The organism is Candidatus Salinivivens marinus (genome assembly GCF_965655845.1).
Classification (GTDB): Bacteria; Pseudomonadota; Alphaproteobacteria; order Rhodobacterales; family Rhodobacteraceae; genus Salinivivens; species Salinivivens marinus.
This window is the reverse complement of record NZ_CBFHHX010000004.1, coordinates 1-56,751: the sequence shown is the minus strand read 5'-3', so window position 1 is coordinate 56,751 and position 56,751 is coordinate 1. Positions and strand designations below refer to the sequence as shown.

At 41.4% G+C, this 56,751-nt stretch carries 59 protein-coding genes and 1 tRNA gene; 24 read left to right on the top strand and 36 right to left on the bottom strand.

Annotated features, from left to right (window positions below; genetic code table 11):
* The first annotated feature begins 95 nt into the window (after positions 1-95).
* Together lhpI and ACTF5Q_RS05005 are read left to right on the top strand one after the other, a co-directional pair.
* Positions 96-1,796 carry a cis-3-hydroxy-L-proline dehydratase gene (gene lhpI / locus ACTF5Q_RS05010; protein ID WP_438953565.1) on the top strand — a complete coding sequence of 567 codons (1,701 nt, stop codon included), beginning with the start codon at positions 96-98 and terminating at the stop codon, positions 1,794-1,796.
* A 147-nt stretch (positions 1,797-1,943) separates the two neighbouring features.
* A complete protein-coding gene (locus tag ACTF5Q_RS05005; RefSeq protein ID WP_438953564.1) occupies positions 1,944-2,693 on the top strand; it encodes a sulfite exporter TauE/SafE family protein in 750 nt (249 codons plus the stop codon).
* A 28-nt stretch (positions 2,694-2,721) separates the two neighbouring features.
* Here ACTF5Q_RS05005 and ACTF5Q_RS05000 read toward each other — a convergent pair whose 3' ends face one another.
* A complete protein-coding gene (locus ACTF5Q_RS05000) occupies positions 2,722-3,759 on the bottom strand; it encodes a histone deacetylase family protein (RefSeq protein WP_438953563.1) in 1,038 nt (345 codons plus the stop codon).
* 218 nt (positions 3,760-3,977) lie between these two features.
* Positions 3,978-4,334, bottom strand: coding sequence for a cupin domain-containing protein (locus tag ACTF5Q_RS04995; RefSeq protein ID WP_154033665.1), 357 nt, complete (start codon positions 4,332-4,334; stop codon positions 3,978-3,980).
* 319 nt (positions 4,335-4,653) lie between these two features.
* On the opposite strand from ACTF5Q_RS04995, the gene ACTF5Q_RS04990 reads away from it, so the two are divergent.
* The 5 genes from ACTF5Q_RS04990 (at position 4,654) to ACTF5Q_RS04970 (ending at position 10,013) form a co-directional block, all read left to right on the top strand.
* Positions 4,654-5,796, top strand: a complete 1,143-nt coding sequence (locus ACTF5Q_RS04990) for an ABC transporter ATP-binding protein (protein ID WP_438953562.1) — start codon at positions 4,654-4,656, stop codon at positions 5,794-5,796.
* Positions 5,793-6,758 carry a carbohydrate ABC transporter permease gene (locus ACTF5Q_RS04985; RefSeq protein WP_438953561.1) on the top strand — a complete coding sequence of 322 codons (966 nt, stop codon included), beginning with the start codon at positions 5,793-5,795 and terminating at the stop codon, positions 6,756-6,758. Before ACTF5Q_RS04990 ends, ACTF5Q_RS04985 begins: the two co-directional genes overlap by 4 nt.
* Positions 6,755-7,744: a carbohydrate ABC transporter permease gene (locus ACTF5Q_RS04980; RefSeq protein ID WP_438953560.1), complete on the top strand. Its 990-nt coding sequence runs from the start codon at positions 6,755-6,757 to the stop codon at positions 7,742-7,744. Before ACTF5Q_RS04985 ends, ACTF5Q_RS04980 begins: the two co-directional genes overlap by 4 nt.
* 92 nt (positions 7,745-7,836) lie before the next feature.
* Positions 7,837-9,099, top strand: coding sequence for an extracellular solute-binding protein (locus tag ACTF5Q_RS04975; protein WP_438953559.1), 1,263 nt, complete (start codon positions 7,837-7,839; stop codon positions 9,097-9,099).
* A 56-nt stretch (positions 9,100-9,155) separates the two neighbouring features.
* On the top strand, positions 9,156-10,013 hold the full coding sequence (locus ACTF5Q_RS04970; protein ID WP_438953558.1) for a phosphodiesterase: 858 nt from the start codon (positions 9,156-9,158) through the stop codon (positions 10,011-10,013).
* Positions 10,014-10,273: 260 nt separating this feature from the next.
* On the opposite strand, the gene ACTF5Q_RS04965 is transcribed toward ACTF5Q_RS04970, so the two are convergent.
* Entirely contained in the window at positions 10,274-10,534 is a 261-nt protein-coding gene (locus tag ACTF5Q_RS04965; RefSeq protein WP_438953557.1) for a DUF1127 domain-containing protein, read from the bottom strand.
* A 462-nt stretch (positions 10,535-10,996) separates the two neighbouring features.
* Positions 10,997-11,083, bottom strand: a tRNA-Leu gene (locus tag ACTF5Q_RS04960).
* Between the two features lie 143 nt (positions 11,084-11,226).
* Here ACTF5Q_RS04960 and ACTF5Q_RS04955 point away from each other — a divergent pair.
* Positions 11,227-11,538, top strand: a complete 312-nt coding sequence (locus ACTF5Q_RS04955; RefSeq protein WP_153691980.1) for a hypothetical protein — start codon at positions 11,227-11,229, stop codon at positions 11,536-11,538.
* Positions 11,539-11,597: 59 nt separating this feature from the next.
* Here the strand turns inward: ACTF5Q_RS04955 and ACTF5Q_RS04950 are convergent, their stop codons facing one another.
* The 5 genes from ACTF5Q_RS04950 to ACTF5Q_RS04930 all read right to left on the bottom strand — a co-directional run bounded on the left by ACTF5Q_RS04950 (position 11,598) and on the right by ACTF5Q_RS04930 (position 16,683).
* The gene (locus tag ACTF5Q_RS04950; RefSeq protein WP_438953556.1) at positions 11,598-12,635 is read right to left on the bottom strand and encodes a branched-chain amino acid ABC transporter permease; all 1,038 of its coding nucleotides are present in this window, start codon (positions 12,633-12,635) and stop codon (positions 11,598-11,600) included.
* Positions 12,636-12,650: 15 nt separating this feature from the next.
* Positions 12,651-13,553: a branched-chain amino acid ABC transporter permease gene (locus ACTF5Q_RS04945; RefSeq protein ID WP_153691978.1), complete on the bottom strand. Its 903-nt coding sequence runs from the start codon at positions 13,551-13,553 to the stop codon at positions 12,651-12,653.
* A complete protein-coding gene (locus tag ACTF5Q_RS04940; protein WP_438953555.1) occupies positions 13,546-14,343 on the bottom strand; it encodes an ABC transporter ATP-binding protein in 798 nt (265 codons plus the stop codon). The genes ACTF5Q_RS04945 and ACTF5Q_RS04940 overlap by 8 nt, the downstream gene beginning before the upstream one ends.
* A 43-nt stretch (positions 14,344-14,386) precedes the next feature.
* On the bottom strand, positions 14,387-15,199 hold the full coding sequence (locus ACTF5Q_RS04935; RefSeq protein WP_438953554.1) for an ABC transporter ATP-binding protein: 813 nt from the start codon (positions 15,197-15,199) through the stop codon (positions 14,387-14,389).
* Positions 15,200-15,336: 137 nt separating this feature from the next.
* Positions 15,337-16,683 carry an ABC transporter substrate-binding protein gene (locus ACTF5Q_RS04930; RefSeq protein WP_438953553.1) on the bottom strand — a complete coding sequence of 449 codons (1,347 nt, stop codon included), beginning with the start codon at positions 16,681-16,683 and terminating at the stop codon, positions 15,337-15,339.
* Positions 16,684-17,104: 421 nt separating this feature from the next.
* Between ACTF5Q_RS04930 and ACTF5Q_RS04925 the strand changes: the two genes are divergently transcribed.
* A complete protein-coding gene (locus ACTF5Q_RS04925; protein ID WP_438953694.1) occupies positions 17,105-17,872 on the top strand; it encodes a rhomboid family intramembrane serine protease in 768 nt (255 codons plus the stop codon).
* A gap of 1 nt (position 17,873) precedes the next feature.
* On the opposite strand, the gene ACTF5Q_RS04920 is transcribed toward ACTF5Q_RS04925, so the two are convergent.
* From ACTF5Q_RS04920 to meaB, 6 genes are all read right to left on the bottom strand, one after another.
* The gene (locus ACTF5Q_RS04920; RefSeq protein WP_438953552.1) at positions 17,874-18,680 is read right to left on the bottom strand and encodes an inositol monophosphatase family protein; all 807 of its coding nucleotides are present in this window, start codon (positions 18,678-18,680) and stop codon (positions 17,874-17,876) included.
* Positions 18,681-18,778: 98 nt separating this feature from the next.
* On the bottom strand, positions 18,779-19,177 hold the full coding sequence (locus tag ACTF5Q_RS04915; protein ID WP_153691974.1) for a DUF2177 family protein: 399 nt from the start codon (positions 19,175-19,177) through the stop codon (positions 18,779-18,781).
* A gap of 155 nt (positions 19,178-19,332) precedes the next feature.
* The gene (locus tag ACTF5Q_RS04910) at positions 19,333-19,791 is read right to left on the bottom strand and encodes a low molecular weight protein-tyrosine-phosphatase (RefSeq protein WP_438953551.1); all 459 of its coding nucleotides are present in this window, start codon (positions 19,789-19,791) and stop codon (positions 19,333-19,335) included.
* Between the two features lie 14 nt (positions 19,792-19,805).
* Entirely contained in the window at positions 19,806-20,339 is a 534-nt protein-coding gene (locus ACTF5Q_RS04905) for a copper chaperone PCu(A)C (protein WP_438953550.1), read from the bottom strand.
* Positions 20,340-20,371: 32 nt separating this feature from the next.
* Positions 20,372-20,662, bottom strand: a complete 291-nt coding sequence (rpmB, locus tag ACTF5Q_RS04900) for a 50S ribosomal protein L28 (RefSeq protein WP_438953549.1) — start codon at positions 20,660-20,662, stop codon at positions 20,372-20,374.
* A 197-nt stretch (positions 20,663-20,859) separates the two neighbouring features.
* The gene (meaB, locus tag ACTF5Q_RS04895; RefSeq protein ID WP_438953548.1) at positions 20,860-21,846 is read right to left on the bottom strand and encodes a methylmalonyl Co-A mutase-associated GTPase MeaB; all 987 of its coding nucleotides are present in this window, start codon (positions 21,844-21,846) and stop codon (positions 20,860-20,862) included.
* Between the two features lie 116 nt (positions 21,847-21,962).
* On the opposite strand from meaB, the gene ACTF5Q_RS04890 reads away from it, so the two are divergent.
* Both ACTF5Q_RS04890 and hrpB read left to right on the top strand, forming a co-directional pair.
* On the top strand, positions 21,963-22,670 hold the full coding sequence (locus ACTF5Q_RS04890; protein ID WP_438953547.1) for a DUF3108 domain-containing protein: 708 nt from the start codon (positions 21,963-21,965) through the stop codon (positions 22,668-22,670).
* Between the two features lie 3 nt (positions 22,671-22,673).
* Positions 22,674-25,100: an ATP-dependent helicase HrpB gene (gene hrpB / locus ACTF5Q_RS04885; protein ID WP_438953546.1), complete on the top strand. Its 2,427-nt coding sequence runs from the start codon at positions 22,674-22,676 to the stop codon at positions 25,098-25,100.
* A gap of 4 nt (positions 25,101-25,104) precedes the next feature.
* Here the strand turns inward: hrpB and truA are convergent, their stop codons facing one another.
* Together truA and ACTF5Q_RS04875 are read right to left on the bottom strand one after the other, a co-directional pair.
* The gene (truA, locus tag ACTF5Q_RS04880) at positions 25,105-25,872 is read right to left on the bottom strand and encodes a tRNA pseudouridine(38-40) synthase TruA (RefSeq protein ID WP_438953545.1); all 768 of its coding nucleotides are present in this window, start codon (positions 25,870-25,872) and stop codon (positions 25,105-25,107) included.
* A gap of 142 nt (positions 25,873-26,014) precedes the next feature.
* Positions 26,015-26,509 carry a GNAT family N-acetyltransferase gene (locus tag ACTF5Q_RS04875; protein ID WP_438953544.1) on the bottom strand — a complete coding sequence of 165 codons (495 nt, stop codon included), beginning with the start codon at positions 26,507-26,509 and terminating at the stop codon, positions 26,015-26,017.
* A gap of 261 nt (positions 26,510-26,770) precedes the next feature.
* Here ACTF5Q_RS04875 and ACTF5Q_RS04870 point away from each other — a divergent pair, with 261 nt between their 5' ends.
* Together ACTF5Q_RS04870 and argF are read left to right on the top strand one after the other, a co-directional pair.
* Positions 26,771-27,949 (top strand): aspartate aminotransferase family protein, encoded by a 1,179-nt coding sequence (locus ACTF5Q_RS04870; RefSeq protein WP_438953543.1) that lies wholly within the window; start codon positions 26,771-26,773, stop codon positions 27,947-27,949.
* Between the two features lie 9 nt (positions 27,950-27,958).
* On the top strand, positions 27,959-28,885 hold the full coding sequence (gene argF / locus ACTF5Q_RS04865) for an ornithine carbamoyltransferase (RefSeq protein WP_438953542.1): 927 nt from the start codon (positions 27,959-27,961) through the stop codon (positions 28,883-28,885).
* Positions 28,886-28,909: 24 nt separating this feature from the next.
* Here the strand turns inward: argF and ACTF5Q_RS04860 are convergent, their stop codons facing one another.
* Positions 28,910-30,535 (bottom strand): SulP family inorganic anion transporter, encoded by a 1,626-nt coding sequence (locus ACTF5Q_RS04860; protein WP_438953541.1) that lies wholly within the window; start codon positions 30,533-30,535, stop codon positions 28,910-28,912.
* Between the two features lie 234 nt (positions 30,536-30,769).
* Here ACTF5Q_RS04860 and ACTF5Q_RS04855 point away from each other — a divergent pair, with 234 nt between their 5' ends.
* Complete coding sequence (locus tag ACTF5Q_RS04855; protein WP_438953540.1) at positions 30,770-31,306, top strand: adenine phosphoribosyltransferase; 537 nt, start codon at positions 30,770-30,772, stop codon at positions 31,304-31,306.
* A 5-nt stretch (positions 31,307-31,311) separates the two neighbouring features.
* Complete coding sequence (locus tag ACTF5Q_RS04850) at positions 31,312-31,890, top strand: thymidine kinase (protein ID WP_438953539.1); 579 nt, start codon at positions 31,312-31,314, stop codon at positions 31,888-31,890.
* Here the strand turns inward: ACTF5Q_RS04850 and ACTF5Q_RS04845 are convergent.
* From ACTF5Q_RS04845 to ACTF5Q_RS04825, 5 genes are all read right to left on the bottom strand, one after another.
* The gene (locus ACTF5Q_RS04845; RefSeq protein WP_438953538.1) at positions 31,887-32,843 is read right to left on the bottom strand and encodes a 2-hydroxyacid dehydrogenase; all 957 of its coding nucleotides are present in this window, start codon (positions 32,841-32,843) and stop codon (positions 31,887-31,889) included. The two genes, ACTF5Q_RS04850 and ACTF5Q_RS04845, sit on opposite strands and share 4 nt — an antisense overlap.
* Positions 32,840-33,178: a tRNA-binding protein gene (locus ACTF5Q_RS04840; RefSeq protein WP_438953537.1), complete on the bottom strand. Its 339-nt coding sequence runs from the start codon at positions 33,176-33,178 to the stop codon at positions 32,840-32,842. The genes ACTF5Q_RS04845 and ACTF5Q_RS04840 overlap by 4 nt, the downstream gene beginning before the upstream one ends.
* Positions 33,171-33,986, bottom strand: coding sequence for a pyrroline-5-carboxylate reductase (proC, locus tag ACTF5Q_RS04835; protein WP_438953536.1), 816 nt, complete (start codon positions 33,984-33,986; stop codon positions 33,171-33,173). Before proC ends, ACTF5Q_RS04840 begins: the two co-directional genes overlap by 8 nt.
* A 30-nt stretch (positions 33,987-34,016) precedes the next feature.
* The gene (locus ACTF5Q_RS04830; protein ID WP_438953535.1) at positions 34,017-34,517 is read right to left on the bottom strand and encodes a YbjN domain-containing protein; all 501 of its coding nucleotides are present in this window, start codon (positions 34,515-34,517) and stop codon (positions 34,017-34,019) included.
* 227 nt (positions 34,518-34,744) lie between these two features.
* On the bottom strand, positions 34,745-34,984 hold the full coding sequence (locus tag ACTF5Q_RS04825; RefSeq protein WP_438953534.1) for an accessory factor UbiK family protein: 240 nt from the start codon (positions 34,982-34,984) through the stop codon (positions 34,745-34,747).
* 227 nt (positions 34,985-35,211) lie between these two features.
* Between ACTF5Q_RS04825 and ACTF5Q_RS04820 the strand changes: the two genes are divergently transcribed.
* Together ACTF5Q_RS04820 and pgeF are read left to right on the top strand one after the other, a co-directional pair.
* Complete coding sequence (locus ACTF5Q_RS04820; protein WP_438953533.1) at positions 35,212-36,276, top strand: class I SAM-dependent methyltransferase; 1,065 nt, start codon at positions 35,212-35,214, stop codon at positions 36,274-36,276.
* Positions 36,273-37,031, top strand: coding sequence for a peptidoglycan editing factor PgeF (gene pgeF, locus ACTF5Q_RS04815; RefSeq protein WP_438953532.1), 759 nt, complete (start codon positions 36,273-36,275; stop codon positions 37,029-37,031). The genes ACTF5Q_RS04820 and pgeF overlap by 4 nt, the downstream gene beginning before the upstream one ends.
* 14 nt (positions 37,032-37,045) lie before the next feature.
* Here pgeF and ACTF5Q_RS04810 read toward each other — a convergent pair whose 3' ends face one another.
* A complete protein-coding gene (locus ACTF5Q_RS04810; RefSeq protein ID WP_438953531.1) occupies positions 37,046-37,546 on the bottom strand; it encodes an Lrp/AsnC family transcriptional regulator in 501 nt (166 codons plus the stop codon).
* A 175-nt stretch (positions 37,547-37,721) separates the two neighbouring features.
* Here ACTF5Q_RS04810 and trxB point away from each other — a divergent pair, with 175 nt between their 5' ends.
* Positions 37,722-38,663 carry a thioredoxin-disulfide reductase gene (gene trxB, locus ACTF5Q_RS04805; RefSeq protein ID WP_164376754.1) on the top strand — a complete coding sequence of 314 codons (942 nt, stop codon included), beginning with the start codon at positions 37,722-37,724 and terminating at the stop codon, positions 38,661-38,663.
* Positions 38,664-38,673: 10 nt separating this feature from the next.
* Here trxB and ACTF5Q_RS04800 read toward each other — a convergent pair whose 3' ends face one another.
* The 3 genes from ACTF5Q_RS04800 to ACTF5Q_RS04790 are packed head-to-tail and all read right to left on the bottom strand — an operon-like array spanning position 38,674 to position 40,229.
* A complete protein-coding gene (locus tag ACTF5Q_RS04800; RefSeq protein WP_438953530.1) occupies positions 38,674-39,567 on the bottom strand; it encodes a PhzF family phenazine biosynthesis protein in 894 nt (297 codons plus the stop codon).
* Positions 39,568-39,588: 21 nt separating this feature from the next.
* Complete coding sequence (locus tag ACTF5Q_RS04795; protein ID WP_438953529.1) at positions 39,589-39,813, bottom strand: DUF1150 family protein; 225 nt, start codon at positions 39,811-39,813, stop codon at positions 39,589-39,591.
* Between the two features lie 2 nt (positions 39,814-39,815).
* Entirely contained in the window at positions 39,816-40,229 is a 414-nt protein-coding gene (locus tag ACTF5Q_RS04790; RefSeq protein WP_153691950.1) for an Hsp20 family protein, read from the bottom strand.
* A 149-nt stretch (positions 40,230-40,378) separates the two neighbouring features.
* Between ACTF5Q_RS04790 and ACTF5Q_RS04785 the strand changes: the two genes are divergently transcribed.
* Genes ACTF5Q_RS04785 through ACTF5Q_RS04775 form a run of 3 tightly spaced genes read left to right on the top strand, consistent with a single transcriptional unit; the run spans position 40,379 to position 42,206 of the window.
* The gene (locus tag ACTF5Q_RS04785) at positions 40,379-40,603 is read left to right on the top strand and encodes a YdcH family protein (RefSeq protein ID WP_438953528.1); all 225 of its coding nucleotides are present in this window, start codon (positions 40,379-40,381) and stop codon (positions 40,601-40,603) included.
* 48 nt (positions 40,604-40,651) lie between these two features.
* Complete coding sequence (purE, locus tag ACTF5Q_RS04780; protein WP_438953527.1) at positions 40,652-41,140, top strand: 5-(carboxyamino)imidazole ribonucleotide mutase; 489 nt, start codon at positions 40,652-40,654, stop codon at positions 41,138-41,140.
* Positions 41,136-42,206, top strand: a complete 1,071-nt coding sequence (locus tag ACTF5Q_RS04775; RefSeq protein WP_438953693.1) for a 5-(carboxyamino)imidazole ribonucleotide synthase — start codon at positions 41,136-41,138, stop codon at positions 42,204-42,206. Before purE ends, ACTF5Q_RS04775 begins: the two co-directional genes overlap by 5 nt.
* A gap of 55 nt (positions 42,207-42,261) precedes the next feature.
* On the opposite strand, the gene groL is transcribed toward ACTF5Q_RS04775, so the two are convergent.
* The 9 genes from groL to rsmI all read right to left on the bottom strand — a co-directional run bounded on the left by groL (position 42,262) and on the right by rsmI (position 52,413).
* Complete coding sequence (gene groL / locus ACTF5Q_RS04770) at positions 42,262-43,923, bottom strand: chaperonin GroEL (protein WP_438953526.1); 1,662 nt, start codon at positions 43,921-43,923, stop codon at positions 42,262-42,264.
* A 42-nt stretch (positions 43,924-43,965) separates the two neighbouring features.
* Positions 43,966-44,253: a co-chaperone GroES gene (gene groES / locus ACTF5Q_RS04765; RefSeq protein ID WP_020045095.1), complete on the bottom strand. Its 288-nt coding sequence runs from the start codon at positions 44,251-44,253 to the stop codon at positions 43,966-43,968.
* A 215-nt stretch (positions 44,254-44,468) separates the two neighbouring features.
* Complete coding sequence (locus ACTF5Q_RS04760) at positions 44,469-46,496, bottom strand: M3 family metallopeptidase (protein WP_438953525.1); 2,028 nt, start codon at positions 46,494-46,496, stop codon at positions 44,469-44,471.
* Positions 46,483-47,538 carry a HesA/MoeB/ThiF family protein gene (locus ACTF5Q_RS04755; RefSeq protein WP_438953524.1) on the bottom strand — a complete coding sequence of 352 codons (1,056 nt, stop codon included), beginning with the start codon at positions 47,536-47,538 and terminating at the stop codon, positions 46,483-46,485. Before ACTF5Q_RS04755 ends, ACTF5Q_RS04760 begins: the two co-directional genes overlap by 14 nt.
* A complete protein-coding gene (gene dut / locus ACTF5Q_RS04750) occupies positions 47,538-48,005 on the bottom strand; it encodes a dUTP diphosphatase (RefSeq protein ID WP_438953523.1) in 468 nt (155 codons plus the stop codon). Before dut ends, ACTF5Q_RS04755 begins: the two co-directional genes overlap by 1 nt.
* Positions 48,005-49,201 carry a bifunctional phosphopantothenoylcysteine decarboxylase/phosphopantothenate--cysteine ligase CoaBC gene (gene coaBC / locus ACTF5Q_RS04745; RefSeq protein WP_438953692.1) on the bottom strand — a complete coding sequence of 399 codons (1,197 nt, stop codon included), beginning with the start codon at positions 49,199-49,201 and terminating at the stop codon, positions 48,005-48,007. Before coaBC ends, dut begins: the two co-directional genes overlap by 1 nt.
* 216 nt (positions 49,202-49,417) lie before the next feature.
* Positions 49,418-50,293 (bottom strand): RNA polymerase factor sigma-32, encoded by an 876-nt coding sequence (locus tag ACTF5Q_RS04740; RefSeq protein ID WP_438953522.1) that lies wholly within the window; start codon positions 50,291-50,293, stop codon positions 49,418-49,420.
* 216 nt (positions 50,294-50,509) lie between these two features.
* Positions 50,510-51,448: a glutathione synthase gene (gshB, locus tag ACTF5Q_RS04735; RefSeq protein WP_438953521.1), complete on the bottom strand. Its 939-nt coding sequence runs from the start codon at positions 51,446-51,448 to the stop codon at positions 50,510-50,512.
* A 104-nt stretch (positions 51,449-51,552) separates the two neighbouring features.
* A complete protein-coding gene (gene rsmI, locus ACTF5Q_RS04730) occupies positions 51,553-52,413 on the bottom strand; it encodes a 16S rRNA (cytidine(1402)-2'-O)-methyltransferase (RefSeq protein WP_438953520.1) in 861 nt (286 codons plus the stop codon).
* Between the two features lie 73 nt (positions 52,414-52,486).
* Here rsmI and ACTF5Q_RS04725 point away from each other — a divergent pair, with 73 nt between their 5' ends.
* The 3 genes from ACTF5Q_RS04725 to ACTF5Q_RS04715 form a co-directional block, all read left to right on the top strand.
* The gene (locus ACTF5Q_RS04725; protein ID WP_438953519.1) at positions 52,487-53,662 is read left to right on the top strand and encodes a penicillin-binding protein activator; all 1,176 of its coding nucleotides are present in this window, start codon (positions 52,487-52,489) and stop codon (positions 53,660-53,662) included.
* A complete protein-coding gene (locus tag ACTF5Q_RS04720; RefSeq protein WP_438953518.1) occupies positions 53,625-56,435 on the top strand; it encodes a [protein-PII] uridylyltransferase in 2,811 nt (936 codons plus the stop codon). The genes ACTF5Q_RS04725 and ACTF5Q_RS04720 overlap by 38 nt, the downstream gene beginning before the upstream one ends.
* The coding region (locus tag ACTF5Q_RS04715; RefSeq protein WP_438953517.1) for a lipid II flippase MurJ at positions 56,435-56,751 on the top strand (317 nt) is incomplete at its 3' end. The genes ACTF5Q_RS04720 and ACTF5Q_RS04715, both read left to right, overlap by 1 nt.

Below are 56,751 nucleotides of genomic sequence, written 5' to 3'. Positions count from 1 at the left end.
CAATATAAGAAAAGATCACTCATATCTATTGGTCAAAAGATACAGGTTAATATATTTGTTATCGTGATAACTAGAAGTTTTTAGAATTGCATGTCATGTCAAATAATTTTCGTAGTAATGCCGAAATAATTGTAAAGGCCAACGTAAGCGGTGAAATATTTGAGTGCAAAGAAGGATTGAGCTTTTGGGGTGGCGTTGATCCTAGCACTGGATGCATTGTCGACGTACACCATATTAATCACGGAAACAGTCTAGTTGGAAAGCTAGTATTAATGCCAACTTCAAGAGGCTCGTGCAGCGGAAGCGGTGTCCTTTTGCAGTTGGTGCAAAACGGACTTGCTCCTAAGGCCCTAATTTTTCACGAAGAAGAAGAAATTTTGACTTTGGGTGCTATCGTTTCTGATCAATTATTTAATAAAAAAGTAGCAATCCTACGGGTATCTAAAGATATATATTCTGATCTAGCTATGGCAGATAAAGCAGAGATTTTTGAAAATACTCTAGTTTGTGGATCAAAAACCATAAAGCTATGGGGATTGGACACAGAGACACTTAATTTAAAGTCAACTGACCGACGTATGCTTAACGGTGATCAGGGTGCTGCTAACAAAATAGCAATGGAAGCAATATGTAAAATGGCAGCAGTACAAAGCGCTAATGAACTTATCGACGTTACAAAGGGACATATTGATGGTTGTATTCTTGCACACGACGCAAATTTAATTTTTGCAGAAAAAATGTACAAGCTGGGAGCAAACGTAAGTATTCCCACAACAATAAACGCAATCTCAGTCAATCGTAATAATTGGGAAAACCAAGGAGTAGAACCAGATTTTGGAAATAAGGCTAGCCGTCTTGCCGACGCCTATGAAAAGATGGGCGCGCATCCTACATACACCTGTGCTCCCTATTTGTTGGAAGACAAGCCCCAACGGGATGAAGTAATTGGGTGGTCTGAGTCAAATGCCGTAATATATGCAAACTCAATTTTAGGTGCAAAAACACAAAAGCATCCTGATTATCTTGATTTATTCATTGCAATGACCGGCCGAGCACCAAAAGCTGGAGTGTATCTTACTGAAAATAGAATACCCAAAATTGAAATTTCTGTTCATCTACCCACCGATTTTGACGACTCAATTTGGCCCATGCTTGGGTGGTTGATTGGAGATTTATCTCCTAACAAAATTCCACTGGTAACTGGGCTTGAGATGACTTCTCCATCAGATGACGATTTAAAAGCGCTTTGCGCAGCATTTGGTACGACATCTGCCGCTCCAATGCTTCATATCAATGGGCATACACCCGGAAAAGTATATTCTATTCCTTCAAATTTGAAAAATTTCAATATCACCAAACAGCATTTGGCAAAACTTTGGAACAAATTTAATTATGCTGATTTAAGGGTTGATTTAGTAGCGATAGGTAGCCCTCACGCTTCTCTTAAAGAGTGCGAAAGTTTTGTTAAGTTTTTCGATGGGAAAAACTGTAATCCAACCGTTAAAACAATAATTACAATTGGACGCGATATACTATCCAAGGCCAAAAATGAGGGTTTAGTTGAAAAATTAAATAGTTCTGGTGTTCAGATAATTTCAGATATCTGTTGGTGTTCAATTACTGAGCCAATTTTTCCCCCTGAAGCATCAGTGATTATGACTAATTCTGGTAAATATGCTCACTACGCGCACGGTTTAACTGGGAGGAAAACACGCTTTGGAAGTTTGAAGGACTGCGCACTAGCTGCTCAAAGTGGCTGGGCAAAGTCTGAGGTGCCAGAATGGTTGTCAAATTAAAATAAATACTTAGGTCATTTAAGTTTGCCTATCCAACCCATTCTTTGGAAGAAAACATCTATCAAATCAAAATGTATACTTCCTAAAAATATTGATCCATATTTGATCACAATTTCAAAATACTTTTAATGAACAGTGAGACTAAATTTGCTTGAAGACTATAGCCTTTTACAAGTGATAATAATCCTTGGGACATATTTTTTTGCATCCTCAGTTAAGGGTGTAACTGGCCTAGGTTTCTCTACGGTATGTTTACCGTTTATGGTGCTTACCGTTGGCCTCAAAGCGGCTCTCCCACTACTAATTATTCCATCATTGGCATCAAATTTGATCGTTATGCGACAGGCAGGTCATTTTCGGACCACTTTTAACAGATTTTGGCTTATGCTACTTTCCACCGTAATAGGGATTTTTTTGGGTTTGGCTCTACTTTCGAAAGTAGACGGCACGTTCGCTGGTGCAATTTTAGGTTTGGTTTTGATATTTTGGTGTATCTTCTCTTATATCACACCTAAATTTAAATTACCTGCACCAAAAGAACGACCCGCTGGTATTATAAGTGGCCTAGCAACAGGTATAATTAATGGTTTGACTGGATCACAAGTTGTACCCTGCGTCCCTTATTTAATGGCGCTTAATCTTGATAGAAGTGTATTTATTCAAGCAACCAATATATCATTTACATTATCAAGCCTGATTATGGCTATTGGTCTAACTCGCCTAGAACTCTTCACATTGGACGCAATAAAACTCTCTTTAGCTGGAGTAGTTCTGGTATATTTTGGCCTAAAGTTAGGGTCAAAAATAAGACCATTCTTATCCCCAGATAATTTTAGGCTGGCGGTATTAGTTGTTTTATTTATCACTGCTTTGGGACTTTTATTAAAAGCGTTTTAAAGTTTAATAGTACTATTTAATCATAACCCTATGTTTCTTTTTCTTTGAACCCCGTTAAAACATTAACAGTATTAATTCCGATTTCCTCCACGGCATATCCCCCTTCCATCACAAATAATGTAGGCAAGTTCAACGAAGCAATAGATGCGCCCATTTTAATGAAATCAGAACTGGTGAGTTTGAAAAAACTGATAGGATCCCTTTCAAATGTATCTACACCGAGCGATATAATGACTGCATCAGCACCAAATTTTTCTATCTGATCCAGCGCAGACCCCAAAGAATTATTCCATTCAGCAAAGGAGGTTCCAGCCGCCATTGGATAATTAAAATTGAAACCCTCGCCCTCACCATTGCCGATTTCGTCTGCGTGCCCAAGAAAATGGGGAAATGCATGCATAGGATCTCCATGAAGAGACAGAAACAAAACATCTGACCTGTCATAAAAAATAGCCTGTGTTCCATTGCCATGATGAAAGTCTACATCAAGCACTGCGACTTTTCCCAAGCCTCTGTCCCGCAAGTGCTGAGCTGCCACAGCAGCATTATTAATAAAACAATAACCACCAAATTGATCATGTGAAGCATGATGGCCTGGAGGACGGCAAAGAGAAAAGACCGAACGATCACCAGCCAAAATATACTCCGCACCACTGAGTGCAACATCAAGTGACGCCCAAGCAGCTTCCGCTGTCCCATTGCTAATGGAAGTTTCAGCAGCCAAGCAGTAATATCCCATTTTACCCTCAATAAAATCTGGGACATGAGACGAAGGCATGGAGCGTGACTGCCAAACGGTCGCAATTGCTTCACCTTTAAAGCCTTCCGCTTTCCAGTCGTCCCAAGCAGATTTTAAAAACGATAGATAGCCTGCATCATGGATCTTTGAGAGCGCTTTTGATTGAACTTCATGGGGGGACACCACTTCACCGAAGTCTGTTTCCCTTAGACGGTTGAGAATGTAATCCATCCTTTCTGGACATTCAAAAGGCCTTACTAACTCACCACCATAGAGCTCGGTCGCAGCGTTTCTCTTCCTATGAGTATCGGTATATACTATTTTCATCTTTTGCTTTCTCCACCGCTTTTCTCATGTTGAGTTGTTACATCTATATCGGCATGTCTGTAGGCCGTTCCACATGTATACGGACATTTTTGACACAAAGGATTTTCATTTTTGTACGTTGACACAACTTCAGGTCAGTCATACCGATAATTCACTCAGGCTGTTTATTCCCTCAGACTGGAGGCTCTTTCTATATGTAATTAGAAAGGTGAATCACATCAGCCGTGTTCACCCCAGAGGCCATGAAACTCATAGGCTACAGCAGGTGTGTCTCCATTTACCCATGCGTCATGACCAGGTTCAATTGAATAGGCACTCCCCGAATTGTATGTAATTTCTGTGCCATCATCGTGCCTGCAAGTTATTGAGCCTTCAACGATTACGCCGAGATGCTTAGCTTGACAACTATCTGTTCCAACAGAAGGCTTTATATCTTTCGACCATTTCCAGCCAGGTTGCGCAGTTAGTTTCATTACTCTCTGGCCGCCAACATTCACCATCTCGACTCTAGCATTGCTTGGTGTCATCACTTCATCTGCTTGGGTGGAAAAGTCTTTTGTTTCTACAGATGCCATCTTTATACTCCCTTATTATAATATTTGTTATGCCGCTTATCTAGTGTATCGTTACATGAACAAATTTTTATGTCATTAAAATTCTGCAACAAGTCATTGCCGAACTTGCTAGCCTCTTCTCACGCAGTTTTAAAACAAAAGAATTCCTTTCTGACGTATTTTGAGTTCCCTTTTTTTAGAAAAAAAAACTATACCTCAATAAGTTCATAAAATTTAATTTTTAATTCATAAATTTGTAATCAAAATTTTGTTTGCCTGTCACAAATTTGTAATCAAAGTCTTGTCAATTGAACGCCTTCAAGTTTTAAGGAAGTTGTTTTTGTCTACCATTCAGTTAAAAAATATCTCAAAAAGCTACGCCACAAACTTGGTACTTAACAACGTGTCACTCACCGTCGAGGACCGAGAGTTTCTTACGTTAGTTGGTCCATCTGGATGTGGTAAATCCACTTTGTTAAGAGTCATCGCCGGACTTGAAACGCCTGAGTCAGGAAGCGTGGCAATTGATGAACGGTTGGTCACAAAAACTGCTCCAGCGCATCGCAATTTGGCTATGGTGTTTCAGTCATATGCTCTATATCCCCACCTGTCTGTGCGGGAAAATATGAAAACACCTCTGAAACTGCGTGACTTATCGATCATTCAGAGACTTCCTTTAATAGGGCCATTGATTGCGCCAGGCAAGTATCAATCGCTTAATAACCAAGTTGAAGAAACTGCTGCCACACTCCGGATCAATGAGTATCTAGAGCGTCGTCCTGGGCAACTTTCTGGTGGCCAAAGGCAGCGCGCTGCCCTTGGCCGAGCAATGGTACGCACGCCGCTCGCATTTCTTATGGACGAGCCGTTGTCTAATCTCGATGCGGCACTTCGCGTCCATATGAGGGCCGAGTTAAGCGAGTTACACAGAAATCTTGAGACAACATTTGTCTATGTAACGCACGATCAGTCCGAGGCTCTTACGATGTCTGACCGCGTTGCGGTCATGATGGATGGAACGATTGTTCAAATTGGCACACCTGAGGAAATTTACAACCAACCAGAATTTTTATCGGTAGCCGAATTTCTTGGATCGCCAAAAATAAACAGGCTTGAACTCACCGACGAAGTCATAGCGAAACTCAAAATGCCGTCAAAGGCACAATTGTTAAAGGCCGACATTGACCTACAGTTAATCAAGCATGTTTGCTTCCGTCCCGAGCATGTGACACTTAGTAACGCAAATAATAAGCCGGAAGCCGTTGTTAGGCATGTCGAGAACCTTGGCTCGGAATTTTTTGTTCATGCAGAGCTTGCAGTTGCTGGCTGCAGAATCATCCTCAAGCTCGACGCACCAACAGGTAGTGCCATCAATATTGGCGAGGTGCTTAGGCTGTCGATCAACCCCAACTCAATGCTCTTTTTCGATGAGAGTGGTAACAGAATTCGTGGTAGGGAACACTTGGAAGATGCCGTAGCATGAGTACTGGATCAAGATCTGCGTATTGGTTTGTTGCGCCAGCCATCATCTTGATGGGATTGATTTTCTTTATCCCCGTTCTGATGGCGCTCGGTCTCGGGTTCACGAATTACTCTCTTGGAAATTCTGGCTTTGACTTCGTCGCTTTCGAAAATTTTGAAAAAATTTTCACACGCCGCAGTTACGAAAAGATGTGGGGAGCTACGCTGACCTATGTTCTTGTAGTGGTGCCACTGAGCGTTTTGCTGGGATTAGCCGCCGCGCTCGCCATCAACTCTGTTACGCGCTTCCGTGACGTGTACAAGACGATTTATTTCCTCCCAGTTATGGCAACTCTTATGGCCATGGCTATCGTGTGGCAGATAATGCTTCACCCTACTGCCGGCGTAATCAACCGGACGCTTGCATCTGGATGTGATGTCGAGTTTGCCTACGGGGTTCTGAGCGGCGCCTATTTTGGGTTTGATCCTTTGACTAGTTGGTATGGCAACGCATGTGCGGATGTGATGCCAAACTGGCTAGGAGACAAAAAGTACGCAATTTGGGTGATTTGCTTTATTGGTGTTTGGCAAAATTTTGGTTTTAACATGGTGTTATATCTTGCTGGTCTAACGAGCGTTTCGCGCGAGCTATACATGGCTGCCCAAATGGACGGTGCTGGCTCTGCGTGGGATAGATTCCGCTTGGTGACCTGGCCAGCCCTGGGCCCAACAACCGTTTTTGTTGTTACCATCAGCACTATTCGCGGGTTCCAAGTCTTCGATATCGTTGAAGCCTTCTACGGCTTTGGTTCAGCTGGCCCTGGCAAGTCCGCCTACGTGATGATGTTTGCAATCTTCGAAAAAGGTATTAAGCAGAATCTTATCGGGATAGGGTCCGCCATCACCATTATATTCCTGATTTTTGTGATGTTTATCACCTTGGTTCAACGCTACCTGGTTGAGCGGAGGGTGCATTATTCATGAGCTATGACATCGGCAACTCACTAAAGCACACGGCGCTAATCCTTGGCGCACTGGTCGTAATTCTGCCATTTTACTTCATGCTGAGTTACTCGCTGCAATCGCAGCGTGAAATTGAGACGGGGCTAAGCCCAGGCGGTGTGAATGCCGGCTTCTTTGGATCTCAATCCCTGGTTCTGGACAAGGATTGCCTACAGGCAAACACGCCGGAACGCAAAGAGATTGAAGTCGCAAAAACAAGTTACCCCGGCAAGACAGAGCGCGAAATTTACAATATCCTTTTAAAGGAAGTCGAGACAAGTTGTTCAAGCCGACCGGCCTTAATGAACTATTCAATGGCGTTCACTAAAGCGCCTCTGCTTCGCTATCTTCTTAATGGCGTCATAGTGACTCTGTCGATTTTCCTAATCCAAGTGGTAGTGGCGCTCCCAGCGGCCTACGCCCTCGCCAAGCTTCGTTTTTTGGGCCGAGATTTCATCTTTTCGATCGTGCTATTGTGCTTGTTAGTGCCTGTTCACGCCATTGCCCTTCCACTATACGTAATACTTGCGAAGTTAGGTTTGACCAATACCTATGCCGCTCTGATAATTCCGTGGACCATATCAGTCTTCGGGATTTTTTTGATGCGACAATTCTTTTTGACCGTGCCTGACGACCTTATCGATGCTGCAAGAATGGATGGTATGAGCGAGTTTTCGATCATTTGGCGAGTGATGCTGCCGACAGCCGTTCCGGCACTTTTGGCTTTCGGAATATTCTCAGTTGTGGCGCACTGGAATGACTACTTCTGGCCCCGCGTCGTTATAACCGGTGATCCAAATCTGTTTACCCCTCCATTAGGCATGCGCGTGTTCAAGCAGGATACGGAAGGCGACCTTCACGGACCAATGATGGCGGTAGCTGTCATTGTGGTTGCTCCACTGATGATTGCTTTTCTGATGGCACAGAAACGTTTCATCGAGGGTATAACATTCACTGGAATGAAATAGAGTTTGAATTCAAGGGCAATTCCGTCCTTGTGGCCGGGGTTCGCTGCAATTGCGAGTTACAGAGAACCCCTTTTTTAAGAGAAGGAAAAAACATGAAAAAACTATTCGCTACTTCCCTCCTCGCTTTTGCTGTTAGCATGGGCGTCAACGCCGTACAAGCAAAGGTGACAGTTGAATTTGCCTACCCCTACGCAGGCCTTTTCGACGTAACTTATGAAAAGATCCTGCCAAAGTTCTATGAGCAGCACCCTGACATCGAGATTAAGATCCGTGCGCCTTATGAGAATTACGAGGACGGCACTAACTCGATCCTTCGCGAGTCGGTTGCCAACAAGCTTCCCGACGTCACCATGCAGGGATTGAACCGCCAGGCAATACTAGTTGAGAAAGGCATCGCCAAGTCACTAGAACCCTACATCGCCACAGAAGCCGACTTCTCGAAGGACGGCTATCATTCTGCAATGCTAGCGCTTTCAACTTTCAGTGAGAACGTTTACGGCCTGCCGTTTTCGATCTCACTTCCAGTGGGCTATTACAACATGGACGTTATGGCAAAGGCCGGTATAAATTCGACTGCCGATCTACCAAAATCTTGGGATGAGGTCATCGGCGCATGCGAAAAGCTGATCGCCGCCGGCGTCAAACAACCCATGTTCTGGGGATGGAACATCACTGGCAACTGGTTCTTGCAAGCACTGATGTGGAGCCAAGGGCAGGCGCTGATGGAGAATGGTGAGTTCATGATTGACACACCAGAGGGCCTAAAAGCACTTGAAACGATGAAGGCTCTTTTCGAAGGATGTAAGATGCCAAACCTCGGCACTGGAGATGCTCAAGCGTTTTTCAATTCCGGGAATTCTGGCATGTTCTTTTGGTCAACCTCATCCGTTGCAGCCGTCGAACGTGGCAAGACCGACTTCGATTTCAAGACCAACGAGTACCCGGGTCTTTTGGCGTCCGGTCCGAAAGGTCTTCCGGCGGGTGGTAACGCCGCAATGCTAGTCAGCCAGTCTAACGATCCGGCAGTTCTAGACGCATCTTGGAAGTGGCTTAAATTCATCACATCAGGTGAAGGTGCTGCCGACGTGGCCCGGACTACCGGCTACATGCCGCCGAATCAGGCTGCCAACGAAATCATCCTCAAGGATTTCTATGCCGAGAACCCAAATAAGGCGACAGCTGTGCGACAGCTGCCGCTGCTGAGCGATTGGCAGGCATATCCTGGTGACAATGGCCTGGCCATCACTCAGGTCATCTATGATGCTATCGAAGGTATTGTAACTGACGAATACAATGATATGGCAGAGCTTCAAGAGATGCTTAAGGAAGAAGTCTCTGACCTGCTTCCTCGCTAACAAGCTACGTAAACAGAGAGCCATATGGCTCTCTGTTTATCTTTTTGGAGATATCAATGAAATTCATTCACCTGACAGATACCCATGTCGTTGGAAACGGCTTAGAGATTTACGGTGCCAAACCAGTACGACGCCTCGCTCTGGCAGTTGACAGCATCAACAGAGATCATGTTGACGCTGAAATTGTCATCATTACCGGTGATTTAACCCATTGGGGGGAGGGTGATGCGTATACCTCGTTTCTATCTGAGGTCAAAAGACTGAAGATGCCATTTGCTCTGATGGTTGGAAACCATGATGATAGGGCAGCTTTGAGTGAAGCGATACCTAGCCTGCCTCGCGATGAAAACGGTTTTGTTCAGCAAGTCATCAACACAAGTGTTGGGCCATTCATTCTGACTGATACCAAAGTAACAACTGGTCACCAGGGGGCTTATTGTACAGATAGGCTGGCCTGGCTAGATCGACAGTTTGAATCTATTGAAGATCCAGCGCTCCTTTTCATGCATCACCCGCCCTTTGACGTGGGTATAGCAAGCATGGATAAGATCAAAATGCAGGATGGCGATGCGCTTCTCTCCGTTTTGGATAGACACCGAAAAAAGGTGCGACAGATATTCTTTGGGCATTTACACCGCATGGTGGCAGGCAACTGGCACGGATTTCCAATTAGCATCATGCGAGGTTTAAATCATCAGGTTCGTCTCGATTTGACATCTGACGCTACGATAATTAGGGGTGATCTTGCGCAACCTGCCTACGGAGTTGTCCTTGTCGACGATGACTCGGTCATTTCGCATATGCATGCCTATCTCGAATGCACCCCGCAATTTGACCTTCATAACCTTGTTGTGGGTGATGATCGTGAATTCGCGCTGAGTATGCGCCACGAGGATTGGGAGGATTTTGGCTAATTAACCTATTCTGCCAATTCTTACGTCATTAGTGAGGCTGAAGCACAGGCTTTTGACCTTGTAAGCCTCCCCTCGTGGATGTGGATGACCGCCCCAATGACGAGCTTTGCAGATTTGGTAATATTCAAAGGTAAAACGTAAAGATTTTTATTTGTAGTCTGTTCGAAGTGTGAGTGTAGGTAAGTAACATAGTATCCACTTATCTAACAGGGTGCTTCCGAGGCAGGGCTGCTAGGGGCTATGGGTAGAGATGGGGCTGATTAAACGGCCCCAACTAAGTTTGGATTTACATTTGCTGTTACTGGTTTTGTACCAAATTTATTGTGGTAATTGTTTGCCAGTTTTTTCGCTGCTGCTTCTCTGTCTAATTCTTTACGAACTGACTCAACAACATTTTTTGCAAAAAAGCCTCTAGACTGCCCAATGTCGTCTAGTATTCTATCAGACATTGTTGCCAAAGTTCTAATTGCTGCACTTGCAGCTTGAGCGAGTATTATTGCCCTATATATTTTTCTAAGCATAACATTTTTCCTTTCTTTGTTATGCCTATAATATAGGATGTACGGCCTAAATTTTCATCATACACTAGGTCGAAGCCGCTATGCAAAAACTCAGAACTTTTTTCACTTTAACCCTTGAAATATTTCTGCACCGCAGCATTTTTCTTATATAACGATACTGTTTGCCTCCCTGTTAGCTGTATCCATTCAAAACGCCAACGAAATTCTCCCCGGCTCGTTGGCGTTTTTTATTTAATAAAGGTGACGCTGATGCGGCGTGGGTGCTTGGCAGGCTATATGAAGTTTGAAGCCATTCATGAATGACAGAAATACTCGACCGGTTCACCGAAATCATCACCGAACTCGCTCATCTCTTCCCACGTAGTTTTGACACAAAAGAGTTCCTTTTTGACGTATTTTGAGTTCCGTTTTTAAATAAATAAGAAACTAAAGTTATATTTTAAAGGGAAATTGTAAGATATCTGGTACCCACGGCCAGACTCGAACTGGCACGGCCTATTAAGCCCAGAGATTTTAAGTCTCTTGTGTCTACCATTCCACCACGTGGGCATCCAGATACTTGGACGTTATTGTTGATTTTCAAAATACAATCAAGTCTAAAGTTATCAGCATTAGAAATTCTAAATTTAAAAAATTGCTTTTAAAATCAAGTGGATTTAAATATATTTTATTTGTCATAGAAAGGACGAGTAATGGCAATCGCCAGAGTATCTTCTTTTGATTTCACCACTCCAGAGAGCATGCGAAATGCACTTCAAAGATATAAAGAAGAGAGGGAGATTATTTTCCCACATCTTGAGCTAAGCATGTGCGTAAATACTGGTCCAGCATCATTTGTAGATATAGCTGTTTACCCTGACCAAGACGCTGCAGACAGTAATAAAGAGGCAAGACAAAAGTTCCACGACGATGTCTTTGGCTCATCGCTTAAAGATGAGTTTTATTATGAAGGCGATATTGACTATTTTTATCAATCTGAAACCTTCAAAAAATTAGCACTCTGACAAAACCTAATTTGCTAATAAACTACGAATATCCAGTCTTTCAACAAAAGACATAGACATTATTGTAGAGATCTTTTTCGTAAGAACCTTTGTTTTATATTTCCCCAAAGTTTAGCCATACCCAGCGGCTCGTATATCATAAAAACAATGATTAATACGCCAAATACAACTTGCTCTATTGATGAAATAATTGTTGCGTCAATTGCACCATGAAAAACATTATTTCCTATGCTATTGAGCAACACGGGGAAGAGAAGAATAAAGGCCGCCCCAATAAAAGCTCCACTGATGGTACCCAAACCACCAAGAATAACCATAAATAAAATCTTGAAAGATAATTTAATATCAAACGCAACTGGCTCCAAAGATTTCAAGTAGGTAAAAGCAAACAAAGCACCTGCCACCCCACAATAAAACGCACAAATAGCGAATGCTTGTAATTTTGTTTTAAGTAAGGATATCCCCATGGACTCGGCAGCAATATCCATGTCTCTTACTGCCATCCAGTTACGACCCGTACTCCCTCTTGCCATATTTACAGCGAGAACCGTTAAAACGGTAACAACCACAAGTATTACAAAGTACATTTCCAAGGGTGACGTAAACGGTTTACCCAGTATTACTATGTCCTGAGCTGTGATAATTCCTGATGTATCGTAGTTTTTAAACCAGCCAAACTTATCAATCATCCACACTATGAAAAATTGAGATGCGAGTGTTGCTACCATTAGATAGATGCCGCGTACCCTTAAACTTGGCAAACCAAACAAAATTCCGAAAGCGGCAGCTACTAAGCCAGACAGGCCTAATGCAACAAAAAACGGGATGTCTGGAACTCTAAGTATTAAATTAAAACAAGCAAAAGCACCTGCGGCCATGAAGCCCGCTGCTCCTAGAGCTAATTGCCCCGCATAACCCATAACTATCTGTTGACCAATGGCAGCCAGAGCTAAACATAGCCACGGTATGAGAATTGATGAATACCAATAATCCGTTTTGACCAGCAATGGAATTGCGACGAAAGAAAGTATCATCACTATCAAAAAGTTTGTGAGGTCGGACCTCGTGTATCCCATAAACACATTTTTGTTATTCACTTTTTGCTCCATGATTTATACTCGCCGAATTATCTTCTCACCGAATAGACCTTCAGGTCTATAAAGTAGGAAAAAGATAGCTAAAACGTATGGTGCCCAGCCTTCAATTGCTCCGCCGAAAAATGGACCGACATAGACCTCAAGTACTTTTTCAGTGGCACCAATTATCAGACCTCCAATGATCGCCCCGGGAATTGAAGAAAATCCACCGATAATAAGGACGGGTAATGCTTTCAGAGCTAGATCTACCAGTGCAAATTGAACACCAGCTCGAGCACCCCACATCATCCCAGCTACCAGAGCAACAACGCCTGCAGCCGACCAAACCAACAACATGATATTTTTTAAAGGTATTCCAATTGAGCTAGCCGCGCCAGGATCGTCTGCTACGGCTCGCAATCCCAATCCCATCCTTGTATATTTAAAGATCAAGGCCAAACCAATGATGAGGACTGCAGCGACTATGCCAGCGGTTAAGTCAAGAGCACTTACGAAAAGCCCAAAAACATCAATTATCCACTCAATCGGGAAGTCCCCAATACCAAGATCAAGTCTTCTAACTTCAACTCCCCATGCTGCTTGAGCAAGTCCTTCTAACACAAACCCCAGCCCAATTGTTGCCATAAGCAATGTATCTTCGCTTTGGTTCATCAATGGATTTAGCACCATCCGTTCCGTACAAAATCCAACAAGTACCATCAAAAGTACTGTAACTACGAAAGCTAATGAGAATGGTAAGCCTAACTCCATAAAACCTACGAATGCCAAGACTGCGAAAAATACCATTGCTCCCTGTGCAAAGTTAAATGTTGAAGACGCTTTGTATATAAGAACAAAGCCCAATGCGACTAGCGAATACATTGTACCAGCCAATAATCCAGCAACGACTACTTCTATGAAAAATAGTACCTCAGTCATGGGAAACTCCTAAATACGCATCAATAACCTCCTGATTGGCCCGCACCTCATCTGGAGGGCCGTCGGCAATTATCTTTCCATAATCCAAAACAACAACATTATCGGAAATATCCATAACCACCCCCATATCATGCTCGATCAAAACCATCGTTGTTCCGATCTCGTCATTCACTTTGAGGATAAATCTGCACATCTCCCTTTTTTCTTCTACGTTCATCCCAGCCATAGGTTCATCTAACATCAAAAAGTCAGCCTCTGTTGCTAGAGCTCTTCCAAGTTCCACTTTTTTCTGCAAACCGTAAGGCAACTTGCCAACTGGGGTATTTTTAATATCTGAAATTTCAAGAAAATCGACGATCTCCTCACATTTATCGCGATTTGCTTTCTCTTCTGACCTTGCTTTTGGAAGTTGGAATGCAACTTGCAAGAAATTGGATTTCATATGTAGGCGTCTCCCCACAAGAATATTGTCCAATACCGACATTCTTTTAAACAACGCCAAATTTTGAAATGTACGCGAGATACCCTTTTGTGCAATTAGATTGGGCGTAATTTTTCCTAGTACTTCACCTTTAAACGCAATTGATCCCTCCTGAGGCTGGTAAATACCATTAATGCAGTTCAAGAGTGAACTCTTTCCTGCGCCATTAGGTCCAATTATCGCTTTAATCTCATGCTTCAAAACGGAAAAGGAGCTGTCGGTAATCGCTTTCACACCACCAAAACGCAATGAAATGTTTTTTACCTCTAAAACCGGCTCACCGATCGGAAAGTTTCTCTCTATAGTCATTGTATCCTGTTCAATAATTGGAGTTTTCTTAAAGCGTGTTAAATCACGCTGATTTTTTGTTTGCTTCTTCCCTTAATACATCACGAAAGTTCTTCCTACCTTCCTTCGATATACCAAGATAGAGTTCCTTAACTTTTTCATCATTCAAAAGCTCATCGGCCGTACCGTGAAGCATTACATGTCCTGTTTCTATTATATATCCATAATCAGCATTGCGCAGAGCTACATTAGTATTCTGCTCTGCTAGCAAAATACTCACACCTTCTTTCTGGTTCAACTCTCTTACGATGTTAAAGATTTCTGCAACAAGCTGAGGCGCTAATCCCATAGACGGCTCATCCAATAATAGCATCTTGGGCTTTGCCATCATAGCCCTAGCAACTGCTATCATCTGCTGCTCTCCACCTGAAGTAAAACCTGCTTGGCTTTTTCTTCGGTCACGGAGACGATTGAAATATCCGTAGATCTTTTCAAGTTCGTCTTTAATTTGTGATTTTTTTAGTTTGCGCGAATAAGCTCCCGCTATGATATTTTCTTCCACTGTTAAGTGGCCGAAGCATCTTCTTCCTTCCAACACCTGCACCATTCCCAAAGCAACCATTTCATACGGGCTTTGGTTTTTAACTTCAGTACCATCATAAATAATACTACCTTTTGTTACCTTTCCTCGCTCTGCTGCCAGCATCGTAGAAATTGATTTTAAGGTTGTACTTTTACCAGCACCATTCCCGCCCAAAAGTGCAACAATTTTACCTTTAGGTACATTTAGGGACACATCATGAAGAGCAGATATTACGCTATCATACATGACCTCAATACTGTTTATCTCTAAAATATTTTCGGAATTCCCAGTCATCTATTTTCTCTCAGTATTAGGCAGCGTTTTGTCTCAATGATTGACTGGTCAATAAAGAACTTTGCCCACCTATCGCGTTGTATGAATACAAATAGACCAGCGAAAGGTACGCTGGCCTAAATTTTTTTAAAATAGTGCTAAGGGCATACTTTAGGCGTTATATTGTTTTCAGCCGCAAATTTAGCTGCAGAGTCTTCAACAAGCTGCCTTATGTACGCAGGATCGAGTGGAGCTTCCCAACCAGTAACCTGATTAAACTTCTCACCATCCCACTGCATCACAGCAAACTTACCTGCGCCTTCATGGTTTGCACAAGAAATACTAAATGGAGCCACCATGCCACCGATACCAATCTCGGCAAGGCGAGCTTCTGTCATGTTTAGAGCCTCATACCCATCTCTGAATTCAGCGCCTGTGACAGCTTTCCCTACTTTGTTATGCATTTCTTGAGCATTTTTCAAAGCTTCGATCCACATCACAGCAGCGCCTAGACCACGGTTCCAATAAACTGAACCAACACGGCTCTCGTCGTTAAGATTACCTTTTCCAACATCATATACTTGCTCTTTGATGGCAGCAACCAATGGATATTCTGCACCAGGCAATGCGTTTGCTACAGCGTATGTTCCAACCGCTGCATCACCCGCAGGATACATATCTTCTTCAGCTGCGCCAAATGTGACGTACATCATTCTTTCTCTTGGGAAACGAACTCGTGCAGCATTTGTCATAGCAGTTGAGTTCATACCAGAACCAGCACCCCAGAAAGTAACCCAGTCCGGTTGCTCTTTTCTGATTTGAAGCCACTGTGATTGCTGTTCCAGCCCAGGCGGTGGGATAGAGATTTCAACCAGTTCAACACCCCAATCGTTGGCAATGGACCTCATCGCCGGTAGTGGTTCACGGCCGTAGGCTGAGTCGATGTGAAGGTGCACTATTTTCTTGCCCTTCATCTTGTCAATACCGCCTTCTTGCTCTGCCATAAACTTCATTTTTACAGCAATTTGAGACCAATAATGGCTAGCGGCGTTAAAAACCCATGGCCACACTCGACCATCAGCACCATCTGTCCGTCCATATCCGTATTGTGCAAGAACAACATTATCTTCTGCCATCCTGTTTATAACGGCGTAGGCACCTGGAGTTCCTAAAGTATCGAATACAACAATTCGTTGACCATCTTTTTCAAGAAGCCTTTGGTAACATTCCACCGTTTTCACGGCATTGTATTCGGTTTCACATTCCTGCCAGGTCAGCATAACGCCATTGACCCCACCATTCATGTTTACGTAATTCATATAGTCAATCTGGGCACCGTAGTACCCTGTACCCATAGCAGAGTAAGGACCAACCCTACTACTTGCTATTGGAAAATATTGTTTCTCTTCCCCAAACGCTATTTGAGGAGTAGCAAACATTGATAGAGCTCCAGCAGCGACAGCCACAGAACCTACCAAGCAGTTCTTTAAGTTTTTTAAAAACACACCTTGTCCTCCCTTAGATGCTTCAGACCCCTGACCGCCTTACTCTCGGCGCTCGATCCTTCGTAGACTATAAGAAGTAAAGTTAGCACTAAAAAAGTCAACAAATACAATGGTATACCAAATTTTAGTAGAAAAAACAGATGGGTATATTTGTATTCTAATGCATGCTTTCGTTTAGATATTATATGAAATGTGCCGCGAGCTGGGGTTTTCACGGGCAAGCCGGAAAACTACCTGGCTAGTTGCGAAGTTAAATAGACCAAACCTTATATCCACTGATTGTCAATCTCTCTAAATCTCTTAAACATAATTGATGGAGTTCATTAACAATTAGACAGTCATATTGTCATTTGATATTTCTGAGGCAAGGATTATCCTAATAGAGTCACCGTTATTTCATAAAGAAGTTAGGCATTACAGAATGCTACCAATAAGGGACCATAATCCATCTGGGCGGACGCCTTATATCACTTATTGCATAATTTTTCTAAATTGCATCATATTTTTCAGCTATTGGGGAAGTATAAACGATCCAGTCGTTATAAATGAATTTTTTTCAACTTGGGCATTGATACCATACCACCTCAGTCAAGGCGAAGGTTTCTATACTTTATTAAGCTCAACTTTTCTTCACGGCGGCATACTACACTTAGCAGGGAACATGTTATTCCTCTATATTTTCGGAGATAACCTTGAAGATCAAATGGGACACTTTGGCTTTTTAGTTTTTTATTTAATAAGTGGTATTGGAGCCAGTATAATCTATTATATGACAGCTCCTTTGTCACCTATACCTCTGGTTGGTGCATCGGGGGCTATAGCAGGTGTAATGGGCGGCTATCTATTATTATATCCCAAGGCGCGGGTGGATGTAATTTTCTTTATTTTAATATTTTTCAAAATTATTTCTTTGCGGGCATGGCTGGTGCTTGGCGCATGGTTTCTCCTACAGCTGGCAAATGGAACCGTTCTTCCGTCCGGCAAAAGCGGTGTGGCGTACTGGGCGCATATTGGGGGATTTGTCGTTGGAAGTATCCTTTGCCTTCCTACTTTTTTTAGATTGGGTGGCCTTAAATTTTGGAAAGATAGTAGCGGCCATCCACCACATCCTGAGGCAGAATACACATTGGTTAAGTCAGCAATCCCAAAGGTAAAGTCACGTCTCGGGAACAAATCGCCCTGGGGTTGAATTAATTCCTTATTATTTTTGCAAATTCCTCGAATTGAGCATCATTTGCACAGATTACGTTGCCTAAATCATGAGGTTCATCACCACCCTCATCAAGCGCTTCAACAATAGCACCCGCTTCTCGGGCAATTACCACTCCCGCTGCAATATCCCATGACTTTAATCCACGCTCCCAGTAGCCATCATATCTACCAGCGGCAACATATGCTAAATCAAGAGCGGCACTACCAAGACGGCGGACGCCTGCACTAATTGGCATAAGACGTTTAAGCTGCTGAGATGTGGAAGGAAGATCTGCTACAGAAGCGGCAAATGGGATACCTGTTGCATATAAGCTGTCGGATACTCTGCTCCTTGCTGATACACGAATTCTTTCATCATTCATTCGTGGGCCGTTCATCCAGGCACCGGTACCTTTTTCAGCATAAAAAAGTTCATCTTTTGCGGCGTCAAAGATGACACCAGAAATTACTTTACCTTTGTGTTCCAGAGCAATTGATACTGCCCAGTGAGGGAGACCATGTAGAAAATTAGTCGTTCCATCTAGCGGATCAACAATCCAACGACGAGTTGGGTCCTCGCCATCTGAACCTCCACTTTCTTCACCTAACCAACCATAGGTGGGTCTGGCTTCAGTTAAAATTTCTCTTATAATTTCTTCTGCTGCTGTATCAGCTCGCGAAACAAAATCGCCTGCGCCTTTACGAGAGACTTGCAAGTTTTCTACTTCTCTAAAATCTTTAACAAGAGAACGCCCAGCTCGTCGGGCAGCTTTTATCATCGTATTTAGATTTGCACTACCCGGCATGTATACTCTTCCCGCTAAGCGTGTCTACGCTATACTTGCGTTTTTACGAATTGCCAAGTACCGATAATACTACTGATCCTACCAGGGCGATAGTAGGCTTAGGTAACAATTGAGTGGATCCAAACACCGCCCACAGCAGAAAGAGCCGTAAGTAGAGCACCCCAGGACAGATCGATCGCTACCATTCTTCTGCGCCATCCCTTCAACGTCGCAAAATTAGTGAATTCGTATGTACCATAAGCCATGGCTCCCAATACCAAACCAGCTATAAATGCTTGGAACATGCTTCCACCATTTGCAGCCGGAAGAGCTACAAAGAACACTATACCAGCTACATAAAGCAAGTAGAACACCCCAGCTGCTCCCATTTTAGGCGCGTCGAGCATCATGTGGCCAATGTGCTTCGAAAACAAGGGGTGTAGCACACGCTTAAGCATTACCACATCTAAGGCAAGAAAAACTAAAGCTGTTGCTAAGTATAATATTAATAAAGACATGACTACTCCTGGCTAAGGTTTTCTACGATCCATGTTCCCAATTGGATCAAAGTCAATTTAATCTTAGAGTGAAATTAGGGTCCATTGATAAAAAAGAAAGACCAAGTGACCAAAATAGGCGCAAAATACGTCATTTTTTTTGCTATATCGCAAAATCACTCAAAAATTTGATTTAAAAAAGCTTCCACAGCTTGCTCGATTAAGTTGAAAGAAGCCACATAGTCTCCCGTATAATAAGGATCAGGCACATTAATACGGTTTAGTGATCCATCGATAAAACTTGTTATCTTCCTTATTTTGTTTTCTGGATCAGATGGATAAATATTCGTCAACTCATCGATATTTTGATCATCCATTGCCAAAATCCAATCAAAGTCTCTGTAATCCTCTTTCTTTATAATCCTGGCCCTTAAATCAGAGATATCGTAACCATGCTTCTCACATGTATTTCTCATTGGCTCGTATGGTGGGTGTCCTTCGTGCCAGTTTGTTAAGCCCGCGCTGTCATGACGAATTTTAAAACCCTTAGTTTTGATTTTTGAACGAAATATTCCCTCGGCAGTTGGAGACCTACAGATGTTACCAAGGCAAACGAAAAGTACTGATTTAACCAATAGTTTCTCTAATTTTAATCTAAATGAGTATGCGTATGTTTGTGTTTTGTCGAATTTTTGTGCGTATGAGAATGTGTATGAGTGAGAGATCTAGAACCAGAAGCTGCCATTTCTTTCAGATGAACTGGGATCTCTATCTCAAATGAACCCTCGTTCTCAAAAATCAGCACTAATTGTATTGTGTCCCCATCATTAATAGGCTGGGAAAGTCCCATGAACATTATGTGATCACCACCTCTTTCAAGAATCAGGTTTCCATTACCTGCAAGTGCTAATCCACCGTCTACTCGCCTCATTTTCATTACGCCATCTTCACTCTTAACATGAGTGTGTAACTCAACCCTCTTCGCAAAGTCTGATCGAACACTAAGCAAACGGTCCTGTGTTGAAGACATATTTTTTATTTGCATGAAGGCCGCTGCTGATTTTGCCAATTTGGAGGATGCGCGCGCATATGCATCATCAACCGTTATTGCTTCCGCTCCCGCGACCAAGGGCGCTAGCGTTGCTGCTAACAAAAATATGATATGCCAATAGAAAGAAATCACAATTTACTTCCTTCTATGTTTTAGAAGTTAAGCTAAGCTTCTGCCGTCTGGCTTTTCATAACTTCCTTTTTAATTTTCAATGCATTATCTGACAGTTCTGTATCTTTCGCTTTAAGAAGAAAAGCGTCCAATCCACCACGGTGATCTACACTTCGCAGCGCTGCTGCCGTAATTCGCATCTTGAAGCCACGACCCAAGCTTTCTGACTGCAAAGTCACATCGTTAAGATTTGGTAAAAATCTTCGCTTCGTTTTGTTGTTAGCATGACTGACATTATTACCTGTCATGGGGCCTTTTCCAGTCAATTCACAGCGACGTGACATATCGAATTCCTTGTTTTTTTATAATTTATCAACCAAGTAAGTAGCTCAATTTTGGAAAATACAGATTCTATTACCTACAAATTTGAAGTGGTTCTAAGTTTAAAGTTAGAGATCGTCAAGCACTGGAACTTAATATTATAACAAAATAAATTTTGTTATTTTCTCAAAATAGACAACCCCGTTCCGAATTTTAATAATTAGCTGGGTTTCGCTGTATATTTTTTCAGAATCTTCTGAGCCGCCGCTGAAGAATAGATTTCGCCATTATCAACCATATTCATCAATGCTGACATTTCTTCTTTGACTTCTTCATCATCAAGCATTGATAAGAGACCCTGGCGAATTTCTTCCTTAAACCAAAAACGTGATTGGGCAGTTCGATTATTGTTAAACCATCCCTCGGCCTTCCTCCAGTCTAGCAGCTCTTCAATTTTATCCCATACATCGGCCAGTCCATCTTCCTCCAAAGCCGATATAGTCATCGCAAGAGGAAACCCCTTTGGATCATGCACTCTTTTGCGCAAAAGCATTAAAGAACTGGAATAATCAGAACAAGTTCGCGAAGCAGCGGCTTTAAGGTCACCATCCGCTTTATTTACAAGAATTAAATCTGCTATTTCCATGATGCCTCGTTTAACACCTTGCAGCTCGTCACCACCAGCCGGCGCAATAAGGAGTAAGAAAATATCAGATATCTCTGAAACTATTGTTTCAGATTGCCCGACCCCAACAGTTTCAATGAAGATGATATCAAAACCTGCTGCTTCACAAATTGCAACAGCCTCCCGAGAACGTCTAGCTACACCTCCCAAATGGGTCTGACTTGGAGATGGTCTGATATAAGCGTTTGGTTCCCGCGCCAACCTTTCCATTCTGGTTTTATCACCTAGGATAGAACCTCCTGACCTAATTGAACTGGGATCAACTGCCAATACGGCTACCCTTAAACCCATTCCTGTAAGATAGGTCCCGAAGCTTTCAATAAAAGTCGATTTACCTACCCCAGGAGTTCCAGATAGTCCTACACGAATGGCTTTTCTATCAGATGACCTAAGATGATCCATCAATTCCATAGCTTGGATCCGATGATCATCTCTCAAGCTTTCAATTAATGTAATAGCCTGAGATAATGCTCGACGATCCGCATTCATCACACTTTTAGCTAATTCGGCAATATTTTCCATATCGTCCATCACACAAAAGATTTATAGTGCCACCTGTTGACCTTTACAGCAAATTTTTGCCTAGATGAAGCTACAACTAGAACAAGTTATAAAATATCTTTGATGGAACAAGAGTATTGAGAATTATCTTAACAATTTGCTTTCTCGTGGTGTTCCTCTCACCAGGATACTCATATAACAAGGCACAGCAGAATATTTTTGATGTATATATACTCGGCCTAAAACTGGGCAGACTTAATTACGCTGTTGAATTAAAAGATAATTTATATAGTGCGGCAGGTAATTTGCGTTCAACAGGCATTTTTTCTGTAGTTTCTAAATATAAATTTGAAGCATCATCACAAGGCAAGGTCGAGAATGGGTTGTTCAAACCAAAATACTATTCCGAGAAATCAGACACTGGCAGACGAAAAGAAGAAAAGACATTGCTATATTCCCGATCTAGTATTGAGCTGAAGACAAAAAAAACTCCAAAACCCTACTGGCAAGACCCTAATGAACAATTGGATACGCTCGACCCGATGAGCGCGATAATTTTTATTCTTAGAGATCAAAAAAAGGCAAATATATGTGCACAAGATTTCGCGATGTTTGATGGTATAAGGCGCGTTAAAATAAAATTCACACACGGTGAAGAGACATCTGATGGTCACTTAAATTGCCATGGTATTTATACGCGAATGGGAGGTTATTCAGCCAAAGAATTAAAAGATGGGAGAAATTTTCCCTTTAATGTGAAATACGAGTATCAAAACGAATTTTACAAGGTCATCTCTTTTCAAATTGAAACGAACCGTGGGAGCGCCAAATTTGTTCGCAGATAAACCGTGAAATATCCACTCCCAATACATGATGTTACAAAACAATTGCAGGAAGCTATTTCGGTAGAGAACCGCGCTGTTATTGTGGCTCCTCCTGGAGCAGGGAAAACAACCATTGTTCCTTTGAGTTTGCTTGAGAGCCCAAATGTAAATGGGCAAATAATAATTTTAGAACCTAGAAGACTTGCGGCACGTGCGGCTGCAAGTCAAATGGCGTCGTTACTTAATGAAAAGGTCGGTGAAACTGTTGGCTTTCAGATTAAAGGACTCAACAAAGTAAGTAAGCAAACCCGCATCGTGGTTGTAACTGAAGGCATTTTAATAAGAATGATTCAATCCGATCAAAGTTTATCCAAAGTTGGTTGTATTATTTTTGATGAATTCCACGAAAGATCTATTAATGCTGACTTGGGCCTCGCGCTGAGCCTACAAGTCGCGGAAGTTCTGAGGAATGACTTAAAAATATTAGTTATGTCTGCGACGTTAGATGTCGCACCCGTTTCTAAAATATTAGACACAAATGCTCCAATTATATCTGATGGGCGAGCTTATAAGGTAAAATGTAATTACTTGTCTCGCCCGAAATCAAAAGATGACAATTTGTGGGAAAATTTCTCCGAACTTGTTTACAATGCCTTTAAAATGACAGACGGAGGTATCCTTGCATTTCTGCCTGGGGAAGCTGAAATAAAAACAATAGAAAAGCTACTAAAGACAACGTTGCCTCAAACGGCGTTAATAATGCCACTGTACGGATCGCTACCTTTTGAACAACAGACCAAAATTTTAGAGCCATTAGAAAACAAAATTTTACGTAAAGTAGTTCTATCAACCTCTATTGCGGAAACTTCACTGACAATTCCAGGAATTAGGGTAGTGGTTGATAGTGGTTATACTAGACGCTCACTATATGATCCCTCCAGTGGAATGTCGCGGCTAATTACACAAAAAATTTCTAAGGCAGAAGCAAAGCAGCGAATGGGAAGAGCAGGACGTATCACCGAAGGTTGGTGTTATCGTTACTGGTCGGCGAATGAGGAAGGTGCAATGCCAGAATTTCCTCCCAGCGAAATTGAAATTTCTGATCTCAGTAATTTTGCTTTAGAACTTTCCCTATGGGGTTCAGAACTAAAAAGTATGAAGTTTTTGACAGAGCCAGAGCCAGCTCGGCTAGAAAAAGCATATGAACTTTTATATCAGCTTGGCGCAACTACAATTGAAAATAAAATAACACCTCATGGTCAAGAAATCTCAAAATTTCCATGCCATGTACGCTTAGCACATATGCTTAATAAGGCAGGGAAAAAATCTGCCATAATCGCAGCCTTACTGCAAAATAAAGATATTTTGTTTAATGAAGGTAGTAGTGATTTCCAATTGCGCATAGATCACTTTCAAGATGAACTTAAACGTCGAAAAATAAAGATTGGTTTATTTTCCAGAATAGAAGCAGATCGAAAGATTCTTGAAAAGCTAGTGAAACATGAAACTTCTTTATCCACAGCTCAAAGCCTGGCCCTGGCATTCCCTGACCGCATAGGAAAGAAAAGAGATGGTTCCACTTCCAAGTATCTCTTGTCTAGTGGAAAGGGGGCTAATCTTCAGCAAGGTGATCCACTAAGCAAGCAAAATTACATTGTAGCTGTGGATATAGACGGTGATCGCAAAGACACGAAAATAAGATTAGGCGTAGGAATTTCAGAAAACGAAATACGTGAACTCTTTGAAGATAAGATTATGTGGCAAAATACTTGTTACTGGTCGACACGAGAAAAGCGTTTAAAAACATTAAAAACTGAAATGCTTGGGAAAATACCCCTCAAATCTGAGAACTGGGTCAATCCACCATTTGAGGAAATAGCCTCAACAATTATTAATGCAATTGTAGATATAGGCTTTCATTTCAGCGCAGCGGAAGATCAATTCATTGCCAGAGTCAAACTTGGCGGTGAAGGTTTTCCCAACATGGAGAAACATCATTTAAAGGAAACTGCAAAAGAGTGGCTAAAGCCATTCATAAAAAACATAAAGACTGCCGACGATTGGAAAAAATTTGACTGCCTACCAGCCCTACAAAGTTTACTTAGTTGGCAGCAGCTAACTAAACTAGATGAAGTTGTCCCAAAATACTTTGTCAGCCCATTAGGTCGAAAATTACCCATTGATTATACTGGAGAGCATCCCTCCATAGAATTACGCCTTCAAGAACTTTTCGGACAAAAATCACATCCACTTGTCAAAAACAAACCACTACTTGTAACACTTTTGTCACCAGCTGGACGGCCACTTCAAAAAACAATGGATTTACCAAATTTTTGGAAAACAAGCTATTTAGAAATACGGAAGGAAATGCGGGGACGCTACCCAAAACATTCATGGCCAGAAAGACCTGAATACGAAAAACCAACTACTAAGGTTAAGCCTAAGCAATAAAAGTTTAGATAAACGGCTCGATGGGATATCTTACAGAGCTTAAGTACAAGCCATACGGGGGACTCACCGGACCACACGCAGTTCTATTCTTTGCAGATAATGCTTGCAGAACATCCTCTGGCGACCAAGCTCCAGCTCCAACCCTTTCCAGCGTTCCAACAAAGCTCCTGACTTGATTATGTAAAAAGCTCCGAGCTCTTATTGTAAACCGAATTTCCGTTCCATTATTTATCGGTATTTCCGTTACTAATAATTCATCTAGAGTTTTAACTGGGCTAGTTGCTTGGCATATTGACGACCTAAAAGTTGTGAAGTCATGGTTACCCAACAAGTAATTTGCACCCCGTTGCATCGCCTTAACATCCAAATGATGTTTGACATGCCAGACCAGTCCATTTTCATGGGTTAGAGGAGCACGGCGGCAGACTATACGAAACTCATATTTCCGCTCCACCGCAGAAAATCGAGCATGCCAATCCTCATCAACTTTTGCGCAAGAAACAATTGATATTGGACTTGGTTTTAAATGAAAATTTAAAGCTTCCGATAGACGAAAAGGGGTCCAGTCTGAGACTAGATCACAATGTGCAACTTGCCCAACAGCATGCACCCCCGCGTCAGTTCTCCCAGCTGCTACAATTGTATGGTCCCCAGGTTCTAAAATAGATAAAGCCTGTTCAATATTCCCTTGTACCGAAGGAAGCTCGGTTTGCCTTTGCCAACCAACAAAAGGGCCACCGTGATATTCTACTTTCAAAGCATATCTTGGCATTAAATAATGATCACTTGCTTTATAAATCAAACAATAACTGAAATCGATTAATTGAAATATTAATCAAGCACAAGCTACAACAAGTTTAAGTTCTTCACCCTTTTTTGTACAAATCCAGGCTTAAATAGAAAAAACATGAAGTTTAATTCTCTATTTTGATGGGTAGAACTTTACCTTGGATACCCTGCCAAGAAAATTCTTCCAACTCTATGCCTAAAATACGATTAGGATTTGTTGGTGGCGGAAAAATAATTCCATTGATCATTCGGAAACCAAATCTTCTGTAATAGACTTCATCGCCTACCATTAGAACTCGTTTCCAATTGAGTTCTCTCGCCCTTTTTAGGCTACTTTTAATTAAAGCCGCACCGATGCCCTCACCCTGATAGGTAGGATGAACAGCAATTGGCCCAAGAAATAAAACCTTATTTTTTTCAATTTCTGATGGCCAATATCTTATTGCACCTGCTAAAAAACCTTCCTCGTTTTTAGCAACTAGGCATAGTTCATCAATCGGTGATTGACCCTCTCTAAGTCGATAGGAAGATAAAGCAAAGCGCCCAGGAGTGAAACAAAGGTCAAAAAGGGCTTCAACATCCCAGTAATCTTCCGTTTTTTCTTTATGAAGCTCAAACACCTGCAAACCATATAGGAATTATAAAATCTTTTTATATTTGCTCTTTATACTAATACAGCCAGTAACACATTCGAAAAGTCACAGTCATATTTTACAAAACCTTACCAAAATTCTGTGAGATCCCCGGATTCCCATGCTATTCCAGTAGTGGAAAACTTCTGCTGTTTCTGGACTGGCTCCTGCATATAATTGTTGTTAAAGTGTAAAAGTCATCGCAATCGAGATATAAGTGATTAATTCAAATAAATTTTAGAGAGTTAAATGAATACTTCCATATTGCCAACATACAACCGTGCGCCATTGGCTTTTGAGCGAGGTGAAGGTAGTTGGCTGTTCACAAAGAATGGTGATGGTTATCTCGATATGGGAGCTGGAATTGCTGTAAATGCCCTTGGTCACTCAAATTCTGAACTTGTAAACGCATTAACATCTCAGGCTAGCAAACTCTGGCATGTTTCAAATCTATATGAAATTCCCGAGCAACAAAGACTAGCAGAGTTAATGGTGGATACAACCTTTGCAGATAACGTTTTCTTTACAAATTCGGGGACGGAGAGTTGTGAACTAGCCGTTAAAATGGTTCGAAAGTTCTGGTACGAAAAAGGACAAGGAGAGCGAGTGGAAATAATAACCTTTGACGGGTCTTTCCACGGCCGGTCGTCAGCAGGCATCGCTGCAGCCGGAAGTGAAAAACTAACGAAAGGGTTTGGTCCAATGCTCCCGGGCTTCGTTCATCTTCCTTGGTCCAATCATAATGCCATAGAAGCAGCAATTAATGAAAAAACTGCAGCGATTCTTATAGAACCCATACAGGGCGAAGGTGGGATTCGTCTTTTACCAGACCAGTGCTTAAAAGGTTTACGCGATTTGTGTGACAAACATGATATATTGTTGGTTGTCGATGAAGTCCAATGCGGTATTGGCCGAACCGGCAGGCTATTTGCGCACGAATGGTCAGGAATAGAACCAGATATAGCTATGGTTGCCAAGGGCATCGGTGGCGGGTTCCCTCTTGGTGCTGTTCTAGCTAAAACATCTGCTGCAAGCGGAATGACTGCGGGGACACATGGCTCTACATACGGTGGGAACCCATTAGCCTGCTCGGTAGGTATTAAAGTACTCGAGATAGTAAATACGCCAGAGTTCCTTAACTCTGTGAAAGAAAAATCAGGACTTATAACTCAAGGACTTCTTGGATTAATTGATAAATATCCTGATATCTTTGAAGAAATTAGAGGTACTGGTTTAATGTTAGGGATTAAATGCAAATGCCCAAATTTAGATTTTGTACAAGAAGGTTATGAAAAAGCCATTTTAACAGTGCCAGCGAGTGATAATGTCGTTAGATTACTACCTGCCCTTAATATAACCATCGAAGAAATTAATGAGGCGTTAAGTAGGTTGGAGCAGACCGCAAACTCATTAAGAATAGCTAAATAAAGAAATAAAATGGCAAATTTTTTAGATATAAAAAATATAGAAAGCAGTGACCTAAAAAAGATCATCCAAACTGCTTTGGAATTAAAAAAATCTAGATCGGGCCTGACAAAGGGTGCATTCGATAGCGATCGAGCACTTGACGGCCATATCGTAGCTTTGATTTTTGAAAAACCTTCAACTCGCACTCGAGTAAGCTTTGATGTGGGCGTGCGCCAAATGGGAGGTCAGACAATAGTTTTATCAGGTAATGATATGCAACTTGGCCATGGAGAAACTATTGCAGATACTGCGAGAGTTCTCAGTAGGTACGTCGACTTAATTATGCTTCGAACATATGAAGAGGCAACATTACATGAAATGGCACAGTTTGCCCAGGTACCGGTAATAAATGGCCTAACAAATTTTTCACACCCTTGCCAAATTATGGCAGATATCATGACTTACGAGGAACATAGAGGCTCAATCAAAGGTAAAAAAATAGTTTGGTCAGGTGATGGAAATAATGTTTTTAATAGTTTTGCCCAAGCCGCAGAAAAATTTGATTTTAATTTGACATTTACCGGTCCAGAAACTCTTAAACCAGATAGCAAAGTAATTGAGCGAGCTCAGCAAAATGGAACAAAAATCTCAATTGAACACAACCCTATCTTAGCTATAAAAGATGCAGATCTAGTTGTAACTGACACTTGGATTAGTATGCATGATCTTCAATCTGCAAGAGAACGGCGCCATAATCAACTAAGGCCATATCAAGTAAATAGAGAACTACTATCGCATGCTAAATCCAACGCACTATTCATGCATTGCTTACCTGCGCATAGAGACGAGGAAGCGACATCTGAAGTCATGGATGGGAAACATTCTGTTATTTTTGATGAAGCAGAAAATAGGCTACATATTCAAAAAGCAATTATGCGTTGGTGCTTAGAAAAATAAAGAGCGCGTTCTAGCCAGCTGGAGTTAATGTCCACCGTCAAGAATTCCAGTTCTAACTGAATAATTTACTGCTAATGCATAATCAGGATCATCATCGCTATCAACCATAAGATGGCCTGCTTTTATTAACAGCGTATGACAATCTCTACTAAGATGCTTTAATCGCAGGAGCTTCCCCGCACTTTCATATTTCGCAGCAACAACTTCTATTGCTTGCAGCGCAGACTGGTCAACTACCCTACTTGCGTCAAAGTCCAAAATTACGATCTTCGGATCATTTTCCACGTCGAAGAGCTCAACGAAGCCGTCTGTGGATCCAAAGAATAAAGGCCCCTGGATTTTATATGTTTTACTATCACCATCTAAATCAACATGTGCATGAATTCTTCTTGCATTATTCCAAGCATAGGCCAGCGCAGAAACAATAACTCCAACCACGACTGCCACGGCAAGGTCATACCAAACTGTCACTACAGTCACTAAAATGGTCACAAAGGCGTCAGTTTTTGGAACCACGCGTAAAATTTTGAGCGAATTCCAAGCGAAAGTTCCAATTACAACCATAAACATCACACCAACCAACGCTGCTAAAGGAATTTGCTCGATGATTGAGCTTCCAACGAGAATAAAAAGCAAAAGAAAAACGGCGGCGGATATGCCTGCTATACGAGTACGTCCACCAGATTTTACATTTATCATCGATTGCCCGATCATTGCGCAGCCACCCATCCCACCAAAAAATCCTGTCACTACGTTTGCTGTACCCTGAGCAAGGCATTCTTGGCTCGCTCCGCCACGCTTATTGGTCATTTCACCCACAAGGTTCAGTGTAAGCAAACTCTCAATAAGACCAATTGCTGCTAGGACGACTGCATAAGGAAAAATTATTTCAAAAGTCTCCCAGCTAAGTTCAACCATTGGCACATGAAAAATGGGGAAACCTCCCTTGATTGACGCCATATCACCAACTCTTGGCACATCTAAACCGAAGAATATGACGATAAGAGCTACAATGCCTATCCCGGCAAGCGGTGCAGGTATGACTTTTGAGACCTTTGGTAAAAAATAAATAATAGCCATTGTTACGCCAACGAGCGCAAGCATGGTCGCCAAGGGCGTGCCCGTCAACCACTCACCACCAGACGTTCCATGACCTGACACTTCAACTGTTCCCGGAACTTTGAATTGACTTAGTTGAGCTAAAAAAATTACAATTGCTAAACCGTTTACAAAACCCAACATGACTGGATGCGGGACAAGTCGTATAAATCTACCCCACTGCATTATTCCAGCCACAAGTTGCAAAATCCCCATCAAAACAACAGTTGCAAAGAGATACTCAACTCCGTGCTCTGCTACTAGTGCAACCATCACAACGGCTAAAGCGCCTGTAGCGCCTGAAATCATGCCTGGTCGCCCTCCGAATACCGCTGTTATTAACCCGACGATAAATGCTGCATACAAACCAACGAGGGGATGAACCCCAGCAACAAAGGCAAAAGCTACGGCCTCAGGTACAAGGGCAAGGGCTACCGTAAGACCAGAAAGCAACTCAATTTTCAGTCTCATTACACTGAGCCCACCGGAACTCTTTGAACCCAATTCAGGCTTAAATAAATTTGCGAATGCTCCAAAAAGGGCTTGTCTCATAAATCGTTCCAGTCTCGGAAAATCATAATCGGCGACATAAACTATAGATCGCCAAAAAGAAACCCCAGTGTATTGTATTAATTTCGTTTAGAAACTTGATTATTTGGAATTTTATATTCATTCCTATCATAAATGGGCACTTGAGCTAACTAAGATTCAATTTGTGAAACAAACTTTTAATTAAAATAACTTTCAGTTTAAATTTAAGCTCACAAAATCACTAGGAAAGAGTTTATGGATAAAATAGGAATTAAAAAATACATCCGAACAATTACAGATTTTCCACATGAAGGAATAATGTTTAGAGATGTTACCACTTTATTCTCCAATCCTAATGGGTTTGACCTCACAATTAAAGGCATTCTGTCCTCAGTTGAAAATACCAATATAGATAAGGTTGTGGGTATCGAGGCACGAGGATTTATTTTGGGTGGTGCCTTAGCAAACATGCTACATTGTGGCTTCGTTCCAATCCGAAAATCGGGGAAACTACCAGGCTCGGTAATTAGCCAGGACTATAAACTCGAATATGGTCACGATACCTTAGAGATACACTTAGACAGCATTGAACCTGGTGAGACAGTTCTACTGATAGATGATCTTTTAGCAACTGGCGGCACTGCAGAGGCTGGAGTTAAATTAGTAGAAAAGCTGGGTGGTAATATTGTGTCATGTAATTTTATTGTGAATTTACCGGATCTGGGAGGCAGCAAGAAACTTGCAGATTTAGGTTTATCAACACACTTTTTGTGTTCGTTCAGTGGTATATAATTAAGATGGCAAAACTCTATTTCCACTATTCGACAATGAATGCAGGCAAATCAACTTTGCTGCTTCAAGCGTCGCATAACTACCAAGAAAGAGGCATGAAAACATACCTCATTACAGCCCAACTTGATAACAGAGCTGGTGAAGGGCAAATTGGCTCAAGAATAGGAATTGATGCATCAGCTGATACATTCACAGTCGATGATGATTTGTTCTATAAAATTAAGTTAAAATTAAGCACAGAAAAAATTGCTTGCATCCTAATAGATGAAGCTCAATTTCTAACTTCAAAACAAGTCTGGCAACTTGCAAGAGCCGTGGATGATCTCGCCGTTCCCGTTATGTGTTATGGTTTGCGAGTTGACTTCTCAGGCAATCTTTTTCCAGGTTCTGCATCTTTATTAGCACTTGCAGACGAAATGCGAGAGATTAGAACAATTTGTCATTGTGGAAAGAAAGCGACCATGGTTGTGCGACAAGATGAAGATGGCAATATAGTTAAAGGGGGCGATCAAATACAAATCGGAGGCAATGCAACTTACGTATCATTATGCCGGCGGCATTGGCGCGAAGCTTTCGAAAATTAAACAAGGTTGGGCGGCTCGTTACCTTCTAAAAAATATTTAATATTTTCAACCGCCATTAATCCCATACCAGTTCTTACCTCCAGGGAAGCTGTGCCAAGATGAGGTAGCAAAACTACATTCTCCATTGAGATTAGATCCTTCGGCACCGTAGGTTCATGTTCATAAACGTCTAATCCAGCTCCAGCAATTTGATTAAGTTGTAGCGCCTCGATAAGATCTATCTCTTTTACAACATCGCCTCTAGCAATATTCACAAAATAAGAATGCGGCTGCATCGCGGAAAATATATCCTTATTAATTAAGTGGTGAGTTGCTGAACCACCTGGCACAGAAATAACAAGAATATCACTATTTGACGCTAATTCGGTCAAAGAACCATATCGGTCTACCGGGTAATCTAAATTTTTGGGAGACCTAGAAAAGTATCCCACCTGCATTCCAAAACCGAAATGACAGCGTCGCGCAATAGCTTGGCCTATATTACCCATCCCAACAATACCGACTTTTTTATTCGAAATATGAAACCCAAGCATCTGGGTTGGATGCCACCCTTCCCACTTGTTTGATCTTACAATGCGCTCTCCTTCTGAGGTTCTTCTGCAACACATTAACATTAGCGCTATAGCTATATCGGCAGTTGCGTCTGTAACAGCACCAGGGGTATTAGAAACTGTAATTCCATGTTCATTAGCTGCTTTTACATCGATGTGATTAAAGCCAACTCCAAAATTTGCCAGTAATTTTGCATTTATTTTTTTGCAAGATTTAAATATTCTCTCTGAGTAAATATCACCTAAGGTGGGCAAAACCACGTCGTAGTTGACGAGGCTATCAACCATCTCGTCTTCCGTCATTGCAGACGTATCTTCTCGTACGGTAATGTCGCCCAAAAGAGCTGCTGCACTCAGCACAGCTTTCGGGAGTGGTCGTGAAATAAATATTTTTTTTGTCAATGCATCCGTCCCCCATTTGGAATTTTTTTATCTGGACCTAGTAAAGTAACCGCCCCTTTATTATCAGTTACTCCTAAAGTCAAAACTTCCGACATAAATGGACCAATTTGTCGAGGTGGAAAATTAACAACAGCCATTACTTGCCGACCTACCAGTTCAGTTGGTAGATAATTATCAGTTATTTGAGCTGATGTTTTTTTTGTCCCAATGGAAGGACCAAAATCAATCCAAAGTTTATAAGCTGGCTTCCTAGCCTGCGGAAAGGTTTCTGCTTTAATTATACTTCCAACTCGGATATCAACTTTTAAAAAATCGTCAAAGGTTATTTCATCCATTAGCTAATTCCTCCGATCTAGCGGTAGCCGCAGCAACTGTTTTTTCGATTAAAGGACCCAAGCCGTTTTCACTATTCATGAGGATTTTTAACCCGGCCTCCGTCGTGCCATTGGGACTAGTCACATTAACTCTCAGCACCTCTGGGACCGCAGATGGCTCAGCCGCTAATTTCGCTCCACCAAGAACTGTCATTTTTGCCAGTTTCATCGCAAGTTCTTTCTCCAGACCCTGCTTATGACCGGCAGCAGCAAGCGCATCAATTAAATAAAACACGTAGGCAGGCCCTGAACCCGAAAGACCAGTAACAGCATCGATTTGGCCCTCTGAATTTAAACTCACAACTTCTCCAATTGCAGACAGCAACTTTTCAGCACGCTCATTATCATACTTAGAGACATTGTTACTGGCTATTTTAGCCGTTATTCCAAAACCAATTTCAGCAGGAGTATTTGGCATTGCCCGAATAATTGGTGTTTTTGGTCCTAAAATAGCTTCAAAGCTGGAGATTTTTACTCCCGCCGCAATTGATATAAAGACACACTGGCCGTTACCATAATGAGAAAACTTTGGTACAATCTGAGAGATCATTTGCGGTTTGATAGCTATACAAATAAATGCTGGCTTGGATGGCAATTCCTCATTTACGTTTACCCCAGTACCCATCACCCAAGCGCTTGGATATGGATCGTTTACCCAAATGTTATTTGGGTTAACTCCTTTTGCTAACCAACCTTTAAGCATTGCTGAACCCATCTTGCCACATCCCAGCAAGATGAGCTTACCACTCTCAAAATTTTCTTGAGTCATAGAACTTCCCTAATTTATCATAGGGTAGTTTTACGCCCGACCGAAAGCCTCTGCAATGGCTACTTGTATTGCTTCTTTGGGAGTCTTGTCACCATACACCGCCAATTGAAAAGCCGGATAAAATTTTTCAGAACTAAGAACTGCCGTAGATATTAAACAGTCAACTTGCTCTGCACTGGCAATCTGTCCCCCTGTAAGAACTAAACCATACTTATAAATCATCATTTTTTGTTCTGTCCAAAAAGAGAATGAACCAGCCCAACACTTCTCGTTAACATCATTTAGAAGCTCAAATAAGACAGCCTGTTTTTCGGAAGGTGGCTCCATTTCAAAAGAACATATGAGCCTCAAAGTTTCATCAAATGATGACCAAGCGAGAGTTATAGAGTATGTTCTCCACTGCCCCTCAACAGCCATCGCGATTTGATCATCAGCAATCCGATCAAAATCCCACTCGTTGTACTCAGCAACTGATTCAACCAAGTCAATGGGATGTATATCGCCATCCAATAAGTGCTCTGTAAGTGCCATTGCGCCACCTCTTTCTTTTTATACCCAAGGATGTGGCAGCATACCCTAGGTTTTGGTGTCTGCTCTAAGGATAGATGAAATAAGAATATCCCTACTACATATGGTGGTGCTATTTTATTGTCGTGTAAAGCAAAATATTCGCTGGTAAGCGAATAAGTTGTGGATAGATGGTTAACTGGTAAAGATTTTACCAGCATGAACTATGAATAAAGAAATTTTTTTAGGAACTATTTGCTTTCGAGTGCTTCGATCCGTGCTTTAAGCTCTTTATTTTCTTCCCGAGCTTTTTGAGCCATTGCTTTAACGGCGTCAAACTCTTCACGGGTTACAAAATCACGATCAGCTAACCATCTGTCAACCATCGAAGCGAAGGCATTTTCCGCCTCTTCCTTTGCCCCCTGAGCTACCCCCATGGCATTTGTCATGAGTTGGGAAAAGTCGTCTAACATTTTATTACGGGTCTGCATTTGTACACTCTTTAAAAAGGCTTTAAGATATTTCGTATTATAATTTTCACATATTAATAGTTTTGAAAAATTAGAGCAAATCAAAACCAATTTGACCTCGTGTAGTATCTAGTACAAAAAACAATTTTTAAATAGCCTTTAATTCTATTTTTATTCAGCTAACTAGTTCAACAAGGGGCAATAATAATGTATAAATCGGTTCCGCTGGAAGCAGATTAAAACTTTATATGACAAAACTTGAAGAATTCATAATACACCGGATTCAAGAAACTGGACCAATAAGCATTGCAACTTACATGCAAGAATGCCTACTTCACCCCAATCTCGGCTTCTACAATCAGAAAGATGTTTTGGGCCCTGACGGGAGTTTTATTACATCACCAGAAATCAGCCAAATGTTCGGTGAGATTTTAGGACTATGTTTAGCTCAATACTGGATTGACTTAAATCGCCCTGACCGATTTGCATTAGTTGAGTTTGGACCAGGCAAAGCTACGCTAATGCTTGATATTCTAAGAGCTGGATCTTCAGTAAAAGGGTTTATAGAAGCCGCAGAAATTTTCTTAGTGGAATCTTCTTCAAAATTAAGAAGTGAGCAAAAAACAAAACTATCAAAATTCAATGTAAATTGGATAGATGATGATTTATTGATCCCAAAGATTCCAACTTTATTCATAGCAAATGAATTCTTTGATGCTTTGCCAGTTAACCAGTATCAAAGAAAAAATGACCTATGGTATGAAATCCAGGTGGGTTTAAAGAATAATCAGCTTACACTTGGATTGTCACATAGGCCCACAACTCATCCTGAACTGGAGGGCCGTTTTAGCGAAAGTATGAATGGAGATATTGTTGAGATTTCTAATGATGCAATAAGAATAACAAAATCAATTGGTAAAATTATTAACAACCAAGGTGGTTGTGCTCTTATCATAGATTATGGAGATTGGCATTCCCTTGGGTCTACTTTACAGGCGCTCAAGTCCCATAAATTTAAAAATATTTTTCATAAACCTGGCAAGGTAGATTTGACTTGTCATGTAGATTTTGAAGCACTTGCAAAGAATTCTGGGTGCGCCTACTCTCGACTTACAACGCAGGGGGTTTTCTTGGAAAGACTAGGAATTTCAGATCGCGCAAATCAACTGCTTAAAAACTCACAACCTAAAAATCATAAGTCGATTATTTCTGCTCACAGACGCTTAACGCATCCTGATGAAATGGGAACTCTTTTTAAAGTTTTAGGTCTTTACGCAAGAAATGAATATAGCCCAGCTGGTTTGTTGAATTGAGCATTTGTAGGTATACAAGTAATAAACTTGGTGGTTTTGAGCATGGTTTTTTTACTCGCTTAGGCGGTATTTCCACTGGCATCTTTGAAGGGCTTAATTGTGGAAGTGGATCAAAAGATGACCGTGACAAAATCCAATTTAACCGTCAGTTAGTTGCAGCAGAAATGAACGTAAATGGGGAAGATCTAATCACTGTTCACCAGGAGCATTCAGCTCGAGTAGTAGTGGTTGATAGTTCTTTTGATAGACTGACAAAAGCAGATGCCATTGTTACCAATACACCAAATTTAGCCATCTCAGTGCTGACAGCAGATTGCCTCCCTGTTTTATTCGCAGATAAAAAAAATAATGTAATAGGTGTAGCCCATGCCGGATGGAAAGGCGCGCTCAATGGGGTTTTAGAAAATACGGTTCGTTCAATGGCTACAATCGGTGCAGACGTAGGAAATATAGAAGCAGCAATTGGCCCATGCATTTCGCCAAATAATTATGAAGTTGGACAAGATTTTTTTGATATATTCATAGAAAGAAATAAAGATTTTGAAATCTACTTTTCTGAAGGAGTCGAAGATAAAAAATATTTTTTCAACCTACCAAAATTTGCGTTGGACAAACTACGCAAATTGGAAATTGCGGGTGCTGAGTGGATAGAACATTGCACTTATCATCAGTCTGATAAGTTTTATTCATACCGTCGCTCTCAACATTTGGGAGAGTTGGATTACGGTAGACAGATCTCATCAATAAAGATCTGAAACAAAATTTAAAATTATGGTTGCTTTGCTAAGCGCTTTTCTAAAACATCAAAAGGGACGCCAGGATCATCTTTTGCACCACGAATTACCAATGAAGTTTTAACGGAACCAACATTCTGGGCCGTTAATAATTCACCGGTCAGAAATGATTGGAAACTACTTAAATCAGGGGCCACGCACTTAAGCATAAAATCCACTTCCCCATTCAGCATATGACATTCCCTCACTATAGGCCAATTTTTGCAAAGCTCTTCAAAAGCACTCAAATCAGCTTCTGCTTGGCTTTGCAGTCCAACCATAGCAAAAACTTTAACTTCAAAACCTAATGATCTCTCATCTACTTGAGCGTGATATCCATTTATGAAGCCTTGCTCTTCCAAAGCCCTAACCCGACGCAAGCAAGGAGGCGCCGATATCCCAACGCGTTTCGCTAATTCAACATTTGTCATCCTGCCATTGGCTTGCAGTTCTGATAAAATTAAGCGATCGATAGGATCTAGTCTAGTTAAGGGCATCTTCAAAAACCTCATTTAACTGCTGTGTTATAACACACAGTGGGTAGAGCGCAATAATATTTCAAAGTTAAGTAATAATCTTATACTACGGAGTAACTATAATTTAAAATTACACACTTTAATCCCAAATAAAGGGTGAGTATAAACTAATAGGATTTTTAGGAAAAGATTTGTAATGGCTGAAGTTATCAAAACAAAAGTGTTGATTATAGGTTCTGGCCCAGCGGGATATTCTGCTGGTGTTTATGCAAGCAGGGCAATGTTAGAGCCAATTTTAATACAAGGTATTGAACCAGGGGGTCAACTTACCACAACTACTGAGGTTGAAAATTGGCCAGGCGATACCGAAGTTCAAGGTCCAGAACTAATGTTACGGATGGAGGCACACGCCAAAGCCATGGGCTGTCAGATTGTCCACGATATGGTTACCAGTTTGGAATTAAGTAAAAGGCCCTTCATTGCTAATTGTGACAGCGGCCTCTCCTATGAAGCTGATGCTGTGATACTCGCTACTGGAGCGCGTGCAAAATGGTTAGGTTTAGATTCAGAGGAATACTTTAAAGGTTTTGGTGTCTCAGCATGCGCCACCTGTGATGGTTTTTTCTACCGTGAGCAAGAAATTGTAGTTGTAGGTGGTGGAAATACTGCTGTAGAAGAGGCATTATTTTTAACTAATTTTGCTTCAAAAGTTACCCTAATACATAGAAGAAATGAGCTTAGAGCTGAAAAAATTCTGCAAGAGCGATTACTAAATCATCCTAAAATTGAGCCATTGTGGTTCAACGAGTTAAAAGAAGTTATTGGAACAGATAATCCAAAAGGCGTGGAAGCTGTGCGCGTAGAAAATGTTAACACCGGCGAGATAACAGAGATACCTTGTAAAGGTGTTTTTATAGCAATCGGTCACTCTCCAGCATCGGAGCTAGTTAATGAACAGCTAGATACCCACAACGGTGGTTATGTAAAAGTCCAAGCTGGTAGTACCAGAACCTCAATCGATGGAATTTTCGCAGCAGGAGATCTCACCGACCATATTTACCGTCAGGCAATTACTAGTGCGGGTATGGGTTGTATGGCTGCCTTAGATGCAGAAAAGTTTCTGGCTGAACAAGAGTAAAATCATTCCACTAGATCTTTAACTTTCCGGTCATTAATACATATGCAGAACCAGTAACTTTCACGCCTGTTATATTTCCAGAAGAGGATAACACCTCAACCTCAGCTTCACCAGGCCGTCCTAAAAAGTCACCCTGATGAGCGTTGAAAGTGGGAGTTTGAATTAGTTTGTTATCCCAAAGATATGCCGCCATCGCACCAGTTGCGGAGCCAGTAAAAGGATCTTCACTGCGCCCAGAAGATTGTAATAATAGTCTCGAAAAGGTTAATCCATTCTCCCTAGGCGGTGTCAAACATACCCAGAAAGGCTCCATTAAAATATTTTCAGATATTGTTGATCGCAATTTATGTAATGCAAGAAAATCAATTTTTACTTTTTTTAGCGTTTCCAAAGAATCAACTACCACTATCGGGAAAGGAAGGCCTGTGGATACCACTTGCGGTTCACATAAGATACTATCCTCGGGAATTCCTCCAATTGTTGAAAGAATTTTATTATCAATTTTAAGACCAAATCTGGGTGCAGGCTGTGTCATTGATATTTTTATTTGATCACCTAACCAACTAACTTCAACATGTATCAATCCAGCTAATGTTTCAAAAACCAAATTATTGTTATCATGTTTGCCCCTAGAAATTAGTGACATTGCTGTCGCAATCGTAGGGTGACCAGCAAAAGGTATTTCTTTATCAGACAAAAAATATCGAACTCGAAAATCTGCGATATCTGAAGAAGACAGAAAAGTGCACTCCACCAAAGAAGTTTCTCTGACTATATTTAAGCACGATTGGTCCGACAAAATTCCATCATCGTAAAAAACTGCGCAGCCATTTCCACAAAATGGTTTCTGACTGAAAGCGTCTACCCAATCAAAATCAAATTCACGATTGTGAGACTGCACCATTATCTCAAAGTCTTAAGTTGTTTAGTGAACTGGTACAGGATGAAATTCATTTTGCCTCGCAAGTACAAATGCAAGGGACCTATCCTTAACAAGTGCTAATCTATCACCAGTACTGCTATTAAGCGAGTATACCCTACCCTGAGAAATTCCTTTAGCCACTACCTCCGGTAAATCCGCCACATTGACTGCCGATACATAAACCGTTCTATCATTAAGATCACTTGAACTGAGGTTATCTTTAGTCATAATTATGCTCTCCTTATTTTTATTTTTTGAACGACAGTTTCTGGAATACTTTGGGTTAGATCAATATGCAGCAGCCCATTTTCCATTACAGCCTGTCCAACATCGACACCCTCAGCTAAAACAAACGATCGCTGAAACTGACGTGCAGCTATTCCCCGATGCAAGAAGATGCGTCGACCATCGACTTCTTTTTGCCGCCCTTTAACGACTAATTGCTTATCTTCGACTGTTATGGATAAATCTTCTTCGGCAAAGCCTGCCAGAGCCAAAGTTATTCGAAAAGACGTTTCAGATGTTTGCTCTATGTTAAAAGGTGGATAACCTTCGTTACCATTTTTTGAAGCTCTTTCCAGAAGCCGCTCTAATTGCTCAAAACCTAACATATTAGGGTAAGTAGATAAAGTTAATCTCGTCATTTTTAGCCCTCTGAAATAAGCGATTTTTAACTGGCATTCCTGACGGCGGTGCTTGATTTTGATATGGGTACTAATTAGTAAAATTCAAGGACTAGGAATATTTCGATACCAGTTGTATAATGCCTGCTTTAAGCGTTAGAAGTAACATTATGAATGCCTACAACGATATATCGCTGAAAACTGAAGAAGTTCTGCAAATTGAATTGGAGGTTCTTAAGCAAGAGCATCGAGATTTAGATGAGGCTGTTTTGGCTCTTGAGGAACGAGGCACTAGAGATCAGCTCACAATTCAACGTCTAAAGAAAAAGAAACTAGCATTAAAAGATAAAATTGCTGTAATCGAAGACCGTCTGACACCCGACATCATTGCTTAAATGATTAAATTCTCTATAAGTCACAAAGAATTGTGAGGATGCGATATCATGACGACTAAACCTTCTGTTGGCATTATTATGGGAAGCCAGTCAGATTGGCCAACTTTAAAATATTCCGCCAATATCCTTGACGAGTTCGATGTTAAATATGAAACAAAAATAGTATCCGCTCATCGTACGCCAGATAGACTATGGGAATACGGTAAATCTGCAGTAAACCGTGGCCTAAAAGTAATTATTGCTGGAGCTGGTGGAGCCGCTCATTTGCCAGGAATGATGGCATCGAAAACACGGATCCCAATCATAGGCGTTCCGATTCAAACACAAGCCTTATCTGGAGTAGACAGCTTATATTCAATTGTCCAAATGCCACGCGGCTTTCCTGTGGCAACAATGGCAATAGGATCAACTGGGGCATCTAACGCAGCACTCATGGCATTAGAAATATTAGCCCTCAACGATGAGAGCTTAGCAAAAAATTTAGAGATTTGGAGAACTCAGTTATCTTCTTCAATACCAGATGAACCACAGAATTGACGAAATGCTTGAACCTGGATCTAAAATTGGGATTTTAGGTGGTGGTCAGTTAGGTAGAATGCTAGCCGTAGCGGCCACAAGGTTAGGTTTTAAATCCCATATATTTGAACCTGCAGAAAACTCACCAGCTTCACAAGTTTCTTTTCAAGTATCGACAGCCTCATATGAGGATGAGAAGGCCTTAATAGAGTTTGCTAAAGACGTTGATGTTATTACTTACGAATTCGAAAACATTCCTACAAACGCACTTGATATTTTGGAAAAAATTGTGCCAATCCGACCCGGACGGGAAGCACTTCGAATTTCTCAAGACAGAATTATAGAGAAAGATTTCCTATCTGATTTAGGATTGAAAACAGCTCCTTATCAACTTGTAGAGGACTTAAGTTCTTTACAGACTGCATCGAAAAACATCGGCCTCCCAGCAATACTTAAAACCATTCGGCTTGGTTATGATGGAAAAGGTCAGGTAAGACTATCCAAGAATAGTAATCTTGAGGAAGAGTATAGAAAGTTAGAAAATCATTCATTAGTGTACGAAGGCTTTGTTGATTTTGAGTTTGAAGTTTCGGTTATAGCCGCCCGTAATTTGTCAGGACAAGTCGCCTGTTATGATCCGGGACAAAACATACATGTAAATGGTATACTGCATACGACAACTGTGCCTTCACAATTAAACAGCAAGCAAACGATTGATGCGGTACTTATAGCCAGTAAGATACTTGAGAGCCTCAATTACGTAGGGGTGCTAGGAGTAGAACTATTTCATACAAAAGCCGGATTAATTGTTAACGAAATTGCACCCAGAGTTCACAATTCAGGTCATTGGACGCAAAACGGTTGCTCAATTGATCAATTTGAGCAGCATATTAGAGCCATTACAGGCTGGCCACTTGGAGATGGCAAAAGAAATACTAACGTCGTTATGGAGAACCTTATTGGTGATGAAATTAAACGTGCGCCCACGTTAGCACTGGATGGAAATATTTCCCTCCACCTATACGGTAAAAATGACATAAAACCGGGCCGCAAAATGGGTCATTTTAATTTAGTTAAAGAAAAATAAAAAGCCCACGCTGCTTGGGCGTGAGCTTTATCTTTGCTAAGCTTGGAGCTGGGGGTTACATCATACCGCCCATGCCGCCCATGCCGCCCATGCCGCCCATGTCAGGCATACCGCCGCCACCGGCTGCGCCTTTTGGTTCTGGCTTATCAGCAACCATTGCTTCTGTTGTAATGAGAAGAGAAGCAACTGACGCCGCATCTTCCAGAGCAGTACGAACAACTTTGGCTGGATCAATAACACCAAACTTAAACATATCGCCGTACTCTTCAGTCTGGGCATTAAAGCCAAAGGCTGAATCTTTACTCTCACGAATTTTTCCTGCAACGACAGCACCATCAACACCGGCATTTTCTGCTATTTGACGAAGTGGAGCTTCCAAAGCTCTTCGTACAATCGCAATTCCTGCGTCTTGATCAGCGTTACCACCTTTAAGTTTGTCTAAACCGTTTGCAGATTGAATTAGAGCAACGCCGCCGCCGACAATAATACCTTCTTGAACAGCAGCTCTAGTGGCATTTAAAGCATCATCAACTCTGTCTTTACGCTCTTTTACTTCCACTTCAGACATTCCACCAACGCGGATTACAGCAACGCCACCAGCAAGTTTAGCCACACGCTCCTGCAACTTTTCACGATCGTAGTCTGAAGAAGTTTCTTCAATCTGGGTTCTGATTTGTGCTACACGAGCTTCAATCTCAGCCTTTTCACCTGATCCATCAACAATTGTTGTTTCATCTTTTGTTATTTGGATCTTCTTGGCGGTCCCCAGCATATCCATAGTAACATTTTCTAGCTTCATACCGAGATCTTCACTGATCACCTGACCACCAGTTAAAATCGCGATGTCTTGCAACATTGCTTTACGACGATCACCAAAACCAGGTGCTTTAACTGCAGCAATTTTCAGACCACCACGCAGTTTATTTACAACGAGAGTAGCCAAAGCTTCGCCTTCAACGTCTTCTGCAATTATCAACAGAGGTTTTTGAGACTGAATCACGGATTCTAATAAAGGCACCATAGACTGCAAAGATGACAATTTCTTCTCATGCAATAGAACCATACAATCTTCTAATTCAGCAGTCATTTTATCTGGGTTAGTTACGAAATAAGGCGATAGATAGCCTCTATCGAATTGCATACCCTCTACAACATCAGTCTCAGTTTCTAAGCCTTTGTTTTCTTCAACGGTTATGACACCTTCGTTACCAACTTTTTGCATCGCATCAGCTATCTGTTTGCCTATTTCGGCTTCACCGTTCGCTGAAATCGTTCCAACCTGTGCAACTTCATCGCTGTCAGCAACATCGCGCGCCATTTTGCGGATTGCGTCTACGACTTTTGACGTAGCCATATCAATGCCACGCTTCAAGTCCATGGGGTTCATGCCAGCCGCAACCGCTTTCATACCCTCTTTTACAATTGCCTGCGCTAGCAGGGTAGCCGTTGTGGTTCCGTCACCAGCTTCGTCATTAGTTCGGCTAGCAACTTCTTTGACCATTTGAGCACCCATATTCTCAAATTTGTCATCTAATTCTATTTCTTTTGCAACCGAAACACCGTCTTTTGTAATTCTCGGCGCTCCGAATGATTTATCCAAAACAACGTTGCGTCCTTTTGGTCCGAGAGTAACTTTCACAGCATCGGCTAAAATATTCACGCCGCGTAGCATGCGGTCGCGAGCATCTGTGTTAAATTTGACGTCCTTAGCAGCCATAGTGCTTTTCCTTGTCTATCTAAAATTTCTGAGTAACGCGATTTAGGACAAAATGCCTAAAACATCGCTTTCTTTCATGATCAATAACTCTTCGCCATCGATCGTAACTTCTGTACCTGACCATTTGCCAAAGAGTATTTTGTCACCCTCCTTAACGGCCATAGCAATCAGCTCTCCGTTATCTTTGCGGGCACCTTCGCCAGCAGCGACAACAAGGCCTTCAGCAGGTTTCTCTTTTGCACTATCAGGGATGATCAACCCACCAGCAGTTTTCTCATCACTTTCCACGCGACGCACTAGGACGCGATCGTGAAGCGGTTTTAATGCCATTTTCAAGGCTCCTTTAATAAGTTTCGGTCCTGCTCATTCGAGCATTTAGCACTCACCATTGAAGAGTGCTAACGAAGGTCAAATAGGTATGCCGGCAGTAAGAGTCAAGAGAAGCAACAAAAAAATCTGTGTTAGAAAATAACAGTGCTAATAAACGCAGAAACTCTCGTCTATCCAGCATCTAATTTATTCTGCAAAAATTGCTTAGTTAGAGATCAATTTAAACCTCTAGCCTTAATCATGGCTGATGGATCAGGTAACCGGCCTCTAAACCTCTTGTATAGAATTGCCGGCTCCTCAGACCCACCTGCAGCTAGGATATTTTTCTCTAACGACTTTGCAACTACGGGATCAAAAGGGTCTTTTGCTTCCTCAAACGCAGCGAAGGCATCGGCGTCCATCACCTCGGACCACATGTAACTGTAATAGCCACTAGCATAGCCACTGCCTGAAAAAACATGCGCAAAATGTGGTACGGAGTGTCGCATGCCAATCGCTTTGGGAACTTTAAGCTGATGCAAAATCTGATCTTGCCTTTCCAATATGTCGACCGGTGTTTCCTCTAGATGTAAGTATAGATCTACAAAAGCTGATGCCAGGTACTCTGTTGTTTGAAATCCCATATCGAAAGTAGATGCTTCCAGAATAGAATAAAGCATTTCTTCCGGTAAAGTTTTCCCAGTTTTACAGTGTATTGCAAATTCTTTTAGGACTTCAGGGACTTCCAGCCAATGTTCAAATAATTGACTGGGCAATTCAACAAAGTCACGCGCTACTGATGTACCAGAAATGATATCATAAGTTACATCGGATAAAATTTGGTGAAGCGCATGACCAAATTCGTGAAATAAAGTTCGTGCATCCTCAAATGACAGAACCGTATTGTCTAATCTTGAAAAGTTACAGACATTAATAACAATTGGTATTTGCTCGTTGGGAAACTTTGCCTGTGACCTCATCGCACTACACCAAGCACCCGATCTTTTTGACGGACGAGAGAAATAATCGCCAATAAAGACAGCAATACTTTTCCCTTTTCTCGAAACTGTCCAAGCACGACAATCTTCATGATAAAGAGGTATCTCTAATGGTGAAAACTCTAAACTAAATAACTTGGAGGCACATTTAAACTTTGCATTAATTAGGTTATCTAATTGAAAAAAAGGTTTCACGCTTTCTTCATCTAAATCATATTCTTTAAGACGCCTTCGCTCGGCGTAAAACCTCCAGTCCCAACCTTTTAAAGTATCATTGACACCGTCATCACGCATCATTGCAGTCAAAAGCGCTTCATCCCTAATTGCTACTACTCGTGCAGGACCCCAGACTTTTTTCAGTAGATTTTCTACATTTTCTGGCGAGGCCGCCATCTCAGTATCTAATTTGTAATGTGAGTAGGACTCAAATCCTAAAAGTTTTGCCATTTCTGCCCTTAATTTAAGGGTCTGTTGAGCAAGTTTTACATTGTCTCGAGCACCACCATTGGCACCACGTTTTATCCAAGCAATATACGCGATCTTCCTCAGCTCACGATCAGGACAAAATTGCAAGAAAGGGGTAATTAATGAACGCGAAAGTGTTAAAACAGGGTCATTAATACCACGTTCTTGACCAGCCTGTTTTAAAGCCTCAACTAGAAATGAAGGAAGCAACTCAAGCGTTTCTCGCTTTAATTCCATGAACCAGTCACGCTCATCACTCAACAAATTCTGAGAAAACTTAGTACCGATTACGGCTAACTGTTTACTTATGTCTTGAAACCTTGTCTTATTTCTTCCTTTCAGCGCGGCTCCTGAACGGACAAAGTTTCTATGAACAAGCTTTAAAACCCTATCTTGCTCCTGATCTAAGCCATTCAAGTGCTTTGTCTCTACAACTCGATCAATCCTGTCAAAAAGCTCAGTATTAGAATAAATATTTGTATTATGATCGCTTAGCTTAGATGAAAAAACTAAAAGTAGTTCATCCCGTTTTTTATTGGTGTGAGCTCCTGCTATAGTATAAAAAGTAGATACAATCCGATCCAGCAATTGACCTGTTGAAAGAAGGGCTTCAATAGTATTCTCGAAAGTAGGTTCATTTCTATTTTTTATTATTTCCTCAACCTCAATTAATGCCTTAGAGCAAGCTATCTCCAAGGCAGGCCGGAAATGTTCATCATAAATAACATTAAAGGGCGCAATTTCATGTTGGGTTTCCCATTTTCCTAATAACGGGTTTTGTGATTGATCAGACAGCGCCATTCGCACAGATCCTGCAATTAGTAGCTTTATTAACCTTAATTGATCTTGTTTCGGCTTGCATCGCATCATAAATCAACATGACACCATTCAATCCATTACCAACATCCAGAATATGTTTAATGGCCTCTGCAGCCATTAAAGTTCCAATCACGCCAGGTAAGGCTGAGAAAACGCCCGCTTCTGCACACGTAGGTGCTAATCCAGCCGCTGGTTTTTCAGGGAAAATACACTGATAACATGGAGAATTAAGAGAATGGTCGAAGACCATTACCTGTCCTTCCCACTGACTCAGGGCGCCAGAAACAACTACTTTGGAGAGAGATTTTGCCACCTCATTTACCAAATATCGGGTCTCAAAATTATCACTACCCTCAATGATTATATCGTACTCAGAAAGAAGTTCACTCGCTATATCGCGGCTTAACCGTCTGTGATAAGGTTTAACTTTAATATAGGGATTCTGATCTTCAATAGCTCTTTGTGCAGAAAAAACTTTGGGAAGTCCTATCGAATGATCATTATGGATCACTTGGCGTTGAAGGTTTGATTGATCCACCACATCATCATCAATAATTCCAAGTGTACCAATACCTGCGGCAGAAAGGTACTGCAGCACCGGGGAGCCTAAGCCGCCAGCACCAACAACCAGTACAGAGGCTGATTTGAGCTTTTTTTGACCTAAACCACCAATTTCACGCATTATCAAATGCCGCGAGTATCGGTCCAATTCAAAGTCGGAAAAACTTATTTCGGAAGAGTGTTCAGATTTAATTTCTTGGGTATTTTTTATAGATAATGATCTTATGCGTTTTAGTATTTCTCGGTAGAAATAAACTACTAGAAATATACTTATCAGAAGAGCCCACGGTTCCAAACTACCACCTAATGCAACTCGTAGATTGTTTTCAGGCGGCAGAGTTAAATGAACACATGAAATAAAAACTGATAGTCCGATTGCAACAGCAGGCACAATTGGTTTGGACAATTGTAGTTTGCGGGCAATAATCCAAAATACAACAAATCCTATAATAATAGAAAACATTAATCTATTCCCGTGGATCCAAAGCCAGTTGCACCACGCTCTGTTTCAGCTAGATCTTTAGAAAGTAAAAATTTCATTTGTGCGACCTCTGCAACAACCATTTGAGCAATACGGTCGCCATGGGAAATTTTGAATTCCTGGTCCCCAGAATTAATAAGTATCACCGCAACTTCTCCACGGTAATCACAATCAATGGTACCAGGACTGTTGAGAACAGTTACACCATTTTTGATTGCAAGACCTGATCTTGGTCTAATTTGCACTTCATGTCCTTCAGGTATCTCCATCATTAAGCCAGTAGGAATTAAAGACCAACACCCAGGCATTAATATTTTACCAAAATTTCTTATGCTTTCAGGAAAGTTAGCGCGAAGATCTGCACCAGATGAACCATTGGTTGCATATTTCGGTATTGGTACATTTTCATCTGCACCAGACGTATGTCTTATTTTGAGCGTTAAAGACATCAAAGCTCCAAAGCGTCACATATTTTTGCCGCTAGTTTTCTGGCAACTGATTTTTTTGACATCAAAGGCCAATCTTCTTTTTTCTTTTTGGTAAAGATAGTAATTTTATTTTCATCACCACCCATAACTCCTGTACTATCGGATACATCGTTCGCAATGATCCAATCACAGCCTTTTTTCTTAAATTTTGTCTCAGCATTTTTATGTACGTCTGAGGTTTCAGCTGCAAAACCGATCACTAACTGGGGCCTATTTTCCTGCAAATTACTAACATAGCGTAAAATGTCTGGGTTTTCCTTGAATTTTAACACGGGCAAGCGTTCATTATCTTTTTTGATTTTTTGCTCTGCTACTTCATCGAAATACCAATCACCAACTGCTGCAACAAAAACTGCAACGTCAGCAGGTAATTGATCCAACACAGCTTTATACATCTCTCGCCCTGTTTCTATATTTACTAAATCTACATTAGGCGGGGTGGCCACTGCACTTGGGCCAGTTATGAAAACTACATTAGCACCCAAATCCGCCAAGGCGCTGGCTATTGCTGTCCCCTGTGCACCAGATGACTTGTTCGCTATATACCTGATCGGATCCATCATTTCGTGCGTGGTGCCAGATGTAACAATAATACGCTTGCCTGAAAGTGGACCTTCCTTAAAGTAACTATTCAGAAATGTTATTACTTCCGCTGGTTCAGACATTCGGCCAAATCCAAATTCCCCGCAAGCCATATCTCCCTGATTGGGGCCAATAGTAACAATGCCATCATCACGAATGGCACCAAGATTTCTTTGGGTTGCTGGATGATGCCACATTCGCACATTCATAGAAGGAGCTACTAATACCGGCTTATCAGTCGCTAGCAAAAGCGTTGAGGCGAGATCATCACAAGTCCCTTGTGCCATTTTTGATAAAAAATCAGCTGACGCAGGGGCTACTAGAATTATATCGGCGGATCTTGATAGTTCTATATGTCCCATCTCTGCTTCTGCTGTTAAATCAAATAATTCAGTGTAGACCTTTGAACCCGCGATTGCCGAAACAGATAATGGTGTTACGAACTGTTGAGAAGATTTCGTCATTACAGGTACGACTGAGGCTTTATTCACTTGCAACAAACGTATCAACTCAAGTGACTTATACGCCGCAATTCCTCCAGTAATAACCAGTAGAATCTTTTTGCCTTCTAACATATTACCCTCAGACGAATTTATAGAAAACATAGTAATAAGCCGTCAAAGTAGCAAGGCGTCAGTTCCAAAATGATTGTTGTGCATGTTACACAGAGCAGTCATATTTCATTACAGAGTTATACCATTACTGAATTGCACTGATTATATATAGCTGCGTTTCCGTACAACTTTACTCCTTAAACATCGAAGTATTGTAAATGGGCTCCGAAGGCCAGTTTATAAGAAGTTTTGCACTTCCCGCGCGTTTTTTTCTAAGAAACGACGCATTTTTGTAAACGCCGCAGCTTCTATTTGACGAACACGCTCCTTTGACAGACCCAGCTCCTGTCCCAAACTTTCAAGTGTTCGAGGTTCATCAATTATCTGTCTTTCCTTAACAATAAATTTTTCTCTTTCAGAGAGACCGCCCATTGCACCAAGCAACCAATTTCGCAAGTTATCTTGGTCATGTGCTGCTTCAACGGTGTTAGAGTCGATGGAATCCTCGTCCTCAATGATATCAATCCATTCCCTGCCATCCTCATCAGACGCTTGAGTAGCATTTAGTGAATAATCAGTTCCGGATAAACGACCGTCCATCATTTCTACGTCACCCACAGGCACACCTATTTCAGTAGCTATCATTTCATGAAGTTGGCTTCGGTCCAACGGACCGCCATCTTGCATGGCCTCACGCTCTATCTGAGCTTGAACCCTTCTCATGTTGAAGAATAATGATTTTTGACTACTTGTGGATCCAGTTCTTACCAAAGACCAATTCCGCATAACATAATCTTGAATACCCGCTTTAATCCACCATACTGCGTACGTGGAGAACCGCACACCACGATCCGGGTCAAATTTATCAGCTGCTTTCATTAATCCTAGGCCAGCCTCTTGGATCAGATCAGACATGGGTGCGCCATATCGTTTGAATTTGGAAGCCATCGAAATTGCCAGTCGCATGTAAGCGCTGATTAGTCGATGCAAAGCTTTTTCATCCCGATTGTTTCTCCATGCATAAGCTAGTTGCAATTCTGTCTCAGCATCGAGCAACTCAGCCTTCATTGCTTTTCTTGATAACGCTCTGTCCCCGCCGATATCTAAAGCCATAATTCTCTCCAACCAATAAAATATTATTTTTTAGTTATCGAATTAATTACGTAGTAGCGGTTCATCTGGATCACTTACATCCATAATTTTTATCGGGAATTTGCAAAAGCAAAGCAGAATTGATCCCAAAACATGTCCAAAGGATACTCATTTTATAATAATTAAAGTGTGTCGATAGCTATTAACTAAGAAATAGTTTTACGATTTGTCTCTGGATCAAACCTTTAGCTTTTCATCGATTGCGTTCCATATGATGCTAGCAGCATTTATTCCGTCAAAACGCTCCAATTCATGCAGGCCGGTTGGCGAAGTAACATTAATTTCAGTTAGAAAGTCACCAATAACATCAATACCCACAAAAATTTGTCCCTTTTCTTTAAGAGTGGGCCCAATTGTGTTGCAAATCTCTATGTCTCTCTCGCTTAAACCAATTTTAGTTGCGGTCCCACCAACATGCATATTTGATCTTATTTCTCCTGAAATTGGCACCCGGTTAATTGCACCCACAGGATTACCATCAACTAAAATAATTCTTTTATCACCTCTGGTAACTTGCGGTAAGAACTGTTGTGCCACCAGCGGTTCTCTCGAGAAATTGGCATACATCTCAACAATAGACTCTAAATTCTGATCATCAAGATTCAAACGTAAAACTCCAGTACCACCATTTCCGTACAGTGGTTTTACTATAATATCGCCATACTTTTCCTTAAAGGCCTTTAAGACATCAATATTACGGGTAATTGAGGTTGGTGGGATCAACTCTGGAAAATTTAAAACAAGTAATTTCTCAGGTAGGTTCCTTACCCAAAAAGGATCGTTTACAACCAAAGTTTGCGGCTTAAGCGCATCTAAAATGAATGTTGTCGTAATGTAATGCATATCAAAAGGAGGATCCTGTCTCAGCCAAACAACATCAAACTCACTAAGTTCAACAACTTCTTCGGGACCCAGCTGCACAGACTCATTTTCTTTACCAATAATTTTAAAAAAATGGCCTGATGCGATAGCTTTACCATTTTCTGACGTTAACTTGTTTGGTTCGTAGTAAAATAATAAGTGTCCACGAAGCTGTGCTTCTTCTGCTATCCTGAACGTGCTATCAGCTTTAGGATCAACCGTTGTTATCGGATCCATCTGAAAAGCTACTTTCATAATTTGCACTCCATTTGAACCCTAGCTGCCCATCTTTTGAACCAAAAAGCTCAAAATTTCAATGTATTTTGCAATTTATGATTTTAATCTTGTAACTTAGTCAATTATAAGTTGTTACGCATCGACAATGCCAGATTGTAGACATATCGCTTACTTAATCCATGAGCAGCCGCAACAAAATTTGATGCATCCTTTAGAGTCATTTTTGAAAGCGCTACACTCAATTCAGCCTTTACATCGGTGTCCGTCAACCCTGTGGAGATAGGACGATCAAGTAATACAACCAACTCTCCCTTTAGCTGCTCTTTTTGTATGATCGCGTACAATTCGGCTAATGTCCCCGATATAATTTGTTCAAATTTTTTTGTTAATTCCCGTGCAATAACTGCACGTCGATTTTCTCCCATGATGGCAACCAAGTCATCAAACATTTTAATCAATCTTTTTGGGGATTCGTAGAAAATTAAAGTACTATGGATATTCGAAAGTTCTTTCAGCTTATTACGTCTCTTCTCCTTAGTCACTGGCAAGAAACCCTCAAAAAAGAACCGATCTGTAGGAAGCCCAGACAGAGTTAATGCAGTGATACAAGCAGACGCGCCTGGAACAGACGTAACATAAAAGCCCCTATCGGCCGCCTGCTTCGAGAGTTGATATCCTGGATCAGCAATTAAGGGCATCCCTGCATCTGAGGCATACGCAACAGCCATATTTCTGTCCAGCCATTCAAAAATTTTTGGTCTTACTTGGTCACCATTACAATCATTATACGAAAGCAATGGGCGATCATTTATAGGAATATTGTGTATATTCAATAGTTTACGCATTGAACGCGTGTCTTCAGCTGCTATAGCATCACAAGAAAACAAAACATCAAGTGCTCTCAGCGTAATATCACGAGCCGAGCCCAATGGCGTTGCCACGAGATACAAGCCAGATTTCAATTTCTCACTATGGTAATTCACCCCTAGACCCCATCTCAAACACGTCTATTATACAGCTCTGTATACAAATTGAAATTCTATGCGAGCTTGGTTTATGACCTTTCGACTGTCACGGTTTACAAAAAAAATACTATCAGTTCCATTGATAGGCTCATTACTGCTTTTCATAAGTGCGTGCGAAATGCAAACCTCTTCAGTAGGAACTGGTCAATTGATTAATCTGGAAGAACCAATTCCGGTAGCATTATTGGTACCCAAGACTTCTCGAAATGCCTCCAGCGTAGCCATTAGCCTTGAAAATGCTACGCGGCTTGCAATATCTCAACTGGATACCGCCAAAATACAGTTAAAAGTATACGACACTTACGGATCATCAAAAATTGCGGCCAATCAGGCTAAACTGGCCGTCAAAGAAGGTGCTAAAATTATTATTGGGCCACTTTTCGGAGACGCTGCCAACGAAGCCGGGATCGCAGTCTCCGGCGAAAACGTAAACGTACTAAGTTTCTCAAATAACCCCACTGTAGCCGGTGGAAATCTTTTTATACTGGGAAAAACCTTCGAAAATACGGCGGAACGTTTAATCAAATTTGCTGCTTCGAAAGGAAAAAGACGAGCTGTCATTATTTATCCAGATACTGTGGAGGGTAGGCTTGGTCGAGCGGCTCTTGATGCAGCAACGAAAAAATCAAATATTAGAATAGTTGCAACTCAAAGCTTTTCATTTACTCAAGAAAGCGTAGTGAACTCAGTTCCGTTAGTTAGGGCGGCAGCAAAGATTTATGACGCTGATTTACTATTACTTACGTCAAATAGCGCAGGCGCCTTACCCTTGCTAGCTCAATTATTGCCAGAAGCGGGACTTAATCCAAAAAAGATCCAATACGCTGGACTTGCACGATGGGATATCCCAGCGCAAAACATAAATTTACCTGGCCTCCAAGGAGGCTGGTTTGCGGTACCTGAAACCGCAAGATACGAAGTTTTTTCAGATCACTATTTCGCAGAATATCGGGAAAAACCACACCCGCTAGCAGGGCTCGCATTCGATGCTATCTCAGCAGTCGGAGCTCTTGCACAATCAGGATACGCAAATGCTGTTACAACTAAAGCTCTCACTCGAAAATCAGGCTTTTCTGGTGTCGATGGGATTTTCCGTTTCACGGCCGCTGGCACTAATCAGCGCGGTTTAGCCATTGCACAAATCTCGGACTCACAGGTAAATATAATTGATGACGCGCCCCAATCGTTTAACCGTTCCGGTATGTGACCCTAAATCACTAAAACCTGACTTGGATGAGGTAGGGCTTGTTTCTGCACCAGAAAAGATTTTTGACGCTCTTAGTTTCACGAGTTTTCTAAATAATTGTTATTCCGACGCAGCAGATTTAAAAATTTTCCGAGATAATGCGGTTGCAGAACTGCGGCGCATCCGAAAAGCTGGTATGGATGAGATAGCAAGCAGTTTTTTGCAAGATCCACTTGCTGCTGAAAAAGTCATTCGCTCATATACCTGGCTTACAGACTGTATTGTCAAATCAGTATGGAATATAAGCAAAATATGGCTACACCCAGTTCCAAACCCAACGCAGGCTGAAAAATTATCTTTAATCGCAGTTGGGGGTTATGGCCGCAAAGAGATGGCACCATACTCTGATGTAGATCTGCTTTTTTTAACACCGTATAAAATTACACCTTGGGCTGAAAGTGCCATTGAAACTATTCTATATATTTTGTGGGACTTAAAACTTAAAATTGGACATTCTTCACGAACGATAAATGATTGTTTGAGATTGGGGAAAGAAGATTACACTATTCGTACTGCTTTATTAGAACAGCGTTTTATAGATGGAGATCATGCTACTGCAAAAGAGTTAGAAAAGCGATTGTGGTCCGGGTTATTCAACTCAACTGCAAAAGATTTTATATCAGCTAAATTGCAAGAAAGAGAACTGCGCCATGAAAAACAAGGCGGTCAACGCTATATGGTGGAACCCAACGTTAAAGAGGGCAAAGGCGGCCTGAGAGACCTACAATCATTATTTTGGATTGCGAAATATTTGTACCATTTAAAGGAACAGTCAGATCTGGTGAAGCTTGGAATGTTACGAAAAGATGAGTTTGCAAAGTTTCAGCAAGCGGAAAATTTCTTGTGGGCAGTCCGCTGCCATCTCCATATTTTCACACAGCGACCAACCGATCAGTTGTCTTTCGACCTGCAAGTCGAAGCATCTGAACGTATGGGCTACAAAGACACAAAAGCTCGTCGAGCGGTAGAATTATTCATGCAGGATTATTTTACCCATGCAACAAGAGTGGGGGATATAACGCGGATATTTTTAACTGCTTTGGAAGCAAAACATGTTAAAGAAATGCCACTACTCCAGAGAATTTTTAGGCGATTGCCACAAATCAAGGATCCATACATAGTTTCACAGAATAGATTGTCGGTTAAGTCATTTGATGAGTTTTTAAGAGATAAACTAAACCTGTTGCGACTATTTGAAGAGGCACTTAGGACAGGATTATTAATTCATCCGGATGCTATGCGAGCAGTATCGGCTAATATTCATCTCTTTGATGAGCAAATGCGCCAAGACAAAGAAGCCCAACGTATTTTCATGGATTTATTGATAAAGCATGGGAATCCAGAAAGAGCGCTACGCAGAATGAACGAGTTGGGCGCATTAGCTGCGTTCATACCTGAATTCCAACCAATTGTAGCAATGATGCAGTTTAATATGTATCATAGCTACACGGTAGATGAGCACACGATCCAATGCATTTCACATCTGGCTCAGATTGAAAGAGAAGAATTAATGGAAGAGCTTCCTATCGCAAGCTCCATTCTTAAAAAAGGCGCAAACAGGCGCATTCTATACATCAGTCTACTGCTCCATGACATAGGCAAAGGACGGGATGAAGATCACTCGGTATTGGGTGCGCGGATCTCACGAAAAGTTGCACCACGATTGGGCCTCAGCAAGAAGGAGGTAGAAACTGTTGAATGGCTGATACGATACCACCTGTTAATGTCCGATATGGCTCAAAAAAGAGACATTGCCGATCCCAGAACAGTTAGAGATTTTGCGAAAGCAGTCCAAACTGTAAACCGACTAGATCTACTTACAGTGCTTACGGTATGCGATATCCGTGGTGTGGGTCCAAATACCTGGAATAATTGGAAAGCAGTATTGATCCGAGCTTTGTATAGGCAAACAAAGAAAGTTTTGGAGAATGGATATGAAGCAATTACACGGGAAAATAGGGGTGCGGAGGCCAAGAAGAACCTTAAAGCTAGATTAGTTTCTTTGAACTCTAGGCAGGTGCGAAGTGAATTATCGCGCCATTACGATCCATACTGGCAAGGATTACATGTAACAGCGCATGAAACATTTGCCAATTTACTAAGAGACATTGCCGATGACGAAATTAAAATAAACTTACATCCTGATCAAGACAGAGACGCGACTAGAATATGCTTTGCGCTGAATGACCATCCCGGCATATTTTCTAGGCTAGCTGGAGCGTTAGCACTTGTTGGAGCAAACGTAGTGGACGCGAGAACATATACATCAAAGGATGGATATGCAACGGCTGCATTTTGGGTTCAGGATAAGTATGGAAATCCATATAAGGTTACTCATCTTAAAAGATTGCATGCCATGATTGAGAAAACTTTGAAGGGTGAGGTAATTACACAAGAAGCTATAAAAGACCGTGACAGGCTCAAAAAACGTGAGAGAGCATTTAACGTGCCTACTTCAATAACTTTCGATAATGACGGATCCGAAATTTATACACTAATCGAGGTAGACACAAGAGATCGACCGGGCCTTTTGTTTGATTTAACGAGAGCACTGGCAAATATGAATGTTTATATCGCCTCTGCTGTAATAGCCACATATGGTGAACAGGTTGTAGATACTTTTTATGTCAAAGATACCTTTGGATTAAAATTCCATAGCCCCTCAAAACAGCGTGCTCTGGAAGATAAGCTCCGTTTGGCGATAGAGCTAGGTGTTAAAAGGGCAGAACTATAATGCAGGTCAAGCTAACCAAAAGTGTTATCACAGTTGGCTCTTGGACTTTGATTAGTCGTATTCTGGGGATGGTTAGAGAAGTTCTACTCTCAACTTTCATTGGAGCAGGACCTCTTCTAGACGCCTTTGTGGCTGCTTTCAGATTACCCAATATTTTTAGACGTTTTTTTGCAGAAGGTGCCTTTAATGCAGCGTTTGTACCATTATTTGCAAAGCGTTATGAAAGTAACATGGAACCCAAGGAGTTTGCTAACAATGTTTTTGCAAACTTACTAACTTTACTTTTAATACTTACATCAATTGCCATGGTTTTTAT

Excerpts from the sequence above, each read along its gene's own strand:
- lhpI (WP_438953565.1), top strand. The coding sequence starts at position 96 with ATGTCAAATAATTTTCGTAGTAATGCCGAAATAATTGTAAAGGCCAAC.
- ACTF5Q_RS05000 (WP_438953563.1), bottom strand. The coding sequence starts at position 3,759 with ATGAAAATAGTATATACCGATACTCATAGGAAGAGAAACGCTGCGACC.
- ACTF5Q_RS04995 (WP_154033665.1), bottom strand. The coding sequence starts at position 4,334 with ATGGCATCTGTAGAAACAAAAGACTTTTCCACCCAAGCAGATGAAGTG.
- ACTF5Q_RS04985 (WP_438953561.1), top strand. The coding sequence starts at position 5,793 with ATGAGTACTGGATCAAGATCTGCGTATTGGTTTGTTGCGCCAGCCATC.
- ACTF5Q_RS04980 (WP_438953560.1), top strand. The coding sequence starts at position 6,755 with ATGAGCTATGACATCGGCAACTCACTAAAGCACACGGCGCTAATCCTT.
- ACTF5Q_RS04975 (WP_438953559.1), top strand. The coding sequence starts at position 7,837 with ATGAAAAAACTATTCGCTACTTCCCTCCTCGCTTTTGCTGTTAGCATG.
- ACTF5Q_RS04970 (WP_438953558.1), top strand. The coding sequence starts at position 9,156 with ATGAAATTCATTCACCTGACAGATACCCATGTCGTTGGAAACGGCTTA.
- ACTF5Q_RS04965 (WP_438953557.1), bottom strand. The coding sequence starts at position 10,534 with ATGCTTAGAAAAATATATAGGGCAATAATACTCGCTCAAGCTGCAAGT.
- ACTF5Q_RS04955 (WP_153691980.1), top strand. The coding sequence starts at position 11,227 with ATGGCAATCGCCAGAGTATCTTCTTTTGATTTCACCACTCCAGAGAGC.
- ACTF5Q_RS04945 (WP_153691978.1), bottom strand. The coding sequence starts at position 13,553 with ATGACTGAGGTACTATTTTTCATAGAAGTAGTCGTTGCTGGATTATTG.
- ACTF5Q_RS04940 (WP_438953555.1), bottom strand. The coding sequence starts at position 14,343 with ATGACTATAGAGAGAAACTTTCCGATCGGTGAGCCGGTTTTAGAGGTA.
- ACTF5Q_RS04935 (WP_438953554.1), bottom strand. The coding sequence starts at position 15,199 with ATGACTGGGAATTCCGAAAATATTTTAGAGATAAACAGTATTGAGGTC.
- ACTF5Q_RS04925 (WP_438953694.1), top strand. The coding sequence starts at position 17,105 with ATGCTACCAATAAGGGACCATAATCCATCTGGGCGGACGCCTTATATC.
- ACTF5Q_RS04920 (WP_438953552.1), bottom strand. The coding sequence starts at position 18,680 with ATGCCGGGTAGTGCAAATCTAAATACGATGATAAAAGCTGCCCGACGA.
- ACTF5Q_RS04915 (WP_153691974.1), bottom strand. The coding sequence starts at position 19,177 with ATGTCTTTATTAATATTATACTTAGCAACAGCTTTAGTTTTTCTTGCC.
- rpmB (WP_438953549.1), bottom strand. The coding sequence starts at position 20,662 with ATGTCACGTCGCTGTGAATTGACTGGAAAAGGCCCCATGACAGGTAAT.
- meaB (WP_438953548.1), bottom strand. The coding sequence starts at position 21,846 with ATGGAAAATATTGCCGAATTAGCTAAAAGTGTGATGAATGCGGATCGT.
- truA (WP_438953545.1), bottom strand. The coding sequence starts at position 25,872 with ATGCCAAGATATGCTTTGAAAGTAGAATATCACGGTGGCCCTTTTGTT.
- ACTF5Q_RS04870 (WP_438953543.1), top strand. The coding sequence starts at position 26,771 with ATGAATACTTCCATATTGCCAACATACAACCGTGCGCCATTGGCTTTT.
- argF (WP_438953542.1), top strand. The coding sequence starts at position 27,959 with ATGGCAAATTTTTTAGATATAAAAAATATAGAAAGCAGTGACCTAAAA.
- ACTF5Q_RS04860 (WP_438953541.1), bottom strand. The coding sequence starts at position 30,535 with ATGAGACAAGCCCTTTTTGGAGCATTCGCAAATTTATTTAAGCCTGAA.
- ACTF5Q_RS04855 (WP_438953540.1), top strand. The coding sequence starts at position 30,770 with ATGGATAAAATAGGAATTAAAAAATACATCCGAACAATTACAGATTTT.
- ACTF5Q_RS04850 (WP_438953539.1), top strand. The coding sequence starts at position 31,312 with ATGGCAAAACTCTATTTCCACTATTCGACAATGAATGCAGGCAAATCA.
- ACTF5Q_RS04840 (WP_438953537.1), bottom strand. The coding sequence starts at position 33,178 with ATGGATGAAATAACCTTTGACGATTTTTTAAAAGTTGATATCCGAGTT.
- proC (WP_438953536.1), bottom strand. The coding sequence starts at position 33,986 with ATGACTCAAGAAAATTTTGAGAGTGGTAAGCTCATCTTGCTGGGATGT.
- ACTF5Q_RS04830 (WP_438953535.1), bottom strand. The coding sequence starts at position 34,517 with ATGGCACTTACAGAGCACTTATTGGATGGCGATATACATCCCATTGAC.
- ACTF5Q_RS04825 (WP_438953534.1), bottom strand. The coding sequence starts at position 34,984 with ATGCAGACCCGTAATAAAATGTTAGACGACTTTTCCCAACTCATGACA.
- ACTF5Q_RS04820 (WP_438953533.1), top strand. The coding sequence starts at position 35,212 with ATGACAAAACTTGAAGAATTCATAATACACCGGATTCAAGAAACTGGA.
- ACTF5Q_RS04810 (WP_438953531.1), bottom strand. The coding sequence starts at position 37,546 with ATGCCCTTAACTAGACTAGATCCTATCGATCGCTTAATTTTATCAGAA.
- trxB (WP_164376754.1), top strand. The coding sequence starts at position 37,722 with ATGGCTGAAGTTATCAAAACAAAAGTGTTGATTATAGGTTCTGGCCCA.
- ACTF5Q_RS04800 (WP_438953530.1), bottom strand. The coding sequence starts at position 39,567 with ATGGTGCAGTCTCACAATCGTGAATTTGATTTTGATTGGGTAGACGCT.
- ACTF5Q_RS04795 (WP_438953529.1), bottom strand. The coding sequence starts at position 39,813 with ATGACTAAAGATAACCTCAGTTCAAGTGATCTTAATGATAGAACGGTT.
- ACTF5Q_RS04790 (WP_153691950.1), bottom strand. The coding sequence starts at position 40,229 with ATGACGAGATTAACTTTATCTACTTACCCTAATATGTTAGGTTTTGAG.
- ACTF5Q_RS04785 (WP_438953528.1), top strand. The coding sequence starts at position 40,379 with ATGAATGCCTACAACGATATATCGCTGAAAACTGAAGAAGTTCTGCAA.
- purE (WP_438953527.1), top strand. The coding sequence starts at position 40,652 with ATGACGACTAAACCTTCTGTTGGCATTATTATGGGAAGCCAGTCAGAT.
- groL (WP_438953526.1), bottom strand. The coding sequence starts at position 43,923 with ATGGCTGCTAAGGACGTCAAATTTAACACAGATGCTCGCGACCGCATG.
- groES (WP_020045095.1), bottom strand. The coding sequence starts at position 44,253 with ATGGCATTAAAACCGCTTCACGATCGCGTCCTAGTGCGTCGCGTGGAA.
- ACTF5Q_RS04760 (WP_438953525.1), bottom strand. The coding sequence starts at position 46,496 with ATGGCGCTGTCTGATCAATCACAAAACCCGTTATTAGGAAAATGGGAA.
- ACTF5Q_RS04755 (WP_438953524.1), bottom strand. The coding sequence starts at position 47,538 with ATGTTTTCTATTATTATAGGATTTGTTGTATTTTGGATTATTGCCCGC.
- dut (WP_438953523.1), bottom strand. The coding sequence starts at position 48,005 with ATGTCTTTAACGCTCAAAATAAGACATACGTCTGGTGCAGATGAAAAT.
- coaBC (WP_438953692.1), bottom strand. The coding sequence starts at position 49,201 with ATGTTAGAAGGCAAAAAGATTCTACTGGTTATTACTGGAGGAATTGCG.
- ACTF5Q_RS04740 (WP_438953522.1), bottom strand. The coding sequence starts at position 50,293 with ATGGCTTTAGATATCGGCGGGGACAGAGCGTTATCAAGAAAAGCAATG.
- gshB (WP_438953521.1), bottom strand. The coding sequence starts at position 51,448 with ATGAAAGTAGCTTTTCAGATGGATCCGATAACAACGGTTGATCCTAAA.
- ACTF5Q_RS04725 (WP_438953519.1), top strand. The coding sequence starts at position 52,487 with ATGACCTTTCGACTGTCACGGTTTACAAAAAAAATACTATCAGTTCCA.
- ACTF5Q_RS04720 (WP_438953518.1), top strand. The coding sequence starts at position 53,625 with ATGACGCGCCCCAATCGTTTAACCGTTCCGGTATGTGACCCTAAATCA.